The 50,896-nt window shown below is 69.9% G+C and carries 46 protein-coding genes and 1 pseudogene; 19 read left to right on the top strand and 28 right to left on the bottom strand.

The annotated features are described in order from the left end of the window. Positions 1–550, top strand: a pseudogene (locus tag D7X99_RS27975) (hypothetical protein); the annotation flags it as partial. A 102-nt stretch (positions 551–652) separates the two neighbouring features. Here D7X99_RS27975 and D7X99_RS27970 read toward each other — a convergent pair. Together D7X99_RS27970 and D7X99_RS27965 are read right to left on the bottom strand one after the other, a co-directional pair. Beyond that, complete coding sequence (locus tag D7X99_RS27970) at positions 653–1,282, bottom strand: YceI family protein (RefSeq protein WP_121780451.1); 630 nt, start codon at positions 1,280–1,282, stop codon at positions 653–655. A gap of 34 nt (positions 1,283–1,316) precedes the next feature. Then, positions 1,317–2,192, bottom strand: a complete 876-nt coding sequence (locus tag D7X99_RS27965; protein ID WP_121780450.1) for a dioxygenase — start codon at positions 2,190–2,192, stop codon at positions 1,317–1,319. A gap of 145 nt (positions 2,193–2,337) precedes the next feature. Here D7X99_RS27965 and D7X99_RS27960 point away from each other — a divergent pair, with 145 nt between their 5' ends. Further along, positions 2,338–3,978: a sigma-54-dependent Fis family transcriptional regulator gene (locus D7X99_RS27960; protein WP_121780449.1), complete on the top strand. Its 1,641-nt coding sequence runs from the start codon at positions 2,338–2,340 to the stop codon at positions 3,976–3,978. 27 nt (positions 3,979–4,005) lie between these two features. On the opposite strand, the gene D7X99_RS27955 is transcribed toward D7X99_RS27960, so the two are convergent. From D7X99_RS27955 to D7X99_RS27925, 7 genes are all read right to left on the bottom strand, one after another. Further along, positions 4,006–4,668: a rhomboid family intramembrane serine protease gene (locus D7X99_RS27955; protein ID WP_306414419.1), complete on the bottom strand. Its 663-nt coding sequence runs from the start codon at positions 4,666–4,668 to the stop codon at positions 4,006–4,008. Positions 4,669–4,869: 201 nt separating this feature from the next. Further along, positions 4,870–5,067 carry a hypothetical protein gene (locus D7X99_RS27950; RefSeq protein WP_120581322.1) on the bottom strand — a complete coding sequence of 66 codons (198 nt, stop codon included), beginning with the start codon at positions 5,065–5,067 and terminating at the stop codon, positions 4,870–4,872. A gap of 185 nt (positions 5,068–5,252) precedes the next feature. Further along, positions 5,253–5,468, bottom strand: coding sequence for a hypothetical protein (locus tag D7X99_RS27945; protein ID WP_014399195.1), 216 nt, complete (start codon positions 5,466–5,468; stop codon positions 5,253–5,255). Between the two features lie 56 nt (positions 5,469–5,524). Further along, complete coding sequence (locus D7X99_RS27940) at positions 5,525–6,721, bottom strand: acetyl-CoA C-acetyltransferase (RefSeq protein ID WP_121760600.1); 1,197 nt, start codon at positions 6,719–6,721, stop codon at positions 5,525–5,527. Between the two features lie 74 nt (positions 6,722–6,795). Then, entirely contained in the window at positions 6,796–7,446 is a 651-nt protein-coding gene (locus D7X99_RS27935; RefSeq protein WP_121780447.1) for a hypothetical protein, read from the bottom strand. Next, the gene (locus D7X99_RS27930) at positions 7,443–8,120 is read right to left on the bottom strand and encodes a 2-hydroxychromene-2-carboxylate isomerase (protein ID WP_121780446.1); all 678 of its coding nucleotides are present in this window, start codon (positions 8,118–8,120) and stop codon (positions 7,443–7,445) included. The genes D7X99_RS27935 and D7X99_RS27930 overlap by 4 nt, the downstream gene beginning before the upstream one ends. A 27-nt stretch (positions 8,121–8,147) precedes the next feature. Next, positions 8,148–11,747 carry a serine/threonine-protein kinase gene (locus tag D7X99_RS27925; protein WP_121780455.1) on the bottom strand — a complete coding sequence of 1,200 codons (3,600 nt, stop codon included), beginning with the start codon at positions 11,745–11,747 and terminating at the stop codon, positions 8,148–8,150. Between the two features lie 572 nt (positions 11,748–12,319). Here D7X99_RS27925 and D7X99_RS27920 point away from each other — a divergent pair. From D7X99_RS27920 to D7X99_RS27905, 4 genes are all read left to right on the top strand, one after another. Then, positions 12,320–12,604: a hypothetical protein gene (locus D7X99_RS27920; protein ID WP_121780445.1), complete on the top strand. Its 285-nt coding sequence runs from the start codon at positions 12,320–12,322 to the stop codon at positions 12,602–12,604. A gap of 149 nt (positions 12,605–12,753) precedes the next feature. After that, a complete protein-coding gene (locus tag D7X99_RS27915) occupies positions 12,754–13,152 on the top strand; it encodes a PleD family two-component system response regulator (RefSeq protein ID WP_121780444.1) in 399 nt (132 codons plus the stop codon). Between the two features lie 133 nt (positions 13,153–13,285). Continuing rightward, positions 13,286–14,941, top strand: a complete 1,656-nt coding sequence (pruA, locus tag D7X99_RS27910) for an L-glutamate gamma-semialdehyde dehydrogenase (protein WP_120596019.1) — start codon at positions 13,286–13,288, stop codon at positions 14,939–14,941. Between the two features lie 4 nt (positions 14,942–14,945). Continuing rightward, positions 14,946–15,794, top strand: a complete 849-nt coding sequence (locus D7X99_RS27905; RefSeq protein ID WP_121780443.1) for an aldose epimerase — start codon at positions 14,946–14,948, stop codon at positions 15,792–15,794. A gap of 24 nt (positions 15,795–15,818) precedes the next feature. On the opposite strand, the gene D7X99_RS27900 is transcribed toward D7X99_RS27905, so the two are convergent. Continuing rightward, entirely contained in the window at positions 15,819–17,009 is a 1,191-nt protein-coding gene (locus D7X99_RS27900; RefSeq protein ID WP_121780442.1) for a cytochrome P450, read from the bottom strand. 87 nt (positions 17,010–17,096) lie between these two features. On the opposite strand from D7X99_RS27900, the gene D7X99_RS27895 reads away from it, so the two are divergent. Together D7X99_RS27895 and D7X99_RS27890 are read left to right on the top strand one after the other, a co-directional pair. After that, entirely contained in the window at positions 17,097–18,119 is a 1,023-nt protein-coding gene (locus D7X99_RS27895; RefSeq protein WP_121780441.1) for a hypothetical protein, read from the top strand. A 105-nt stretch (positions 18,120–18,224) separates the two neighbouring features. Next, on the top strand, positions 18,225–18,848 hold the full coding sequence (locus tag D7X99_RS27890; protein ID WP_121780440.1) for a glutathione S-transferase family protein: 624 nt from the start codon (positions 18,225–18,227) through the stop codon (positions 18,846–18,848). Between the two features lie 82 nt (positions 18,849–18,930). On the opposite strand, the gene D7X99_RS43230 is transcribed toward D7X99_RS27890, so the two are convergent. Further along, positions 18,931–19,578, bottom strand: a complete 648-nt coding sequence (locus tag D7X99_RS43230; protein ID WP_169825847.1) for a hypothetical protein — start codon at positions 19,576–19,578, stop codon at positions 18,931–18,933. Continuing rightward, positions 19,575–21,572 (bottom strand): AHH domain-containing protein, encoded by a 1,998-nt coding sequence (locus tag D7X99_RS43225; RefSeq protein ID WP_199756370.1) that lies wholly within the window; start codon positions 21,570–21,572, stop codon positions 19,575–19,577. The genes D7X99_RS43230 and D7X99_RS43225 overlap by 4 nt, the downstream gene beginning before the upstream one ends. A 70-nt stretch (positions 21,573–21,642) precedes the next feature. Between D7X99_RS43225 and D7X99_RS43220 the strand changes: the two genes are divergently transcribed. Next, a complete protein-coding gene (locus tag D7X99_RS43220; RefSeq protein ID WP_199756369.1) occupies positions 21,643–21,801 on the top strand; it encodes a hypothetical protein in 159 nt (52 codons plus the stop codon). Here D7X99_RS43220 and D7X99_RS27860 read toward each other — a convergent pair whose 3' ends face one another. Next, a complete protein-coding gene (locus D7X99_RS27860; protein WP_158627082.1) occupies positions 21,802–22,728 on the bottom strand; it encodes a S9 family peptidase in 927 nt (308 codons plus the stop codon). Positions 22,729–23,135: 407 nt separating this feature from the next. Between D7X99_RS27860 and D7X99_RS27855 the strand changes: the two genes are divergently transcribed. The 3 genes from D7X99_RS27855 to D7X99_RS27845 are packed head-to-tail and all read left to right on the top strand — an operon-like array spanning position 23,136 to position 28,280. Further along, positions 23,136–24,428, top strand: coding sequence for an O-acetylhomoserine aminocarboxypropyltransferase/cysteine synthase family protein (locus D7X99_RS27855; protein ID WP_121780438.1), 1,293 nt, complete (start codon positions 23,136–23,138; stop codon positions 24,426–24,428). Between the two features lie 4 nt (positions 24,429–24,432). Beyond that, positions 24,433–25,770 (top strand): alpha/beta fold hydrolase, encoded by a 1,338-nt coding sequence (locus D7X99_RS27850; protein ID WP_121780437.1) that lies wholly within the window; start codon positions 24,433–24,435, stop codon positions 25,768–25,770. Next, positions 25,767–28,280, top strand: coding sequence for a bifunctional aspartate kinase/homoserine dehydrogenase I (locus tag D7X99_RS27845; RefSeq protein ID WP_158627081.1), 2,514 nt, complete (start codon positions 25,767–25,769; stop codon positions 28,278–28,280). The genes D7X99_RS27850 and D7X99_RS27845 overlap by 4 nt, the downstream gene beginning before the upstream one ends. 3 nt (positions 28,281–28,283) lie before the next feature. Here the strand turns inward: D7X99_RS27845 and D7X99_RS27840 are convergent, their stop codons facing one another. The 7 genes from D7X99_RS27840 to D7X99_RS27810 form a co-directional block, all read right to left on the bottom strand. Then, the gene (locus D7X99_RS27840) at positions 28,284–29,102 is read right to left on the bottom strand and encodes a transglycosylase SLT domain-containing protein (protein ID WP_121780435.1); all 819 of its coding nucleotides are present in this window, start codon (positions 29,100–29,102) and stop codon (positions 28,284–28,286) included. A gap of 199 nt (positions 29,103–29,301) precedes the next feature. Further along, positions 29,302–29,931 carry an SRPBCC domain-containing protein gene (locus tag D7X99_RS27835; protein WP_121780434.1) on the bottom strand — a complete coding sequence of 210 codons (630 nt, stop codon included), beginning with the start codon at positions 29,929–29,931 and terminating at the stop codon, positions 29,302–29,304. Positions 29,932–30,143: 212 nt separating this feature from the next. After that, positions 30,144–31,235, bottom strand: coding sequence for a TrkA family potassium uptake protein (locus D7X99_RS27830; RefSeq protein WP_121780433.1), 1,092 nt, complete (start codon positions 31,233–31,235; stop codon positions 30,144–30,146). Between the two features lie 12 nt (positions 31,236–31,247). After that, positions 31,248–32,453: a twin-arginine translocase subunit TatC gene (locus D7X99_RS27825; protein WP_121780432.1), complete on the bottom strand. Its 1,206-nt coding sequence runs from the start codon at positions 32,451–32,453 to the stop codon at positions 31,248–31,250. Between the two features lie 39 nt (positions 32,454–32,492). Beyond that, positions 32,493–32,978 carry a Sec-independent protein translocase protein TatB gene (tatB, locus tag D7X99_RS27820; protein WP_121780431.1) on the bottom strand — a complete coding sequence of 162 codons (486 nt, stop codon included), beginning with the start codon at positions 32,976–32,978 and terminating at the stop codon, positions 32,493–32,495. A 153-nt stretch (positions 32,979–33,131) separates the two neighbouring features. Next, the gene (locus tag D7X99_RS27815) at positions 33,132–34,433 is read right to left on the bottom strand and encodes an MFS transporter (protein WP_121780430.1); all 1,302 of its coding nucleotides are present in this window, start codon (positions 34,431–34,433) and stop codon (positions 33,132–33,134) included. A 30-nt stretch (positions 34,434–34,463) separates the two neighbouring features. Next, entirely contained in the window at positions 34,464–36,527 is a 2,064-nt protein-coding gene (locus tag D7X99_RS27810; RefSeq protein ID WP_121780429.1) for a methyl-accepting chemotaxis protein, read from the bottom strand. 91 nt (positions 36,528–36,618) lie between these two features. On the opposite strand from D7X99_RS27810, the gene D7X99_RS27805 reads away from it, so the two are divergent. Further along, a complete protein-coding gene (locus D7X99_RS27805) occupies positions 36,619–37,665 on the top strand; it encodes a histone deacetylase (RefSeq protein ID WP_121780428.1) in 1,047 nt (348 codons plus the stop codon). A gap of 7 nt (positions 37,666–37,672) precedes the next feature. Here the strand turns inward: D7X99_RS27805 and D7X99_RS27800 are convergent, their stop codons facing one another. Genes D7X99_RS27800 through D7X99_RS27785 form a run of 5 tightly spaced genes read right to left on the bottom strand, consistent with a single transcriptional unit; the run spans position 37,673 to position 41,552 of the window. Continuing rightward, positions 37,673–38,401, bottom strand: a complete 729-nt coding sequence (locus D7X99_RS27800; protein WP_147476284.1) for a hypothetical protein — start codon at positions 38,399–38,401, stop codon at positions 37,673–37,675. Positions 38,402–38,454: 53 nt separating this feature from the next. Then, the gene (locus tag D7X99_RS27795; RefSeq protein ID WP_158627080.1) at positions 38,455–40,026 is read right to left on the bottom strand and encodes an FAD-dependent monooxygenase; all 1,572 of its coding nucleotides are present in this window, start codon (positions 40,024–40,026) and stop codon (positions 38,455–38,457) included. Positions 40,027–40,070: 44 nt separating this feature from the next. Beyond that, a complete protein-coding gene (locus D7X99_RS27790) occupies positions 40,071–40,694 on the bottom strand; it encodes a hypothetical protein (RefSeq protein ID WP_121760585.1) in 624 nt (207 codons plus the stop codon). A gap of 41 nt (positions 40,695–40,735) precedes the next feature. Continuing rightward, on the bottom strand, positions 40,736–40,888 hold the full coding sequence (locus tag D7X99_RS42920) for a hypothetical protein (protein ID WP_158627079.1): 153 nt from the start codon (positions 40,886–40,888) through the stop codon (positions 40,736–40,738). A gap of 10 nt (positions 40,889–40,898) precedes the next feature. Further along, positions 40,899–41,552, bottom strand: coding sequence for a glutathione S-transferase family protein (locus D7X99_RS27785; protein ID WP_121780425.1), 654 nt, complete (start codon positions 41,550–41,552; stop codon positions 40,899–40,901). A 143-nt stretch (positions 41,553–41,695) separates the two neighbouring features. Here D7X99_RS27785 and D7X99_RS27780 point away from each other — a divergent pair, with 143 nt between their 5' ends. The 3 genes from D7X99_RS27780 to D7X99_RS27765 all read left to right on the top strand — a co-directional run bounded on the left by D7X99_RS27780 (position 41,696) and on the right by D7X99_RS27765 (position 45,921). After that, the gene (locus D7X99_RS27780) at positions 41,696–43,609 is read left to right on the top strand and encodes a SulP family inorganic anion transporter (RefSeq protein WP_121780453.1); all 1,914 of its coding nucleotides are present in this window, start codon (positions 41,696–41,698) and stop codon (positions 43,607–43,609) included. 290 nt (positions 43,610–43,899) lie between these two features. Next, positions 43,900–44,166 carry a DUF5953 family protein gene (locus tag D7X99_RS44535; protein ID WP_304997827.1) on the top strand — a complete coding sequence of 89 codons (267 nt, stop codon included), beginning with the start codon at positions 43,900–43,902 and terminating at the stop codon, positions 44,164–44,166. 96 nt (positions 44,167–44,262) lie between these two features. Next, the gene (locus D7X99_RS27765; RefSeq protein WP_121780424.1) at positions 44,263–45,921 is read left to right on the top strand and encodes an arylsulfatase; all 1,659 of its coding nucleotides are present in this window, start codon (positions 44,263–44,265) and stop codon (positions 45,919–45,921) included. Positions 45,922–45,977: 56 nt separating this feature from the next. Here the strand turns inward: D7X99_RS27765 and D7X99_RS27760 are convergent, their stop codons facing one another. Further along, entirely contained in the window at positions 45,978–46,334 is a 357-nt protein-coding gene (locus D7X99_RS27760; RefSeq protein WP_147476283.1) for a hypothetical protein, read from the bottom strand. A 46-nt stretch (positions 46,335–46,380) separates the two neighbouring features. Next, entirely contained in the window at positions 46,381–46,581 is a 201-nt protein-coding gene (locus tag D7X99_RS27755; protein ID WP_121780422.1) for a hypothetical protein, read from the bottom strand. A gap of 400 nt (positions 46,582–46,981) precedes the next feature. On the opposite strand from D7X99_RS27755, the gene D7X99_RS27750 reads away from it, so the two are divergent. From D7X99_RS27750 to D7X99_RS27740, 3 genes are all read left to right on the top strand, one after another. Further along, positions 46,982–47,983 carry a formylglycine-generating enzyme family protein gene (locus tag D7X99_RS27750; RefSeq protein ID WP_121780421.1) on the top strand — a complete coding sequence of 334 codons (1,002 nt, stop codon included), beginning with the start codon at positions 46,982–46,984 and terminating at the stop codon, positions 47,981–47,983. Between the two features lie 75 nt (positions 47,984–48,058). Next, positions 48,059–49,459 (top strand): DUF2254 domain-containing protein, encoded by a 1,401-nt coding sequence (locus D7X99_RS27745; protein WP_121780420.1) that lies wholly within the window; start codon positions 48,059–48,061, stop codon positions 49,457–49,459. A gap of 98 nt (positions 49,460–49,557) precedes the next feature. Then, positions 49,558–50,043, top strand: a complete 486-nt coding sequence (locus D7X99_RS27740; protein WP_121780419.1) for an MgtC/SapB family protein — start codon at positions 49,558–49,560, stop codon at positions 50,041–50,043. A 5-nt stretch (positions 50,044–50,048) separates the two neighbouring features. Here the strand turns inward: D7X99_RS27740 and D7X99_RS27735 are convergent. Then, positions 50,049–50,896 (bottom strand): threonine/serine exporter family protein (locus tag D7X99_RS27735; protein ID WP_121780452.1); only part of this gene is annotated, 848 nt, incomplete at its 5' end.

Below are 50,896 nucleotides of genomic sequence, written 5' to 3'. Positions count from 1 at the left end.
CTCCCTGCCCGTGGCCCGGCTGACGCCCGCCGCCCCCGCGAGCCCGACACTCCGGAGCCCCGTGCCCGTGGCCCCCTCGGCGCCGGCCATGGCCGCGGCCGTGGCCATCAACCACCTGCGCCCCGCGGACGACTCGCTCTTCGAAGTGCCGGTAGCCGGCTTCACGTCCGCCGCCAACTCCTTCGTGGAAGGCGAACACCGCGTCATCATCCACACCGTCGAAGGACAGGTGAAGCGCGGCACCATCCGCGACGCGGACCTCCTGGAGGACACCATCTCCCTGGAGCAGCAGAGCGGCTTCGCCCCGGAGCGCATCCCCGGCAAGCGCGTGAAGGCCATCTTCTTCATGCTCGCCGCGGGCGCGCGTCAGCCGCAGGCGGAGGGCTCGAAGATCCGCGTCACCTTCAACGACGGCCGCCAGGTGGCCGGCTTCTCCCAGGACTTCAAGGGCCCCACCCCGGGCTTCTTCGTCATCCCCGCCGACACCCGCACCAACACCGCGCGCATCTTCATCTACCGCGCCAGTGTGCAGGCCGTCGCCGAGGGCTGAGCGTCACTCCCGGGGGCGGCACGGCCCGCCCCCACCGCGCACAAAAAAGAGGGGCCCCGGTCACCCGAGGCCCCTCTCTTCATTTCAAGACTGGGACGAAGACTACTTCTTGTCCGTGGCCGACGGGGCCGCCGCCGCGTCCGGCTTCTTCGTGGTCTCCAGGTCCAGGGTGATGGTCACCTCGTCACCCACCGCCACGCCGCCGGCCTCCAGCGCCTTGTTCCAGGTCAGGCCGAAGTCGCTGCGCTTGATCTTCGTGGTCGCCACGGCGCCGCGGCGCACGTTGCCCCAGGCGTCCTTCGTCTCCGCCGTCGGGCCTTCCACGGCCAGCGTCACGGGCTTGGTCACGCCGTGCATCGTCAGGTCGCCCGTGACGTTCAGCTTGTCCTTGCCGGCCTTCGCCACCTTCGTGGACTTGAAGGTGATGGTGGGGAACTTCGCCGTGTCGAAGAAGTCAGGGCTCTTCAGGTGCTCGTCGCGCTTGGGCTCGTTGGTGTTGATGGTGGTCGCGTCGATGGTCGCCTCGATGGTGGACTTGGTGATGTCCTTGTCATCCAGGTTGACGTTGCCCTTCACGTTGCTGAACGTGCCACGCACGTTGGACACCATCATGTGCTTCACGGCGAACTGCGCGCCGGAGTGCGACGAGTCGATCTCCCACGCGGACGCGAAGGCAAACGAGGGGGCGGCGACGGCGAGCAGCGTGATGGCGGACTTGAGCGACATCTTCATGGTGTGGACTCCTTGAGGTTGCGGACTGCGAGGTTCAGGCGCGCAGCGCGAAGCTGCGCATGGACAAGGTTCCGTGATGGAAGCCCTCGAACACCGGGGTGATGCGGTCCTCGGGGAGGGCAGCTCCGAGGACGAAATAAATGGGCAACCAATGCTCGGCAGATGGATGCGCAACCCGCGCATTCGGTGCATCCATCCATGACTGAAGCCCAAGGAAGTCACGTGCGGCAAGTTTTCCGGCGACCCACGCGTCGAACTCGGCGGCCCATGGTTCAGCGGACGCCAGCTTGTTTCTGAAATTCACCCGGCGAAGGTTGTGCACCACCCCGCCGCTCCCCATGAGCAGCACGCCCTCCGAACGCAAAGGACGCAGCGCCTCGCCCATGCGCGCCACCTGCGCGGGCGTCGCGTCCGCCGGCAGCGCCACCTGCAACACGGGCACGCGCGCCTCCGGGAACGCATGCCGCAAGGGCACCCAGACGCCGTGATCCAAGCCGCGCTCGCCATCCGCCACCGCGGGCACACCCGCGGAGGACAATCGCGCCACCACGTCCTCGGCCAGCGAAGGAGCGCCGGGCGGTGCGTAGCGCAGCCGGTACATCTCTTCCGGGAAGCCGTAGAAGTCGTAGACGAGCGGCGGAGCGGCCATCGCCGTGACGTGCACGCGCGCGTCCGTCTCCCAGTGCGCGGACACCACCACCAGCGCCTTCACCGCGCCCACGCCGTCACCGAAGCGCTTGAGCGCCTGGGGATACTCGTCCGCGTCCAGCGCCGTCATGGGCGAGCCGTGCGAGACGAACAGCGCCGGCGCCACCTGCCGGACGACCGAGGGCCCAGGCCCCATCACTCCCGCCACCCCGGCGGCCGCCACGCCCTGCAGCACCTCGCGTCTGTCCACCCCGGTAGGCATCGTGGCGGCTTGTACTGCAACCCCAGGACCAACGCATCCGACATGGCAACCACTGATAATTGCTCGACATCTCATTCCAGCGCTGTGAAACGACTCTCAGATTGATAGAGATGCACCTCAGACTGAAACACCTGGGAGAGACGTCGTGGCGGGTCTGGAAGGTTTGGACTTGAAGGAGCTCCTGGCGCTCGAGCCGAAGGGCGGAGTCATCCGCTTCGCCGGGCAGCGGGCGCTGTTGATGGACCCGGTGGCGCTGGGCCTCCTGCGCAAGGAGCTCATCGGGATGCTGGGGATGACGGCCGCGCGCGGCATCTTCACGCGGCTGGGCTACGCGCACGGCTGGCGCACGGCGGAGGCGATGAAGACCGCGGTGCCGTGGACGGATGAAGCGGAGTGGCGCCGCTCGGGTGGCCGGCTTCACACGCTGATGGGCCAGGTGCGCGTGGAGCGCATCGAGCGCACGGACAAGGACGGTCCGGAGCCCTTCGCGGAAGCGCAGTGGAGCGACTCCTATGAGGCCGAGCAGCACCTGCTCCACCTGGGCCAGGCGGAGGAGCCCGTGTGCTGGAGCCTCACCGGCTTCGCGTCCGGCTACCTGAGCTACTGCAACGGCAAGCCCATCTACTGCGCGGAGCTCAAGTGCGTGGGCAAGGGCGACGCGTTCTGCCACATCGTGGGCCGCCCGGAGGCGGAGTGGAGCACCGAGTGCACGGAGTTCCTGCGCTTCTATGAAACGCAGTGCATGGAGGGCGTGCTCGGACAGGTGACGGAGGCGCTGCGGCAGGCGGAGCGCAAGCTGCGCGCGAAGCGCCAGTCGCTGGCACGCGTGTCCGGCGTGACGGAAGACCCCACGGGCATGGTGGCGCGCTCGGAGGCCATGCAGCGCGTGCTCAACCTGGCGCGCAGGTCAGCCAAGGTGGACACCACGGTGCTCGTCACGGGCGAGAGCGGCGTGGGCAAGGAGAGAATCGCCCGGCTCATCCATGACGAGTCCGGCCGCTCGCACAAGGCCTTCATCGCCGTGAACTGCGCCGCGGTGACGGAGAGCCTCCTGGAGAGCGAGCTGTTCGGCCACGCGAAGGGCTCCTTCACCGGCGCCACGCACGACCGGCCCGGCCTCTTCGAGGCGGCGCACGGCGGCACCCTCTTCCTGGATGAAGTGGGCGAGGTGCCTCCCGCCATGCAGGCCAAGCTCCTGCGCGCCCTCCAGGAGCGCGAGGTGCGCCGCGTGGGGGAGAACACCAGCCGCAAGGTGGACGTGCGCGTGGTGGCGGCCACCAACCGCGAGCTGGCCGAGGAGGTCCGCCTGGGCCGCTTCCGCCAGGACCTCTTCTACCGTCTGCGCGTCATCGAGCTGCGCATCCCGCCCCTGCGCGAACGCCGTGAGGACATCCTCCCCCTGGCGCGGCTGCTGCTGGCGGAGACCGGCGAGAGGCTGGGCCGCCGCGTGAATGGCCTGTCCCCGGACTCGGCGGATCAACTGCTGCGCTACACGTGGCCGGGCAACGTGCGCGAGCTGGGCAACGCCATCGAGCGCGCGGTGGCGCTGTGCGAAGGCCCGCGCGTGGAGCGCGACGATTTGCCAGAAGAGGTGCGCGCCGCGCCGCCCAGCCTGGTCCCCACCGGCAACCCGCGCCGGCTGGAGGACATGGAGAAGGAATACATCCTCGCGGTGCTGGCGCAGAACGGCGGCAACCGCTCACGCACCGCGGAGCAGTTGGACATCGGCGTGGCCACGCTCTACCGGAAGCTCAAGCAGTACGGCCACCCGGAGGCCGCGCACTGAGCGCGCGGCCCCTGGTCCTTCAGTCCCTCAGTTGAGGAACTGGTCGCGGTCCGACGGGCGGTTGCGGTCGACCACGCGCAGGTGCTTGGAGCGGTCGCGCAGCTGCCGCTGCAGGCGCCAGTGCTGCAACTGGAGCATCAGCCGCTTGGGGCTCGCGCCGCGCACGTACACGAACACCAGCACCAGGCCAAAAATCTCTGGCGCCACCGCGCGCCAGGAGCCCGCGGTCAGCATGTTCAGCACCGTGAAGCCCGCGCCAATGGCCGCGAACCAGTTGCCCGTCAGCGGGATGCCCCAGAAGTTCGTCTGCCCCTTGCCGATGACGAGCCCGTACGCCACCCACAGCACCGCCGTCATCACGGAGCCGCCCGCGTAGACGCTCATGGGCATCACCAGGGCCAGCGCCGTGGTGATGAGGCCCGCGACGAACGGGATGCCCACCGCGACCAGCAAGAGCCGCTTGCCGCCCCAGGTGGACTCCAGGAAGCCACCGATGGAGAAGATGATGAGGCCGCCGAAGAGGATGCCCAGCGCACCGGTGGCCACGAAGGCGTAGGTGACCAGCTCCCAGACGCGGAAGCGCAGAATCACGTCCGCCGGGTTGAGCAGCAGCAGCCCGCCCTGCCCGCGTGAGGTCGCCAGGAACAGGGCGGAGATGCCCACGAACGCGATGGCAAGCTTGGCGGCCATCGAATCCAGGCTCGGGAACATGTCGCCGAAACCGCCGCCGCCTCGATTGAAGCCCCGCATGGGTCGCATAGAGGCCCAAAGGTGGTGGAACCCCGCCCGGTCCGCAACCCCAAATCCAGAAACGATGAAGGGCGCCCCACCCTGGTGTCACCAGGGAGAAGCGCCCTCGCATCCCACGCCTTCGCTGTACCTGCCGGGCCGCTAGACCTTGTGGCGGTAGAAGAGCGTGATGGTCAGACAGTGAAACTCCTTGTCCGAGGACTGCGTGACGATCTTGTCCACGATCTCCACGGCGGAGTTCTCCTTCAGCCACTTGGTGATGTTCTCACCCATGTTCTCGCGATCGCGCGCGAGCGTGGTGGAGAACACCTTGACTCCCGTGAAGCTGATAACGGCCATTCCACCCTCGTGTCACCAGAGATTACAAATGTTTACCCCGAGTCGGGGGCGCCATCAAGAAACGGGCCCGACAATCCGGCCTGGGAGCCGCCTCCCCTCTCGGGGAGTCCATCGGGGAGGGGGGCCCGCCCTCCGTCCACCCGCCGACAGTGCGGCGGGGGGCGTGGGCGAACGGCCCCGGCTTTTCAGCGACCGGCGGCGGCGCGCCGGGCCTGACAGGTGACTTCATCCTTGCAGGCGGGACCGATGCCCTCCGGGTGGGCCGTCAGGGGCGTCTTGTCGCTCTCCTCCACACCGCACACCACGCAGCGGCGCTTGCGGTTGCGGCGCTCGGCACGGCGCTGCTCGGCGATGGCCTTGGCCCGCTCGCGGGCCGTCTTCGCGTCCACCTCGTTGCTCATCTCACCACGTCCCGTCCGGATGTCGTCTGCCCCGTACCCCGTCGCCACGTGCGCTCCTAGAGCGCCTCGACCAGCACCGCGATGCCCTGGCCGCCACCGATGCAGGCGGACCCGATACCATAGCGGGCGCCCCGGCGCTTCAGCTCGTACGCCAGCGTCATGGTGATGCGGGCCCCGGAGGCGCCCAGCGGGTGGCCCACGGCGATGGCGCCGCCGTTGACGTTGGTGGCGTCGCGTGGCAGGCCCAGCTCCTTCTCCACCGCCAGGTACTGGGGCGCGAAGGCCTCGTTGACCTCGAAGAGGTCCACGTCCGACAGCTTCGCGTCCGCGCGCTTGAGCAGGTTGCGGATGGCCGGCGCGGGGCCAATGCCCATGATTTTCGGGTCGCAGCCGGACACGCCCCAGTTGACGAGCCGCGCCACGGGCTTGAGGCCGTGCTTCTCCACGAACCCGCGCGTGGCCATGACCATGGAGCCCGCGCCGTCGCAGATACCGCTGGCCGCGCCCGCGTGCACCACGCCGTCCTTCTTGAACACCTTGGGCAGCTTGCGCAGCCCCTCCACCGTGGTCTCCGGACGGTTGTGCTCGTCCTTGGAAACCACCGTGTCGCCCTTCTTGCCCTTGAGCGTCACCGGCGCGATTTCATCCGCCAGCCGGCCCGCCTCCTGCGCCGCGGCGAAGCGCTTCTGGGTGAGGACGGCGTACTGGTCCACGTCGTCCTGCGTGAGGCCGTAGTCCACCGCCAGCTGCTCGGCGGTGAGCGCCATGGGCTGGCCGGTGTAGCTGTCCGTCAGGGCCGTCCAGAGCATGTCCTCCAGGCCGCCCTTGCCCAGGGGGATGCCCCAGCGCGCGCCGCGGATGACGTGGGGCGCCTGGCTCATGGACTCCGTGCCGCCCGCGAGGACGGCCTCCGCGCCGCCCGTCAGCATCATCTCCGCGGCCGTGACGAAGGCCTGGAAGCCGGAGCCGCACAGCCGGTTGACGCCCAGCGCGGGCACCGGCACCGGCACGCCCGTGCGCAGGCCCACGTGGCGCGGCAGGTAGATGGCGTCCGAGCTCGTCTGGACGACGTTGCCGTAGACCACGTGCTCGATGAGCTCCGGAGAGACGCCCGCCTGGGCCAGGGCCGCCTTCGCGGACTCCACGGCCAGGTCGGTGGCGCTCAGGTCCTTGAGGCTGCCGCCGTAGGTACCGAACGGGGTGCGCTTGCCGGACAGGAAGTAGATTTCCTCGTTCTTGGACACGCTCTTCATGGTGCTCGTCTCCCTACTCTTCCGGGGCGCGCGGTGCACGCACGACGTGACGCGGAATAGCGTCCAGGGGGCCGTCAGCCCGCGCGCCGTCCCAGGAAGGCGCTGGCGACGATGGCAAGCGCGATGGCCGTCCACAACAGTCCCTGGAGGTTCTGGCGGCGGATTTCCTTGCGCCCCAGGCCCTGGTACCAGGCCCTGGCCACCTGGACCCGCCCCTCCCAGGTGAAGCCCTCCGGGCCCGCCGCTTCCAGCCCCTCGAGCCGTCGCACATGCGCGCGCAACAGGCGCTCCGGTGCGGCGTCCTCCAGCGACCCGGAGCGGTAGCCGGGCACGTCCAACGCGGGGCGGCGGTAGCTGGCCGTCACCACGAAGCCCCCGGAGGCCAGGGGGGTGAGCAGGTAGAGCCGGGGCAGCAGGTCTCCCCCTTCGTGCAGGGTGGCGAAGACGCGCTCGCCCGGGTGCGCCCAGTCGTAGGAGCGGGTGGCCTTCTGGAGGAGCGGCTTCTCCTCGTGGCTGCCCACCGGCGTGAAGCCCAGCGCTTGGAGCTGGCCCGCCAGGGGGCTCAAGGAATCCGGCAGGTCCATCTGGTCCGCGGGGGCCTCCGGCTCCACCCGGACCGAGTGGGGGAAGAGGTAGAGCAGCGCGCGCCAGAAGTTGAGGAACAGGAGCACGCCGGCCAGCACCAGCCCGGCGACGGCCACCCCCAGCTGCCCGAGCACGTTCACGGGCGGGGCTTTCCATCCTGGCGACGGGCCGCGGTGGCGGGCAGGTGCTGCCACTTCGCCAGGTCCGCGGGGGTGAGCGGGTCGCGGCCCTCCAGGAAGCGCTCCAGGTGGCCCAGCGAGTCCACGCCCCAGAACATCTCGTCGTCCACCAGCACGGACGGCACGCCGAAGGCGCCCTGGGCGAGCGCGGCCTCCGTGTTCTTGCGCAGGCGGTCCTTCACCTCCGGCAGCTGGGCCCGCTCGAGCAGCGCCCGCGCGTCGAAGCCCGCGTCCGTCAGCACCGCGCCCACCTGCTCCGGCGTCTCGATGCCCCGGCCCTGCCCCCACGCGGCCGAGTAGAGCGCGGTGGTGAGCCGCGTGCGCTCCGCCACGTCGTCCACCGCCGCCGTCACGCGCAGGGACAGCAGCGGGTTGAACGGATGCGAGGGCGGCAGGGTGAAGGGCGCGCCCTGCTCATGCGCGATGCGGAACGTCTGCTTGAAGACGTAGACGCGCTTGGCGGGAATCTCCGCCGGGCCCACGGAGCCCACGGCGTTGAGCAGCCCCGCGAGCAGCACCGGCACGGGCTCCAGCACCCGGCCGTGACGCTCCGCGATGGCGGGCATGCGGAGCCAGGCGAGGTAGGCGTACGGGGACAGGTAGTCCAGGCAGAAGCGCAGGGGGGAGGAAGCCATGCGCCCATCCTAAGCACGACCCGGCCGTCAGGCGCTCTGCTTCACGTCCTCGTGCTGGCGCGACAGCGGACCGCGCAGCGACTGGGCAAGCTGTTGCAGGTGCGTGGCCCGGGCGGAGGCGAAGGCCCGCTCGGCGATCTCCAGCTCCCGCATCGCCTCTTCCGGCGTGCCGTGCCGCTCCGCGTGCTGCATGTACACGAGGCCCATCTGGAGCACGTTGCCGGTGGACTCCGCCAGCAGGCGCGCGTGGCGCAGGTGCGCGTCCCCCTCCTCCTGGGACACCAGCGGCGCCAGGGCGCGGCGGGCCAGGATTTCGTCCCAGGGGTTGGCGAAGCGCGGGTCCAGCGCGCGCTCCAGCGCGGCCTCGGCGGCGGCGAGCGCGGCGGGCAGCCGACCCTGTTCCCTCTCGAAGCGCGACTGGTACACGCGCACCAGCGTCTCCATGCGCAGGCCGCCCTTCTGAGCGGCCTCCAGGGCGCGGGGCAGCGACTCGCGCGCGGCGGCCGCGTCCTCGAAGAGCACGTCGCGGCACGCCTGGTACACCTGCACGTGCGCGCGCAGCCAGCGGTCCTCGGGCAGCACGAGTGAGAGCGCCTCGCCGCGCGACACCACCGCGGCGACGAGCTCGTGCTCGCCTCGCTCCAGGTAGTACGGCGGCGTGAAGAGGGCCAGGTTGCGCTCCATCAACCGCGGACTGCCCAGCCGCCGGACGAGCTCCGTCTTCTGCGCGAGCGCGGACGCGAACGCGGCGCCGTCGCCGGTGAAGGCCGCGCGCGCCACCTGCGCGAAGAGGTGGTAGGCGCGCACGTCGGTGAAGCCCTGCGCCTCCGCCAGGTGCAGCCCGTCCTTCAGCAGCGCTTCGTCCAGCGGCTCGCCGCGCAGGGCCAGGTTCACGTTGAGCAGGTAGCCGCCCATGCCCAGCGCCCACGCCAGCCGCCGGGGCGGACGCCCCACCGCGTCGCGGAACTCGCGCAGCCGCTGCACCTGCTTGCGCTGCTCGGCCACCCCGCCCGCCCAGTGGCCGGTGTACGCGCACAGCGTCGAGCGCGCCACGGACAGCCCCGCCCGGTACGGAGAGTCCTCCGGGTGCTCGGCGGCCACGCCCGCGATGAGCGCCTCCAACTCATCCGTGCGCCCCAGGATGGCCAGCGCCATGCCCTGGAGGATTTGCAGCTCCGAGCGCTTCCAGAAGACGTCCACCGGCGCCATCCGCCCGTCCGCCGACACCTCGCGGAAGAGCGGGATGAGCAACTCCTCGCGCTCCGCGGGCGTGGCCACGCGGGCGGACTCCAGCCGGGAGAGCGCCTCGCGCCGTCCGGCCTCCACGTCCACAGTGGCCGCCCAGTGCGCGAAGAGCCGCTCCGCGTACGCCACCGACGTCGGCGGGTCGCTGGAGTAGCCCACCTCCACCAGCGACACCCACGTGCGCAGCAACTGCTCCGAGCGGCCCGGGAAGTCCGGCGCGGACTCCAAAAGCCCCGCCGCTTCTTTCAGCAGCAGCGTGGCCTCCAGCAGCGCCTCCGCCTCGATGGCTGCCTGGCCCGCCTCCAGCAGCGGCTGGATGGCCTCCGCGGGCGCGTCCGAGCGAGCGAAGTGCCAGCCCACCGCGCGCACCACGCCCGAGCGCCCCGAGGGCAGCGCCTGGAGCACCCGCGCCACCTGGCCGTGGTACGTCCGGCGCTCCGCCTCCGGCGTGCTGTCGTAGACGGCCTGGTGCACGGTGTCGTGCGTGAAGACGTACCGGCCCTCCACGTCCTGGAGGAACTGCCGCTCCACGATGCCGTCCAGCACGGCGAACAGCTCCGCCTCCGGCAGGCCGGACAGCGCGCGCAACAGCGGCAGGTCCAGCATCCGGCCCGCGGGCGCCAGCTTGCGCAACAGCGACACCTGCTCCGGCGGCGCGTTGGCCAGGCGCACCAGCACCGCCTCCTGGATGCTCGCGGGAAGCCTCCGCGTGCCCAGCCCCTCTTCCGCCTCCCAGCGCCCGCCCACGCGCTTGAGCGCGCCCGCCTCCACCAGCATGCGCAGGCATTCCGTGGCGAAGAAGGCGTTGCCGCCGGTCGTCTCGTGCAGCCGCTGCACGAAGCCCTCCGGCACGTCCAGCCCCGGCAGCACCAGCCCCACCAGCTTGGCCACGTGCTCGGCGGACAGGGGCTCCAGGTCCATGCGGGACGTGAGCTTCTCGTCCACCGTCTGGAACGCGAGGCTCAGGCGCGACAGCTCCTGCGAGCGGAACGTGCCCACCACCACGCCGCGCGTGCCGTGCAGCGCGCGGATCAGGACGTTGAGCGCCTCCAGCGACGCGCTGTCCGCCCACTGCAGGTCCTCGAAGCACAGCACGAAGGACTGCCGCCCGCCGAGCGTGTGGGTCCACTCCGTCAGCGCCTCGAAGAAGGCGGCCTTCTCCGCGGAGCCGTCGCGCGGCAGCTGCTCGTCCTGGTCGCCCTCCAGCACCTCCGGCGACAAGAGGCGCGCGAGCGGAGCCTTCACCCGCTCCATCAAGTCCGAGGGCGTCTGCGGCACCAGGCAGCGCAAGGCCTGCGCCACCGGCGCCAGCGGGGACAGCCCTTCCGCGCGGCACTGGCCCCGGCCGAAGGGCAGCTCCGCCAGCTTCGCCTGGAGCTCGAACTCCTGGAGCAGCCGCGTCTTGCCCACGCCCGCGGGGCCGCCCACCAGCATCGCGCGCGACTGGCCCCAGTCCGCCTCCGCCAGGCCGTTCATCAGCCCTTCCAGCTCCGCCTCGCGCCCCACCACCTCCGGCACGTGCAGGTAGCTGGCGCGCGCGGACAGCGGCTCCTCGGGGACGGGCTCGCCGCTGGCGTGGCAGAGCGCCTCCAGCAGCTCGCCCGCGTCCTGGAAACGCTCGCGCGGGTCCTTCGCCATCAGGAGGAGGATGATCTCCTCCAGCTGCGGATCCACCGGGCAGAGCGTGGAGGGGCGCGGCGGCGGACGCGTCAGGTGATCCGCCAGCAGCACCGCGGGGCTGTTGCGCTTGAAGGGCAGCTTGCGGGTGGCCAGGTACCAGGCCATCACGCCCAGCGAATACAGGTCCGCGCGCCCGTCGATGCTCGCGCCGCGCTGCCACTCCGGCGCCAGGTACTCCAGCGTGCCCTTCAGCTTGCCGGGGCTGGGCGTGCCCAACTGGTGCATCACGCCGAAGTCCATCAGCTTCACCGCGCCGGACTCGGTGATGCGCACGTTGCTGGCCTTGATGTCGCAGTGCACGTACAGGCGCGAGTGGATGAACGCCAGCACCTGCGCCATCTGGATCAACACGCGATACAGCGTGCGCGTGTCCAGCGGCGCGTCCCGCACCAGCGTGCTCAGGTCCTTGCCGCCCACCACCTCCATGGTGATGAAGCGGTTGCCGGCCTCCGTCATGCCCCAGTCGAAGACCTTGAGCGTGGACGGGTGCTGGAGCTTCTTCATGGCGAAGAACTCGTGCCGGAACAGCAGCACCAGCTCCTCCACCTTCGCCGCGGACAGCTCCGCGGGGACGTGCATCTCCTTGAGCGCCACGCGCCGGCGCTCCTGCAGGTCGTCCGCCAGCCAGATGCGGCCCATGCCGCCTTCGCCCAGCAGCGACTCCACGCGGTAGCGCCCGGTGACGACGACGCCCGGAATCAGCGAGCGCCGCTCTCCGATGCCCGAGCCCGGCAACGTGATGGGCGTACGCGCCCGATCCCCCCAGGTGCTCGGAGGGCGGGTGCGTTCATCCAATACCGTTGTCTTCTCGTCGTCGCTCACGAGCCAAAGGGCCGACCGTTTCGAGGCCAGGATCTGGATTCCAGAATCCAGACGTAGCGAGGAATAGCACGTTTCAGTGACACCGCCTCCGGGACATCCGAGCAGGTGCACGCTCTGCTGCCATTCTCTGTTTCACCGCCTCGCTGGAAGAAGACACGGAATCGCGCCCGGACGCCTGCTGGGGAGCCACTTCCCCACCCGCTCCCACGACACGCCCGCACGCGTGCACACCGTTCCTTCGAACCCCTGGGCCCGTCGCCCGAGGGAGGAGGGGAAGCGGCATGCGTGCATGGAAGCGGGGCGGCTCCATGGCCGCTACGTGTTCGTGGATCGCGGCCGGGACGGCGCACATCGCCCTTCCCGCACCTGGACGGCCAGGCAGGCGGCGTCCGCGCGCGCCGTCATTGCCCCGTCGCTCCGGTGCGGCCCACCTTCCCGTTGGAGGTGACACCATGGCTTCGGACAAGGGCTCCAAGAACTTCCAACCGCGCAACCGGGGACAGATGGAGGACGCGCTGGACCGCGGCGCCGCCGAGTTGGCCCGCGAGCGCTCCCAGGCCGCGACCCGCGAGGACGAGAACCCGGCCCCGCTGGAGGAGACGCGCTGGGAGGCGGAGGTGGAGCGCGGCGAGGAGTGGCAGGACCGAGAGGTGCCCGAGCGCGAGGCGCGGGGCGACGAGGAGCCGGACTCCGAGGTTTCCCGGCGGGGGCTCGTGAATCCGCCGCCCGAGGGTTAGCGGCGTTGGCGGCAAACCCGTGAGGTGGAGGCTTTCGGGAATTCTCACGGGTGGAGGGGGACCTCTTGCCCGGTGCGCACGGCGGGGGGATGCTGTGCGCGCCGTCCCCCTTTGCCGTCCGTGGTTGCCTCCCCAGGAGTCGATGCACCGTGAAGCCCAAGGTCCTCATCGTGGAGAACTCCTGGACCATGCGAGAGACGCTGAGGCTGCTCTTGTCGGGTGAGTTCGACTGCACGGTGGCCGCGGATGGAGAGACGGGGCTCGCGCACGCGCTGGCGCAGCCTCCGGACGTGCTCCTGTCGGACGTGAACATGGAGGGCATCGACGGCTACGAGCTGTGCCGCCGCGTGCGCGCGGAGCCCTCCCTGGCGCACCTGCCGGTGATGTTCGTCAGCGGCTACCCGCCACGCACGGACCTGGAGCCCGGGCAGCCCCAGCCTGACGCGTACCTGGTCAAGCCGGTGAAGCCGCCGTACCTCATCGCGCAGCTGCACGACGTGCTGCAGCGCGCGAGGGGCGCCACGGCCAAGGCCGCGGGCGAGGGCTGAGCCGGACGGACGCCGGGCGCGCGCGGGGGCCTCTGTCTCGGCGCGGACGCCGCACGCTTCTGTCACTGACCTGGGACACGGGGAGGGCTATACCTTGCCCGAACTTTCCATCCTCTCGTCCCGAGGTTCTCGCGTGCTCAACGCCACTCCCCGCGTCCCGGCTCCCAAGAACGAGCCTGTCCTCTCCTACGCCCCCGGCACCCCGGAGCGCGCGGAGCTCCAGTCCACCCTCAAGAGCATGAGCGGGGAGCGCATCGAGATCCCCGTCGTCATCGGTGGCAAGCACGTGAAGTCCGGCAAGACGGACACCGTGCGCATGCCGCACCGGCACCAGCACGTGCTGGCCACCCTGCACGAGGCCGACGCGGGCCACGTGGAGCAGGCCATCCAGAACGCCATGAGCGTGAAGGAGGACTGGGCGCGGATGCCGTTCCACGCGCGCGCGGCCATCTTCCTGCGCGCCGCGGAGCTGCTCGCCACGCGCTACCGCCCGCTGCTCAACGCGTCCTCCATGGCGGGCCAGTCGAAGACGGCGCACCAGGCGGAGATCGACGCGTCGTGCGAGCTCATCGACTTCCTTCGCTACAACGTCCACTTCGCGCAGCAGATCCTGGCCATCCAGCCGGAGAACTCGCCGCAGATGTGGAACATGACGGACTACCGGCCGCTGGACGGGTTCGTCTTCGCCATCGCGCCGTTCAACTTCACCTCCATCGCGCTGAACCTCTGCCTGTCGCCGGCGCTGATGGGCAACGTGGTGCTGTGGAAGCCGTCCTCCACGCAGGCCCTGAGCGCCTGGTACAGCCTGGAGCTGATGCGCGAGGCGGGCCTGCCCGACGGCGTCATCAACATGCTGCCCGGCGACGGCCCCACGGTGGGCAACCCCGTGCTGGCGAGCCCCCACCTGGGCGGCATCCACTTCACCGGCTCCACGCCCACGTTCAACAACCTGTGGAAGACGGTGGGAGAGAACATCGGCCGCTACAAGCAGTACCCGCGGCTGGTGGGTGAGACGGGCGGCAAGGACTTCATCTTCGCGCACCCGTCCGCGGCGGACGACCTGGAGGCGCTCGCGGTCGCCATCGTGCGCGGCGGCTACGAGTACCAGGGCCAGAAGTGCAGCGCGGCCAGCCGCGTCTACGTGCCGGAGTCCCTGTGGCCCAAGCTGAAGCCCCGCCTCCAGGCGCTCATCAGCGAAATCAAGATGGGCGACGTGGCGGACTTCCGGAACTTCATGGGCGCCGTCATCGACGAGCGCTCGTTCAAGAAGGTGTCCTCGTACATCGAGCTGGCGAAGTCCGGCGGTGACGCGACCATCGTCGCGGGCGGCGGCACGGACAAGAGCGAGGGCTGGTTCGTGCAGCCCACGCTGGTGCAGTGCGACAGCCCGCGCCACCGCATCATGACGGAGGAAATCTTCGCGCCGCTGGTCGGCCTGTACGTCTACCCGGACGCGAAGCTGGAGGAGACGCTGAAGGAGTGCGACCAGTCCGCGAGCTACGCGCTGACGGGCGCCATCTTCGCGCGCGACCGCAAGGCCATCGAGCACATGATGAGCGCCCTGCGCAACGCGGCGGGCAACTTCTACATCAACGACAAGCCCACGGGCGCGGTGGTGGGCCAGCAGCCGTTCGGCGGCAGCCGGGCTTCGGGCACCAACGACAAGTCCGGGTCGATGATCAACCTGTTCCGTTGGTCCAGCCCGCGCACCATCAAGGAGAACTTCGCGCCGCCGGTGAAGGTCCCCTACCCGTTCATGGACAGCGACCCGAAGGAAGGGGCCATCTAGTTCCATGAGCGGACCGTTCCCGGGCATCGCGGGGCTGGAGACGTATGCGCTGGAGGACGGCGGCTGCCGCGTGGAGATCATCCCCACGCGCGGCGCGCTCGTCACCCGCATGGTGGTGGACGGCGAGGACGTGCTCTATCTGGACGAGAGCACCGTCGCCGACCTCACGAAGAACGTGCGCGGGGGCATCCCCGTGCTCTTCCCCATCGCCGGTCCCCTGCCCGGGGACACGTATCCGGCGGACCGCAAGGCATACATGCTGCCGCAGCACGGCTTCGCCCGGAAGCTGCCGTGGACGGTGCGCCAGGCGGAGGACTCGCTGCTGGTGCTGGGGCTGACGTCGTCGGAGGAGACGCTGCGCCAGTACCCGTGGGCCTTCGACGCGCAGCTGGCGTTCTCGCTGGCGGGCCACAGGCTCACGGTGGACTTCGACGTGGAGAACCGGGACACGCGGCCCCTGCCGCTGCACCTGGGCTACCACCCGTACTTCCGCGTGCCCCAGGGCAACAAGGCGCAGGCGCGCGTGGAGACGGACGCCACGCACGCGTGGGACAACCGCGCGAAGCACGAGGTGCCCTTCACCGGCCTGGACCTCACCGCGCAGGAGGTGGACATGCACCTGCGCGACCACTCCGCGCCGGGCACGGTGCTGGAGCGCGGGCCGGGCCTGTCCCCCGTGAAGCTGTCGTGGAGCCAGGAGTTCCGCCTGCTCGTCGTGTGGACGCTGCAGGGCAAGGACTTCGTCTGCGTGGAGCCGTGGACGGCCGCCGCCGGGGCGCTGGCCACCGGCGAGGGCCTGCTGCACGTGGCCCCGGGCGAGCGCGTGTCGCTCGCGTTCGACATCGAGGCGTGAAGCAGGCGCTTCGTCCCGCGCGCTTCAGGCGTGCGGGATGAGGGGCAGGCTCAGCGGGCCGCGCACGGTGAGGGAGGTGTTCCACTTCACCGGGCCGCCCGTGGGCGTGAAGCGCGTGAAGCGGGACAGCAGCACCTCCAGCCCCACGCGCGCCTCCAGCCGGGCCAGCGGGGCGCCCAGGCAGAAGTGGATGCCGTGGCCGAAGGGCATGTTGTTCACGCCCTCGCGGTCCATGTCGAAGGTGTCCGGGTCCTTGAAGCGCTCGCCGTCACGGCACGCGGAGCCGATCATCAGCGCCACGCGCGCGCCCTCCGGAATCACCACGCCCGCGACTTGCGTCTCCTTCGTGGTGACGCGCACCAGGCCGTGCACGGAGGGCTCGTAGCGCAGCACCTCCTCCACGAAGCGCCCCACCTGCGCCGGGTTCTCGCGCAGCCGGGCCACCAGGTGGGGATGCTCCATCAGCATGCGCACGCAGTGGCTGACGAGCTGCACGGTGGTCTCCAGCCCCGCCACCACCAGGAGGAACAGGAAGCTCATCAGCTCCGCGTCGCTGAGCGCCTCGCCCTCCACGCGCGTCTTCACCAGGTCCGACACCATGTCGTCCTGCGGGTGGCGGCGGCGCTCCGCGACGACGTCGGACAGGTAGTCCTCCATCTCGCGCACGGTGGCCTTGATGGACTCGTGCCGGTGGGTGTCCTTCTCCGTCGTGCCGGACACGCTGGACAGGTCCACCGACCAGCGCTTGTAACGGGCCGTCATGGTGGGATCCAAGGCGAAGAGTTCGCCAATCACGCTCGCGGGCAGCGGCATGGCGAAGGCGTCCACGAGGTCCACCTCGCGCTCGGAGGTCAGCCGTTCCGCGAGTATCCGCGCGAAGCTCCGGATGCGCGGCTCCAGCCGGTTCACCGCCGCGGGCGTCCACGCGCGGCTCACCAGCGTGCGCAGCCGCATGTGGTGCGGCGGATCCATGACGATCATCGACTCGGAGAAGGGGTTGTGACCCAGCCACGGCGGCGCGGTGGTCGTGCGCACCCCAGCCGAGGAGAACACCTGCGGGTTCTTGAAGGCCGCGGCCACGTCCTCGAAGCGGGTGATGGCCCACAGCCCAGCGGGTTCCACCTGACACACCGGCGCGGTGCGGCGCAGCTCCGCGTAGACGGGGTAGGGATTCGCCCGGACTTCCGGCGCCAGCAGGTTCACGCGTCCAGTCATGAAAGAATTTCCTTTCCCGGCTGGAAATTTATACCCGGTATACTGGCTGCTGAACAGAGGCGCCGCCTCCCCCGCCCTCGAGTCACCATGTCCCGCTTCGTCCTCGCCGCCGTCCTCGCCCTGGGTCTGTCCGCGTGTTCCGACGACCCCGATGAAGTCATTCCCGACTCCGGCACGAATCCCACCGCCGACGCGGGCACGGATGCCGGCACGGGCACGGACGCGGGCACCGACGTGGATGCGGGCACGGACGCCGGGACGGACGTGGACGCGGGGACGGATGCGGGCACGGACGTGGATGCCGGCACGGATGCGGGCCCGGGCAGCTCGCACGGCGCCGGGAAGCTCGCGTGCAGCAAGACGGGCACGGTGAGCACGGACGCGGGCACGCTGACGTACTGCGTGGCGCAGGTGGGCGCGACGGAGGTGAAGTACATCGAGCCGAAGCAGGGCATCGCGCCCGCGCCCATGCGGCTGGCCATCTACCTGCACGGTGACGGCGCGGCCACGTACACCGGCACCAATGGCGGCAGCCCTCGCTCACTGTTCACGCACGGCGGTTGGACGTACGGGCACAACACGCTCTACGTGACGGCGCTCGCGCCCAACAAGTGCGCGTGGTGGACGGTGCCGGAGCGCACGGACTGCACCACGGAGGCGCCGGTGTCGGCGCGCGACCTGGAGGGCAAGAACGCGGCGGAGCTGGTGTCGCTCATCGAGGCGCTGCGCAAGGGCTGGGACATCCAGGACGCGCCCATCCTCTTCGGTGGCTCGTCGGGTGGCTCCATCCAGCTGACTGCCAGCTTCCTGCCGCGCTACGGCGACCGCTACCCGGGCATCTACGCGCTGAGCTGCGGCGGTGAGAAGCCGTGGTCGGGCAGCATGAATTGGGACGCGTCGAACGCGGCGCTGCGCGGCGGCACGAAGTTCTGGTTCACCTACGGCGACCAGGATTACCTCCTCCAGGACATCCAGGCTGCGGAGGCGTACCTGGGCGGGCTCGGGTTCCCAGTGAACGACAAGGTCATCGCGGGCGCGGCGCACTGCGCGCAGCCGTTCGACCAGGTGGGCCGCGTCACGGAAGTGTGGAACGAGGCCACCGCGCAGTAGGCGTCATCCCCTGCTCCGCTTCTCGCGGTGATTCCATCGCAAGAAGCGGAGTGCGCGGGGAAGTCCGGTCGATAGCATCGCGCGCATCCTCTTGATGGAGACCGGATGCGCCTCTACGACTATCTGCCTTCCGCGAATGGCTACAAGGTCCGCACGCTGCTGAAGCAGTTGGGGCTCGCGTACGAGTTGGTGCCGGTGGACATCTTCGCGGGGGAGAGCCACACGGCGGACTTCCACGCGAAGAACCCGGACGGCCGCATCCCCGTGCTGGAGCCGGAGCCGGGGCGATTCCTCGCGGAGTCCAACGCCATCCTGTTGTTCCTGGCGGAGGGCACGCGCTTGCTGCCCGAGGACCGCTTCGCTCGCGCGCAGGTGCACCAGTGGATGTTCTTCGAACAGAACACCGTAGAGCCGAACCTGGGCACCGCGCGCTTCTGGCTCCTCACGGGCCGGCAGCCGCCGGAGTCCGACGTCCTCCGGAGCCGCGTGCAGGGCGGGGAGCGCGCGCTGGCCGCGATGGAGCGGCACCTGGGCAGGCACACGTTCCTGGTGGAGGAGCGCTACACCGTCGCGGACCTCTGCCTCTTCGCGTACACGCACCTGGCGCCGGAGGCGGGCGTGGACCTGGCGCCCTACTCGTCCGTGCGTGCGTGGCTGGAGCGCATGAAGGCCCAGCCCGGCTTCCTGGGCCCCTTGCCGCCCTACTCCGCGAACGCGCACGTGCGCTGACGCGGACGACTCCTGCTCAGCGGCGACGACCTCTCGGACCTCCGCGTCCGTGAGCCGCTTCGCCAGCAACTCCGTCACGGTCTCACGGTTGGGGGCGCCACCACAGGCCCTTCAACCCCGCCTGCTCACACGCCTGCCGTGCCTCCTCGGTGTAGCAGTAAAAGACCAACTCGGGGACGGAGAACACGGGAGGGAAACCTCCTGGCGGAGGGCGGAGCACGAGCGGCTCGGCTTCCTCCTGACCCAGGAACTCTTCGCCGCATTGGTGGAAGGGCACGCCCTTCACGAGGGTGCGCTCCCGGTCGAGGCAATCGGCCCGATCCAGCAACTGGAGGATGACGAAGTCCTCGTTCTTCAGCGACGGGTCCGTCACTGAATGCCAGGTTCGCCTCCGGGGGTACCCGCTTTGCACGAGGTGCCTGATGCGTTCCGAATAGATGACGGTGGGGATGAGGCGGTGGCGGAACGGGCCCACCGCATCGAGCACGCGCACCATGCGCCGGGAGAGCAGCAACCACCCCATGGGCGCGGTGAACAGGTGGTCAAGCCGGGCGGCGCTCTCCAGGTTGCCGACGAACTCGATGACCTCGGGCGCGCCCTGATGGCTCTGATAGTCGATGCCGGGCTCGAAGAACGTCGCGTTCTCGAAGCCGTCGAACTCGATCAGCCTGGCGTCATAGACACCTTCCTCCTCGATGTGGGAGGTGTCAGCCGTCAATGCATACATCATGTGGTGTGTGACTCCTCGTGGGAGGACAACTCCAGCAAGGCCAGCTTCTTCCCCATGAGCACCCTACCGCCGCGCTGCTCCTGGATCATCTTGATGACCGGCTCCTTCAAGCTTCCGGATTGGATGGCCTGGCGAAGCTCGTTCTCGATCTTGAGGATGGCATCCTCGATGACCTTGGGCGTCCAACTGGAGGACGGCCCCTTCGTGCGCAGCTTCCTTAAGGCGTCATCAAGCCGAGTCTCCACGAACTTGCTGTAGCGCGCATGGCTGCCCGAGTGGATGAGCTGGCCTTCCACGTTGAGCCCGGGGTGCATGTCGAGGATGTTCGACCCGCGGTCAATCGTGTAGCCCTTGAGCCGCTCCATGGCCGAGCGGATCAACGGGTGGGTCTGGGCGATCTCATCGGGGATGAGGTGATGCATGGGATGGCCCGCGGAGAGCCGGACCTCCGCCGCCGCCCGCGCCGCCGGGCCCTGGGCCTTCTCCACCCAGTCCAGGTAGTTCTTCCGGTAGCGGGTGAAGATGCTCAGGCGGGGCGTGCCCTTGCCAACCTTGAGCACCACCAGTCCATCCTGGGTCACCGTGAGCGCCCCATACTCTTCGCCCAGGGCCCTTCCGTCCGGACGGCGCAGCCGGTAGGGCTGGGAGTCCGAACTCAACTTCTCCAGGCGGTATCCGGCGGCCTGGAGTTCCCGCTTGAACGCGTCGAACTCCGGCGTCCCTTCCTGCGGGATGCGGCGTCCGACGAAGTCCTTGAGCTTGTCCCAGTTGGGGAGCTTCTCCAGCAGCTTCTCCAACTCGGCGTCGCTGAGCGTGCGCTCGGTCAGGGTGGGCTCGGAGTCCGACTTGGACGTCCCGCCCTCCTCGACGGCCTTTGACAGCAACGGCGTGCCGGAACCCCAGGGATTGAAGGGCAGCGGGACAGACGGAGCGGCGGTGATGGAGCCCGGCTGGAACACGGGGACGCCTGCGTAGGCACCGCCGGGACCCGCCGCCGCCATCATGTAGATGCGGGGTGGGGTGATTCTCACGGACGTCATCAGCTTGAGCCCACGTCCCGCATTGGTCTTCACGCCCATCAGCGCCAGCGCTGCCATCGCGATGCTCACCAGCATCCGGAGGAAGGACTTGCTGGCCTCCTTGAGCTTCTCCGCGGAGCCGTTGGCCTCCCAGGCCTGGGTGAGCCACAGCTGCGCGTGCTTCAGGGCCTCCCCTCCGGCCTCGATGAGGCCATGGGCTCCGAACGCCGCCAGGCCCAGTTGGATGAGCGCCGCCGCCAGCTGTCCTACGCCCGTGGGTGTCGCCGCCAGGAAGGTGGACAGCGCCTCCGCGGCGATGAAGCCCACCACCATCGCGGAGATCTCCAGCCAGTTGTCCAGGATGGCCTTGCCGTACTGGCCGGTGACCTCTCCGAAGAACTGGTCCGCCTGCCTCACGGAGGTGATGACGTCCTCCAGGTGCCGGGCAGCCTTGCGCGCCATGGCCATCGCCTCGTGGGTGATGGAGCCGCTCGACACGAGTCCCTGGAGCTGGTTGGCGAAGGCAATGCTCACCAGCCAGATGCGCTCGCCCGCGACCAGCCGCACGTCACCGTCGATGCGTTGGACCCCCTTGCGGCCACTCTTCACGTTCACGTGATGAATGACATTCTCGTAGAAGCGCAGGTCCCGCCCCGGCTGGATGGCCTGCCGGTAGATGCGCGCGGCGATGGGCTCCAGGCGGTCCCCTGGACGAACCTGATAGAGCGTCGCGGCGGGCTCCGGAAGCTGGGTCGTGATGCGCAAGGTCTGCAGATAGCCTTGCAACAGGTATCCCCCCACCACGGTGGAGACATAGGACCAGCCAGGCGCCTGGGCATGGTCCCGGATGACGCACACCCGCGTGCCCGGAGGCAGGGGCGCCACAGTCAGGCAGGTGGAACCCTTCATCTCCGCGGGGAGCGTCCGCAGGTTGGCGCCGTCCCCCTGGTCGATAAACCCAAACGGAATCGTCATGTCCCCTCCCGACTCGGGACTGAGAGGATTCACCCCCCCGGACCGGAGGTGAAGGACCGGCCGGGTGGGAATGACAATGACTTACAGCCGCTGCGCGGCGGGTAACCGCTCACTGCGGGAGCGGCTTGAAGGCACCCCGTCCGTGGCCGCAGGGTTCGAGCGCGTGAAGGCCCAGCCCAGCTTCCTGGGCCCCGTGCCGCCCTACTCCGCGAACGCGCACGTTCGCTGACTACTCCTGCTCAGCGGCGACAGCCTCGCGGACCTCCGCGTCCGTGAGCCGCACCGCGGGCGCATCCGCCTTCGCCTCCATGAGCCGCTTCGCCAGCAACTCCGTCACGGGCGCGAGCACGCTGAAGTGCGTGGCCCCGAGCACCGCGAGGAACGACAACGGCGCGCCCTTCGCCGCCACGCGCAGCGGTTCGAACGCGTCCATGTTGCCGTGGTCCGCGCCCTCGATGACCTGCGTGGGCACGCGCAGGTGCTCCACGTAGCTCACCGGATTTCGCAGCCACAACTCCGTCCCTCGAGCCCGTCCCAACAACGGCACATAGGGCGCATATTCGGTCACGTCGTGAACCGGACCGAACACATAGGCTCCCTTCAGACGCGGTGACAGCACCGCCGCCATCAACGCCACCGTGCCGCCCGTGCTGTGCCCCGCCACGTAGATGCGCGCGGGGTCCACGTCCGGACGCTGCGCCACGAATTCGATGGCCGCGACCACGTCATCCACCTCGCCCAGGAAGTATTCGCGCGCTCCCGGGTTGTCGTCCGACCCGCGCAGCGACGGCAGCATCAACACCAGCCCCGCCTCACGGAACGCCCGCGCGCTCTGATCATTGCTCCTGGGCGAAGGCGCCCACGCGAAGCCGTCGATCCCAAAGTCCATGCCGCCGTGGATCCACACGACCGCCGGCCGCTTCGCGCCCTCGCGCACGGGCGTGACGTAGGCGGCGTTGCTGCCCAGCGGCGAGGGATAGCGCACCAACTCGAAGAGTTCCTTCGGCGGCGTGGGCGCGGGAGCGCGCTGCGTGGGCTCCACCTTCAACTGCGTGCGGAAGCTCTTTCGGATGTTCACGGATGTGGGCGGCGCGGGCTTGGAGCACGAGGCGAGGAACAGACAGGCCAACAGGAGGACAGGACGGGAGGACGTCATTCTGGGAATACGCAGTGAATCGGTGTCACGGGTCCGCGACACATGCGGTGCTGTTCTGGAGGGTGGCTTGACAGCTCGCGCCATCGCGTCTACTTCTTCTCGCAGAATGTTCGTCACCTCCGCCATGTGCATGTGTTCGATGCCTGTTCCGGGTGGGCCCAAGCCCGCCGCGGCCGGCTGACGCACAGCCTGCCCCTGGCGAGCCAACCGGAGCCCACCCACCCGCGAGGGTCGGTGGGCTTCGTCGTTCCGGGCCTCCGCTCTCGCACCCCTGCCGAAGAGCGTCGCAGCGCCCACCGAGTCCTGAAGCCCTCCCCGCCGCCCGCAGTGCCCTGACGTCCCCACCACCCGTCTGCCTTCACGCACGCGCGTTCCTTCCGGAGCGACGCGAACAGGAGTCCCTTGCCATGAGCACGCCCAACAACGAACGCCCGCTGCACCCCGACACGCTCGCGCTGCACGCTGGCTATTCGCCCGACCCCACCACGGGCGCTCGCGCGGTGCCCATCTACCAGACGACGAGCTACCGATTCCGCGACGCGGACCACGCCGCCGCGCTCTTCGGCCTCAAGGAGTTCGGCAACATCTACACGCGCATCACGAACCCCACGACGGACGTCTTCGAGAAGCGCATCGCCGCGCTCGAAGGTGGCGTGGGCGCGCTCGCGGTCGCGTCCGGGCAGGCCGCGCAGACGCTGGGCATCCTCAACATCCTCAAGACGGGGGATGAAATCGTCTCCGGCGCCAGCCTCTACGGCGGCACGTACAACCTCTTCAAGGTGACGCTCCCGCGCCTGGGCATCACCACGAAGTTCGTGGACGCGAGCAACGCGGACGCGTTCCGCCAGGCCATTGGCCCGAAGACGAAGGCGCTCTACCTGGAGTCGCTGGGCAACCCGCGCCTGGACGTGCCGGACTTCGACGCCATTGGCGCCGTGGCGCGCGAAGCGGGCCTGCCCCTCTTCGTGGACAACACCGCGCTGTCCCCTGCCCTCTTCAACCCGCTGCGCCACGGCGCGAACATCGTGCTGCACAGCGCGACGAAGTACATCGGCGGGCACGGCACCTCCATTGGCGGCGTCATCGTGGACGGCGGCAACTTCCCCTGGGAGAACGGTAGGTTCCCGGAGCTGACCGAGCCCAACCCCGGCTACCACGGCCTACGTCTGCGCGAGGCCTTCGGACCCGCGGCCTTCATCCTCAAGGCCCGCCTGGAGGGCCTGCGCGACCTCGGCCCCGCGCTCAGCCCCTTCAACGCGCACGCGTTCATCCTGGGCCTGGAGACGCTGCGGCTGCGGCTGGAGCGCCACTCGCAGAACGCGCTCGCGGTGGCCAGGTGGCTCAAGCAGCACAAGAAGGTGGAGTGGGTGCGCTACCCGGGCCTGGAGGACGACCCCTCGTTCCTCAACGCGAAGAAGTACCTCCAGGGCGGCTTCGGCGGGCTCGTCACCTTCGGCGTGAAGGGCGGGCTGTCCGCCGGGCGCAAGGTGATTGACGGCGTGAAGCTGTGGAGCCTGCTCGCGAACATCGGCGACACGCGCTCGCTCATCATCCACCCCGCGTCCACCACGCACGAACAGCTCACCCCGGCGGAGCGCGCCAGCACGGGCGTCACCGACGACCTGGTGCGCCTGTCCGTGGGCATCGAGCACCTGGACGACATCGTGGCCGATCTCGATCAGGCCCTGAGCGCGGTCTGACGCCATGCGACCCGTGAGGCCTGGCCAGGAAATCCCCCCGCGCGCGGAGACCCCGCGCGTCTTCGACATATCGCTGCCGGACCTGCCGCTGGAGGCCGGCGCCCGCGTGGCGCCCCACTTCGTGCGCGGCTGGTGGTGGGGGCCCCCGGAGGACCTCGCGTGGTTGCAGTCCCGCGCCCGCGTGCATTCCGATGAAGCGACGCGCGAAGGCCGGCTGCGCGTGGTGAGGAGGACCGCCTCCGAGCTGCGCGACGCCGCCACCGACGCGCGCCGCACCGGTCCCCGCCGCACGCCGGACCCGGTGCCCACCGTGCTGCTGGTGCACGCGCTCACCGGGGACATGAACGCCGGAGGAGAAGGCGGTTGGTGGGCCCCCGTCATCGGGCATGGCCGGCCGTTGGACCCTTCGCGCGTGCGGCTGTTGTGCTTCAACAACCTGGGCTCCTGCTACGGCACCTCCGGCCCCGCGGACGAGGGCTTCCCGCAGCGCACCGACGACACGCGCTTCGGCCCGGCGCCGGTGCTGCCCAAGGGAGACCTGCGCCTGGATGAGCGGAGCCTGCCCGCGACCATCACGCCGTGGGACCAGGCGCGCTCCATCCTCGCGGCGCTGGACGCGTTGGGCGTGGACGAGGTGGCGCTCGTCACCGGCGGTTCGCTGGGCGGAATGGTGGTGCTGTGCCTGGCGGCGCTCGCGCCGGAGCGCTTCCAGCGCATGGTGCCCATCGCGACGGCGGAGGCCGCATCCGCGTGGGTGGTCGGCTGGAACCACGTGGCCCGGCAGGCCGTCCTGCTGGACCCCGAGTACCCCGAATCCCCCCGTCGCGGCCTGGAGCTGGCGCGCCAGTTGGCAACGCTCACCTACCGCGCGGAGGCCGGACTGGAGGCGCTCCAGCCGCGTCCGCAGGCGTGGTCATCGCGAGCGTTGTACCCGGTGGAGAGCTATCTGGAATACCAGGGCGCGAAGCTGGAGGCGCGCTTCGACGCGCGGGCCTACCTGGCGCTGCTGGGCGCCATGGATCACCACGACCTCACGCGCGTGCCCACGCCGAACGGCGGGCCCGGCGTGGACCGCATCCGCGCGAGCACGCTCACCATCGGCATCGACCGGGATGCGCTCTTTCCGCCCGAGCACATGAAGAACCTGTCCCGCCGCCTGCGCGCGCAGGGACTGCATGCCGAGTACGCGGCCCTGTGCAGCGTGCACGGTCACGACGGCTTCCTCATCGAATGGGACGCGCTCGCGCCCCTGCTGGTCCGCGCGCTGGCCCTGCCTCCGGGCGTGGGCCGCGACGCCCGCCTTTCCTCCACTGCCGGCGTCCGCGCCCGGAAGACCTCATGACCGCCCCTGTGAGCATCACCCGCTACGCGCCCTTCCTGCTCGACACCGCCCAGGGACTCGCGTCCGTGGCCACGCACCTGTCGCGCCGCGACGCGGGCAACACGCGCGCCGCCATCGTGTCGTCACCGCCATGGCTCGCGGCGGGGCTGGAGTCCGCGCTGTCCATCGCGTTGAAGGGCAACTCCACGCTGGCCCGGCAGGAGCTGGATGGTCTGCTCGCGCGCGGCTTGTTGATGCTGGAGGAGGCCGAGCGCCGGCTGGGCGCGCCTCCGGGCTCCACGTCAGTGGAGGCGGACGGCACGCGCACGCTGGCGTCACTGCTGGAGCCCGCGCGCCGCGCGTTGGATGGCGCCAGCCTGGTGCGTGAACGGAGGCCCGCGCTGGAGGACGTGGTGCGCGGCACCGGCGAACGGCTGACGGCGGCGCTGCTGGCGAAGCTGCTGGGTGCGCGCGGAGTGCCGTCACTGGAGGTGGACGCGGCGGACTGGACGGTGACGGAGGGTGAGCCCGGACAGGCGCGAGTGAACCGCGAGCACACCCGCGCCCGAGTGGCCACGCTGCGGCCTTCGTGGGAGGGACGACTGACGTTGCACGCGGGCGGCCGGGGGACGGCGCTGGATGGCCGCTCCACGACGCTGGGCGTGGAGGGCGCGGACGAGACGGCGGCGGTGCTGTCCGTGCTGCTGGGCACGCCGCTGACGCTGTGGACGGACGTGCCCGGGGTAATGACGGCGGATCCGTTGCACGTGGCGGATGCGCGGCCGGTGCCGCACCTGAGCTACACGGAGGCGCTGGAGCTGGTGTACCTGGGCCTGCCCACGCTGCACCCGCGCGCGCTGTCCACGCTGCGCGACGCGGACATCCCGCTGCGCGTGCGCCACCTGCAACAGCCCGACGAACCCGGCACGCTCATCGACGTGCCCGGCGCGGGCAACGGCACCGTGCCCACGTGCGTGGTGTCCCTGGAGGACCTGGCGCTGCTGGGCCTGGAGGGAGGCACGGAGGAAGCGGCGCGGCCGGTGGGGCCTCGCGCGTTGCAGGCGCTGGAGGCCGCGGGCATCGACGCGTGGATGGCGGCGCAGTCGTCGCCGGGGCGCTCGGTGGCGGTGGTGCTGCGACAGGCGCACGCGGCCCGCGCGGAGGAGGTGCTGCGACGGGAGCTGGCACCGGAGCTGGAGCGCGGCGCGTTGCAGCCGCCGCAGGTGCGCGCACCGGTGACGCAGGTGGCGCTGGTGGCGGAGGCCATGGGCCAGGGCGCCAACGTGGCGGGACGGCTGTTCCAACCGCTGGGCGCGCTGGGCGTCAACGTGCGCGCCATCGCGCAGACGGCGAGCGCTCGCTCCATCTCGTTCATCGTGGACGGGGCGGAGACGGCGCTGACGGTGCGCACGGTGCACGCGGCCTTCCACTTCTCGCATGAAGAGGTGAGCCTGCTGGTGCTGGGCCATGGCGTGGTGGGCAGCCAGTTGCTGGAGCAGCTGCGCACGCTGCAGGAGACGCTGGCGCAGGAGCACGGCATCCAGCTCAATTTGGTAGGGCTCGCGGACAGCCGGCGGGTGCTCTTCTCGCCGGAGGGCATCCCGCTGAAGCAGTGGCGCGAGCGCATCGAAGCCGTGCCCAAGGGTGCGTCGCCGCCCGTGGTGCGCGCGCTGCTGGAGCCGCTGCGCCGATTGCCCGTGCCGGTGCTGGTGGACTGCACGGCGGCATCGGGCATGGAGGAGCTGTACCTGGAGGCGTTCCGCAGCGGCATCCACGTGGTGGCGGCGAACAAGAAGCCGCTGACGCAGCCGCTCGAAGTCTGGGAGCGGCTGCGGAGCACGGCGCACCTGAACCACCGCGCGTACCACTACGAGACGACGGTGGGCGCGGGACTGCCGGTCATCCAGACGCTGAAGGACCTGGTGCGCACGGGGGACAGGGTGCACGGCGTGGAGGGTTCGTTCTCCGGGACGCTCGGATACTTGAGCCAGCAGCTGATGGAGGGCGTGCCGCTTTCGAAGTCGGTGCGCACGGCGCGCGAGAAGGGCTTCACGGAGCCGCACCCGCGCGAGGACCTGGCGGGCACGGACGCCGCGCGCAAGGCGCTCATCCTCGCGCGTGAGCAGGGCTTGAACCTGTCGCTGGAGGACGTGGAGGTGGAGCCGTTCGTCCCGCGCGAGTACCTGGAGGAGGCGGACGTGGAGCGCTTCCTCACGGGGCTGGAGAAGCTGGACCGGACGTTCACCTCGCGCATCGAGGGACTGCGCGCGGAGGGAAAGGTGCTGCGCTACCTGGCGCGCATCGACCCGGCGGCGAAGGACGGGCCCGTGTTGCGGGTGGGCCCGGTGGCGGTGCCGAAGGAGCACCCGGCGACGCGGCTGCGCGGCTCGGAGGCTTTCGTGGCCTTCTCCACGGAGCGCTACGCGGACTACCCGCTGCTGGTCCAGGGCGCGGGTGCAGGCGGCCCTGTCACGGCGGCGGGCGTCCTCGCGGACATCCTGAAGATCGCCCAGAACCTGCGGGGGCGGTGAGGCTCAGTAGCCCACGTAGCCGCTGCCGCTGTTCATTGCCTGGATGCCCGGCGTGTTGGACACGGAGCCGTAGCGCTCCACCGAGTAGCGAACGGCCGCGACGATGTTGTCCACCGGGTTGCGGATGTTGTCGTGGCCCGGGACCTTGTACGCGTCGAACGTCGGCTGGATGGTCTGCATCAGGCCGATGGAGGGGTGGCCGTCCTTGGCGTTCTGGTCCCAGAGGTTGATGGCGTTCGGGTCACCGCTGGACTCGTGCTGGATGATCTTCGCGATGTCCTGCGGGTTCATCTTCTCCACCGGGACGCCGTTGGCCTTGAGGATGTCCATGGCCTGCTTGATCCAATCGCCCACTTCGCCCTTCGGGACGTCGCCCGCGGGGCTGGCCGACTGAGTGGAGCCGGCCGACTGAGCGGCTCCGGTCTGGAACGAGTCACCCGCGCCAGGCGCACCGCCCGTGCTGGACGCACCGTCGACGCTGGGAGCGCCACCCGTGCTGGACACGCCCGACGGGGCCTGGGCTCCGGTCGCGCCGTCCGCGGAGGCAGCGGCGCCGCCCATCTGGGTCTGGAGCAGCTGGACCAGCTGCTGCAGCTGCTTCACCACGTCCTCGAGCCCCTCCGCGAACTGCTTCCACTGCGCGCCCTTCGCGGGGCCCGCGCTGAAGCCATCCTGCTGGAACTGGGACGCCAGGTTCGAACCCGGCTTCTGGCAGGAGCCGCCCTGCACGCGGGCGCCAGACACGGCATCCGGACGGGAAGCGAAGTCCTGCGAGGGGACGCGGAAGGAAGCGGAGCGGGCGGAAGCGGGCGCGATGGCCATGGGATTTCCTCGAGAGCTTGAGTGCGGCTGACGAGGAACACCTACAGCAGGAGACATGCCAACCCATGGGCTGACACCTGCTTGAGGCCAAGTGCCTGATGTCCTTGGGAACGTGCGAGGCGCGGCGGAACGGACCGGGCCTCGTCCCTGGTGACTGGAGTCACCGCTCGCCAACAGCGGTCACCAGCCGCGATGCGTCCTACTTCGTGCGCCCTGAGGTCTTCCGGCGCCCGGCCCGCGAGGGCGTCGCGGCCTTCTTCGCGGCCACGACCTTCTTCGCGACCGGAGCCTTCTTCACGGCCCGAGGCTGCTTCGCGGCCACGGCCTTCTTCGTGCCTCGCGCGGGCCCGTGCTTCTTCAGCAAGGCCGCGCCCTGCTCCGCGAGGCCCTGCTCCAGCGCGGGAGGCTTCTTCGCGCCCTTCTTCCCCGCCGGCTCGCGCTTCGGAGCCCCTTCGCGGGTCACCTCCACGGTCCTTCCGGAGAAGGCGTTCCAGCTCTCCAGCGCACGCGTCCAGCGAGCCAGCAGCTCTTCACGAGCGTCCGCGTCCGGCAGTCCCTCCGCGTGCAGCGCCACCGTGACGCCATGCACCGACGGCAACACGCGAAGCTGCACGGTGCGCGCCCGGGGCCACTCGTCACGCTCCATGCGCAGGCGGAGCTGCTTGGGCGGAACCTGACGCACCACCTGGATGCGCGTCCCGTCCACGAGCGCGACCTGCTCGCCTTCCGTCAGCGCATGGGCGCAGGCCCCCACCCAGCGGACCAGTCCCGACGCCTCGCCCCAAGCGGCCCAGGCCATCTCCGAGCCCACCGCGAAGGAGCGCCGCACCCCCGCCTGATATCCGCCACCCGAAGTCCGACCTGTCGACATAGACGCCCCTGGAAACTTCATCTCGTTTTCCCAGCCTGAGAGGAACGATGCGACATCTTCCGACGGGCCTGAGGTGCGCGGGAACCCTGCTGTGGGCCTCGTGTGGCGGTGACCCGGAGGAGGACGCCACCGCGACGGACGTCAAACCCTGGCAGGCCGCGGCAGGAGGCTCACCCCGTGGGGCGGTAGCCCGGCATGAGGAAGTTGTCGTGGTCCGCGTACGCCGGCGCGTCCGCCTCACCGGTGAAGGCGCGCAGGGTGCAGTACTCCGGATAGGACGCCTGGACGGTGATCTGATCCCCCACCTGGAGGACCACGTCACCGTTCGGGTGCAGCGTCTCCTCGTCGCCCCGGATGAGCGACAGGGCCAGCCCGCCGAAGCGGTCGCGCACCTGGGAGATGTTCATCCCCGGCAGTCCGTCCCGCACCACGAACAGCGACACCACCATCAGGTGCTTGCCGATGCGGAACGAGTGGACGAGCCGCGGATCCAACGCCGCCAGCGCCATGGCGGGCGCGGCCAGCGAGGAGCTGGACAGGGCCTCTGCCTTGAACGTGTCGCGCACCTTCGCGCCCAGGTCGTCGTCGAACAGGCGGATGACCACGCGGATGCCGGGGTTCAGCCGCCGCGCGTCCAGCGCGATGTTCAGGTTCGCCAGGTCGTCGTCCGTGGCGCAGACGATGGCGGATGCCTTCTTCACGTGCGTGCGCGGCAGGCACAGCGGACTGCGCGTGTCGTCGATGAGCAGCGGGATGTTCTCGTCGCGCAGCGCGGACACGAACGTCGCGTCCTCGCGCTTCTCCACCACGACGACGTCCTTGCCCATCTCCCGCAGCTGCGTCACCACGCGGTAGCCCACGCGTCCCGCGCCGCACACGACGACGTGGCCCTTCATCGTTTCGGACACCACGGTGACCCACTCCTTGTCGTTCTTGTGCCGCGCGAAGAAGAGGTACGCGAAGCGCACCACGCCATCCACCACCAGCGCGATGCTGACCGGCGGGATGAGGATGTTGAGCGTCTCCACGAACCAGTCGCTCACGTAGGGCAGCGATGGCTGGCCGAAGAGCAGGAAGTAGACGTGGTGCAGCGCCTCTCCGTAGGAGATGCGGTCCCCGCCCGGCCCCACGTAGCGCCAGTGGTACAGGGCTGGCCCCACCCCGAAGATGACCGCCGCGAGCAGCAACGTGCTGCGGAACCTCCGCGACAGCGCGCGCAGGTACCGCAGGTCCATCATCAGGCGCGCGGCAGGGCTCTTCATGCGCGCGGGAGTCTACGCCGCCGGGGTGATGTCCGTGGAGGCTTCCGCCTTCGCACGGCGCTTCTCGATGAGCCACACCGCCAGCACGCCCAGTTCGTAGCAGAGCAGCATGGGGCCAGCCATGAGCGACAGGTTCACCACGTCACCCGTGGGCGTCAGCACCGCCGCCGCGATGAGGCACACCACGAACGCGTGGCGCTGGTAGCGGATGAGGAAGCCCGACTTCACCACCCCGACGATGCCCAACAGCGCCATCACCAGTGGCAGCTCGAAGATGACGCCGAAGGCGAGGATGAGCAGCAGCACCAGCGACAGCTGCTCGTTCATGGTCAGCATGGGCCGCGTCCAGCGCGCGGCCTCCGCCTCCGCGTGGCCCTTGGCCAGCTCCTTCTGCAGCCGCCACAGGCCGGACATCTCCTCGGCGCGCGTGGGGGCCACGCCCGCGAGCAGGCTTGCCGCCTGGTCCATGGCGGCCTCCGACGCGACGTAGTCCTGCTTGCCGAAGGCCGTCACCGCCTCCACGCGCTTCTCCACCGCCTGGCGCAGCACGCTGCGCGCGGGCACGCCCAGTCCGTCCGCCGCGGCGTCCAGCAGGTCACCCAGGCCCTTGAGGCGCGCGGTGAGCTCCACGCTCTTCGCGGACGCCACCTCCGGGTCCTTCACCTGGCCCTCACCGGCGGCCGTCAGCGCGACGCTGGTCTCCTTGGCCACGTGGCCGGCGCGCTCCACTTCGCCAATGCGCAGGAAGCGCAGCGCGTCCTCGCCGCCCATGCGCGCGGTGTCCAGGCGCTGCTCCAGGGCGAGCGTCTCCTCCTCGTTGAGGAGGAACTTGAACATGGAGGGCAGCACCAGGAAGTAGCAGAACATCGAGCCCACGATGAACGCGACGGAGCCCAGCACCACGAAGGGCGACGCGTACTTGCGCTCCTCCGGGTAGAGGCCCGGCGCCACGAAGCCCCAGATCTGCCAGAGGATGACGGGCGTGGTGAGGAAGATGCCGCAGTACACGCCCACCTTCATCAGCACGTTGATTTCTTCGATGCCGGATGTGTAGACGAGCGAGCGCCCTTCCGGGGGCAGCGCGTCCAGCACCGGCCGCATCAACACGCCGAAGATGGGCTTGGCGAAGATGAGCGACACGGCGCCCAGCACGAGCACCGCGAGCGAACACTTCACGAGCCGCGAGCGCAGCTCCGTGAGGTGCTCCGCCAGGCTCATCCGGAAATCCGACAGGTCAACCCCTTGGCGATTCAGGGCTCAGCTCCGTTTCGGCGCGTTGCGCGCCACCGTGCCCGGGATGGGGGCGAGTTGCGGAAGGCCGTTCTCGTCCTGCGCCGGCGCCGCACCCGTCTGCTCCGCGGCCTGCGTGCCGGCGGCGGGCTCAGCGGCCTCGGCGGCCTCGGCGGGCGCGGGAACGTTCTCGGGGTCCACCGTCGCGGTGAGCGCGGGGGCGGGCTCGGCGAGCACGTTGGCGGGGGCGGCGCCCGGAAGGGAGGACGGGGCGAGCTCCGGCGGAGGGGACGGCACGCGCGTGCCCGGACGCGTCGGGGGCATGCGGTTGAACTCCTCGTCCATGGAGTAGAACTCGCGCTCCACCACGTTGCGCACGTCGTCCGTCTGCCGGCGGAACTCGCGCATGAACTTGCCGATGGCCCGCGCCAGCTCAGGCAGCCGCTGGGGGCCGAGCACGATCAGCGCGGCCACCAGGATGAACACCATTTCGCCTGCGCCGATGTTGAACATGGAGGGTCGTCTTCCCCTTGGAGGGAACGTCCAGGGGTTATCGCGCCCACAGGCGGCCCGCGCAACCGTCAGCGACCATCCAGCGTCCGTCTGGCCTCGTGTCCAGGAGGCGGGCGGCCGGGCTCCCTGGAACTCCTGGGGCACATTGCCCCATCAGCCGTGAGAATGGGCCTCCGGTGACAGCGGCGCGGCCATCCCCTGCGCCGGGGGCACCGCCAGGGCCCGGGCCTGCTCGCGCGAGCGCACCCGCCCCTCCACCACCCGCAACATGACGGGCACCCCCACCGCCAGCCCGATGGACACCCAGGCGATGGTGTCCATGCCGCCGAGCGTGCCGTCCGGCAGGTCCACCAGCAGGCGTGACGACAGGAAGGCGCCCAGCGCGGAGGCCATGTGCTGGGCCGCGGACTGCAGCGACATGAAGCGGGCGCGCACCGGGTTTTCCGGCACGCGCGAGGTGAGCGTGTTGTACGCCACGTTGCGCACGCCCATGGCCAGCATGAAGACCATGAACAGCAAGGGGATGGGCAGCCACGCGGGGTAGTGGATGAAGCCCACGTACGTGGTGAGGGCCGCCAGCACCACGCCCACCGTGCCGATGCGGTAGGAGCCGAAGCGGTCCACCAGCGGCCCCGTCATCCGCAGCGTGAAGAAGCTCACGATGCCGCCCGCGGCATAGATGATCCACAGGTTCTCGCGCGGGTAGGCCAGGTTCTGCTGGAGGTAGGCGGAGATGTTGGGGATGACGATGAAGCCGCTCATCATCACCAGCGCCGTCATCAGGTAGGACAGCTGCACGTCGGTGTTGCCCAGGAGCTCCGCCACGCCCGGGGCCCGGGCCGCGCTGCCGCCGGGTCGCAGGTGCCCGCGCACGGGCGGCAGGAGCCCGAGCGCGGCCAGCACCAACACCAGCCCCAGCGCCGCCACCACGAAGAAGGGCGTCCGCCAGCTGCCCAGCTCCGCGACCTTCAAGGCCAGGGGCACGCCCAGCACGGAGGCCACGGAGAAGGACGCCATCACCGCGCCCAGCGCCCGGCCCCGGCGCTCCACCGGGATGAGGTCCGCGATGATGGACAGGGACAGCGCCGTCGCCGGCCCGCCGAAGAGCCCCGCGCACACCCGCGCCAGCAGCAGCGTGGACAGCCCCACCGCGAATCCCCCCGCCGCGGTGGCCGCGACGAGCCCCAGCATGCACACGGCCAGCGCCTTGCGCCGGTCGAAGCGGTCCAGGAAGTAGCCGCCCAGGAGTCCCGCCACGCTCGCGGCGGCGGTGTAGCTGCCGCCAATGGTCCCGATGTGCGAGGACTCGATGCCCAGCCCCTTCGCGAAGTCCGGGCCCAGCGGCATCACCATCACGAAGTCGAGGATGTTGACGAACTGCACCGCGCCAATGAGCAGCACCACGGCGCGCTCGGACACGGGACGGGAGGAGGCGGACTCGGACGACTCGGGCATGGAGGCTTTCAACGGGGAACGGCTGGTGCGTCAGACGCGGAAGCGGCGCACCTCGGCGCGCAGGATCTCCGCCTGGCGCGTGAGGTTGTCGATGGCCTCTTCCAACTGGCGCACCGAGCGCGTCTGATGCTCGGACACGCCCTTGATGGTCTCCACGGCCTTGAGCACCTGCTCGCTGCCCTTGGTCTGCTCCTTCTGGGCGCGGTTCAGGTGGGTGACCATCTCGTTGATGCTTTCGATGGAGCGGGTGATCTGCTTGCTGCCGTGCGCCTGCTCCTGGCTGGAGCGCTGCACGTGCTGGGTGAGCGTCTTCATCCGCTCCGCGCTCTTCATGATCTGCTCGCCGCCCCGGGCCTGCTCGTTGGAGGCCTGGGAGATCATCGACACGGTGGCGGAGATGCGGTGGATGGCGGCCGTCACCTGCTTGCTGCCGCGCGCCTGCTCCACGGTGGCGCGGGCAATGGCCTTCACCATCTGCGTGGACTTCTGGGTGCTGTCGTTGATCTTCCGCAGGGCGCCTTCCGCCTCGCGGCCCAGCTGCACGCCCTCCTCCACGCTCTTGACGCCCTGGTTCATCACCACCACGGCGTTGCGGCTCTCCTCCTGCACGCCGCGGATGAGCTCGGCGATCTCCTTGGTGGACGCGCCGGTGCGCTCGGCCAGGTCCTTGATCTCCTCCGCCACCACCGCGAAGCCCTTGCCGTGCTCACCGGCCTGCGCGGCGATGATGGCGGCGTTGAGGGCCAGCAGGTTCGTCTGCTCCGCCACGTCGTCGATGACGTTGAGGATGTTGCCAATCTCGCTGATGCGCCGGCCCAGGCTGTCGATGACGCCCGCGGCGGTGCGGCTGGTGTCCTTGATGCGGTCGATGCCGGAGAGCGTCTTGCGCAGGGCCTCCACGCCCGTCTGCGCGTCCTCGAAAACTTGTTCGGACAGGCGGGCCGTCTCGTTGGCGTTGGCGTCGACCTGACCGATGGCGGCGTCCATCTGGCTGATGGCGGAGGAGGTGTCCTCCGTGGACGCGGAGAGGTCCTCGATGTTCTTGGCCACCTCCTTGATGGAGTACGTCATCTGCTCGATGGCGCTGGTGGTCTCCTCCACGCTGGCGGCCATGGCCTGGACGTTCTCCGCCACCTCGTCGTTGGTGGCGGCCATCTCCATGATGGAGGAGCTGCTCTCCTCCGCGCTCTGGTAGAGGACCTCCACGTTCTCCGCGATGCCGCGCAAGCTGGCCATCATCTCCACCATGGAGGAGGACGTCTCCTCCACGCGCGACTGCACGGTGCCCGCGCCGGAGGACACGGTGGTGCCGGTGCGGTGGATCTGCTCGATGACGCCGGCCACCACGTCGGACACGCCGCGCACGCGGCCCAGCGTGTCGCGCCAGGACTGGGCCATGCGGTTGAGGGCCTCCGCCAGCTGGCCCAGTTCGTCCCTGTTGTTGCGCACGTCCGCGCGGCCGGTGAGGTCGGCCTCCGCCAGCTTGCTCGCCATGGACATCATCGCGTCCAGCGGGTGGAGGATGAACGCGCGCGAGATGAGGAACGCCACCACGAGGAAGAGCACCAGGCCCACGAGGAAGGCCAGCAGCACCGTGTGGCGCAGGGCCGTGAGCACTCCCTCCAGCCGGGCCCCGTCCACCACCACGACGACTTCACCGGGCACGCCGCCCGCGAGCGTCACCGGTCTGGTCACCGCCCAGCTGTCGTTCTCGAACTCCACCTGCTCCAGCGACGGGAGCGGGCGCTGTTGGAGGCGCTTCTCCAGTCCCTGGGTGAACCACGCAGGCGCTGTCGCCGGGGAGGTGGCGCGGGGCACGCCCTGGGCGTCCAGCACCGCCACGACGCTGAAGTCGTCGTCCTGCAGGTAGAGCCCTTCCAGGTTGGGGACCGGCTGGGTGTCCGCCTGCTTTTCGACGAGTGCCGTTACCTCCCTGGCCTTGTTCTGGGCGCGCGAAGCCATGCGCTCCCTCAGGTGGTTGCCCACCTGGCGGGGAACGACGAAGTAGAGCGTCCCGAGGATGACGGCCAGCGCGAGGCCGAACGAACCCAGGAGGATGCCCCGGAGACCGGGTTTCTTGAGGCGACGTGGCAAGGCCCGCGCACTGTAGGGAGGGTGGCCCGTCCAGGGCAAGGAACGGACTTCCCCGCCTGCCAGGGACGGACGCTGGGTTCCCGGAGACAGGATGCGTAAGGTCCAGGGAATGACCGCGACGCTGCTGCTCACCGACCCGCTCTTCCTCCAGCACGACGCCGGCGAGGGACACCCCGAGTCGCCCGCCCGCTTGCGGCGCATCCTCCAGATGCTGGCGAGAAACCCCGTCGCGGGCACGGTGATGACCCATCCCCGCTCCGCCACGGACGCGGAGATCCTGGCGGTGCACACCCCGGCGCACCTGGAGGCGCTGGAGAAGCTGGGCGGCCGCTTCGAGCGCATCGACGAGGACACGGCGGTGTCCCCGGACAGCATCGACGCGGCGAGGCTGGCGGCGGGCGCGGCGGTGCAGGCCGTGGAGGCGGTGATGGCGGGGACGGCGAAGAACGCGTTCGCGCTGGTGCGTCCGCCCGGTCACCACGCGGAGCCGGACCGGGCGATGGGCTTCTGCCTCTACAACAACGTCGCCATCGCGGCGGAGGCCGGGCGGCGGCTGGGAGCCGAGCGAGTGCTGGTGCTGGACTGGGACGTGCACCACGGCAACGGCACGCAGGCGGCGTTCTGGGGGCGCAGGGACGTGCTCTACCAGTCGGTGCACCAGTTCCCCTACTACCCGGGCAGCGGCGCGGCGCCGGAGGTGGGGCGCGGAGAGGGCCAGGGCTTCACGGTCAACTGCGGTCTGCCGGGCGGCAACACGGACGCGGACTACGGGATGATCTTCGAGGAGCTGCTGCTCCCCGTGGCGCAGGCGTACCGGCCGGACCTGGTGCTGGTGTCCGCGGGGTTCGACCCGCACCGCGCGGATCCGATTGGCGGCATGGACGTCACCGAGCGCGGCTTCGCGGCGATGTGCACCGCCGTGCGCAAGCTGGCGGAGGAGGTCTCCGGAGGGAAGCTGGCGCTGGTGCTGGAGGGTGGCTATTCGCTGGAGGGGCTGTCGAACTCCGTGCACGCGTGCATCGAAGTGCTGGCGGGGCGCGATGACAGCTTCGCTTCCGGCACCGTGAACGCGGACGCGCGGGCGGCGCTGGCGACGAGCCGCGAGGCGCTCAAACCGTTCTGGGCCAGCGTGCGCTGAAGACCGCTCAGTAAAGCGTGTCGTCGTCCATGGACATGCCAGACAGCTCCACCAGGAACGCTCCCAGGTCATGGATGGCACGCGCGGGCCCTTTCGGGTCCGGGCTGTGGATGCTCACCATCCGGTAGCGCCCATCCCGCTCTCCCTCGAAGAGCCATGCCGCCCCGTCGAGGTAGGAGAGGTTCCGAGACGCGAAGAAGCGGTCCATGGACCAGAAGCGGGCCGCGTCCAATCGCTGTTGCACGGCCTGCCACTGGGTGGGCGTGAGCAGGATGCGCCGGTCGACAGCCAACGTCCCTTCTTGCGTGCCGGCCCTCTTCACGTGCAGGGAGAGGAGAGGGCCCAGGTGCTCGATGCGGATGACGAAGGGCCCACGAGAAGAAGGGATCCACGTGAAGCGGTAGACCTCGGCACCGGATGCCACGGGAAGGAGCGGCCCTTCCTTCAAGGCCCGCAACATGCCGGAGCACCAGCAGTGCATGCGCTCCTGGTCGCTCGCGTCGTTGAACTCTACCTCCAGGCCGGGCAGCAGGGACATGGCGAACGCCCCTCGCGGAAAGACATCGCGCAGGGGCGCCGGCCATGCTTCGCCGCAGGGTCCGCTGGACGGGAATCCATCCTCGATGAACCCCAGGGGCGGCTCCACCTTGGGTTGCACCGTGGTGCAGGCTCCGAGCAGCAGCAGCAGTCCCGTCGGGATCCACCGCATCTCCCGAGCGACGACGGATGGCTTCATGATTCCTCCCGGCACGCCGCACGCCACGACCGCGCAGGACGCAGCCTACTCCATCACCGGACGGGCTCCGTGGGTGGGGTCCTGACGGAGCCCAGGCCCGCGCGACACAGCAGCGTCTCCAATTCGGCATCGAGCACCTGCTCCGCGTCCCGGACAGGCTCACTCCATCGCGCGGCCACCATGCCGTCCGGACGCACGAGGCAGGCGCCACCCTCCCCTACCCCATACGCGTGCTGCCAGCCGTGGACCTCGTGAACCCGCAGCGGCATGCGCTCCGCGAGTCTCCGGCCTGCGTCGCTCCACGCTTCGTTTCCGGTCAGCAGGACGAAGCCGTTGCCAAACAAATCCAGGATCGACCTGCGATCCTCCAACCACACGTGCGGCGCGCGCGTGCCGGGTTCGCCCGTGGGGACGAACGTCTTCGGCAGCGGCGGCCCGTCTCCGTAGCGGTAGCCCAGGGTGACCGCATCCTCGTCGACGAACTCCGCGTCCGCCGGAAGTGCCTGCTTCGCCATCCGCAGTGCGAGCAGCGCGGCCTGGTTCGCGGTGGCGGCGGCCACGGGCCTTCGCTCGGCGTCGTAGGTCTCCAGCAGCGCGGGACCCGCGTGGCCGTTCAACACCGCGGCCAGCTTCCACGCGAGGTTCGCCGCGTCGTGGATGCCGGTGTTCGCGCCCAAGCCTCCCGTGGGCGGCATCTGGTGCGCCGCGTCTCCGGCCAGGAACACACGGCCTGAACCGAAACGCTCCGCGACGCGCTCCGCGGCCTCCCACACGAAGGTCCCATGGAGCGTGGGCTCGAGGTCCGCGATGCCGGTGACCGTGCGCAGCCGCTCCGTCCACCGGGCCTCCGTGAAGTCCTCGGCCTTCTCCCGGGACACGTCGATCCGCGTCGCGTGGCTCCACCGGTCCTTCACGTCCGTGGCCGCGATGACGCCGCCCAGCTCCGGATGCGTGAGCACCGCGAAGGCCAGCGGCACCTCCCGCCGCACGGGCGAGAGGTCCGCGTCGAAGAGTGTGGAGATGTTGTGGCCAAAGGAGCCCCGGCCGCGCAGCGCGATGCCCAGCGCCTCGCGCACCGGACTGCGGACCCCGTCCGCGCCAATGAGATACGCCGCATGCACGGTGGACACCGTCCCCGCCTCGCGGTCGAGCACCGTGGCCCGCACGCCCTGCGCATCCTGCGTGAAGCCCGTCAGCTCATGCCGGAAGCGCACCTCCACGCCCTGGCTCCTCGCGGCCTCCAGGAGGATGGGCTCCATCCGGTCCTGTCCCAGGAAGACGTACGGGCACGGGCTGACATCCGTCCGCTGCGTGGACACCGTCCGCGTCTTCCACGAATGCACCGGCCCTGCGAGCGTGACGGCCACCAGCTCCCCAACGACCGTGCCCGCGGGAACGGACCCAGCCCGCTCCACTTCCTCCCTCGCGCACGTGGAGCGCAACAACTCCACGGTGCGCGCATGGAAGCCCCGTGCGCGGGGATGAAGCGAAGTGCCCGCGTGCTTCTCGATGACCCGCGAGCGCACGCCCTGATGGGCGAGGAACAACGCCGTCGAGAGGCCCACGAGCCCACCTCCGACGATGAGCACCGGGACCGGATGCACCTGCGAGGACGGGGCTTGCATGCCCGGACACATAGGGCCCGGCCGCTCACCGCGTCCAGGCTTCTTCAGCCGCCGGACTGACGGCCTTCAATCGCGCACAGGAGCACCGCCGCGGCGATTCCCAGACGCCGATCCAACCGGCGCTGCGTGTCCACGGAGAAGTCCAGGTCGATCTTCTGGATGAACGGGTTGAAGTGCTGCTTGAAGCTGAACACCTGCTCGCTGCCCAGGGTCCCGGTGAAGGTCTGAGGGATGAGGTTGGTGAGGAAGCGCCGCACGAGCGCCAGCAGCATGCTGTCCTCCTCCACCTTGCCCACCTCCTGCCCGTCCGCGTCCAGGATGAGCCAGGTGTCGCGCAGGATGGAGCTCAGGGCCTTGCGGCGCAGCGCGCCCACCCGCTCTCCCGTCGCCGCGTCGGTGACGTCGTAGGTGGCGCCGAAGTCCAGGATGCTGCGGGCCTGGATGGTGATCAGCTCCTCCTGCATGTCCTCGCCGCTGTAGACGCGCAGGTCCTCCTTCAGCTTGAAGGCCTTCATCTTCGAGTAGAAGGCGACGTTGCCTGCCTCGTCGTAGATGTGGAACGCGCCGCCGAACAGCTTGAAGAACTTCCGGCGGAGCATGAAGCGGGTCTGGCCGAAGCGCCCGGAGGCAAGCTCACTCCGGGGACGGGTCTGGAGAGCGGAGGACATGACTCCCTCCCTAGCGCGAAGCGGCGCGCGAGGCCAGGGGCCTACGGGATGCCCTGCGGCTGCTTGCTCTTCGCCACCAGCGCATTGGCCTTGGCGCGCTTGGGGCCCGTGCGGTCAAGCCGCAGGCCAATCTGCTTCGGGCCCGCATAGAACATGCAGCCCTGGACCTGGTCCTTGGTGATGAGCTGCGTCATGCCCCGCGCGTCAGGCCTCGCGCCGCTCGTGCTGCTTGAAGGCGTCCATCTGCGCCGTCAGCGCGCGCTGGAACGCAGGCCGTGCCTCGCAGCGTTCCTTGTAGGCCTTGAGCGTGGGATGCGCGTCCAGCACCTCGGTGTGCCGCAGGATTCGCAGCACCGTGGTCATCATCAGGTCGCCCGCGGTGAAGCGGTCCTCCAGGTACTCACGGCTCCCCAGCGACGTGGCCAGCTCGCCCAGGCGGTGGTGGATCCGCGCCTCCACTTCGGGCCGGTGGAGCTTCGCCCACTGGGCATCCGGCGCGAACAGGTCGATCTCCGCGAGCTGCTGGAGGTGGACCTCCACCGAGTTCAACGCCGCGAACACCCACGTGAGCGCGCGCGCCCGGCCCGCCTCGTCCTTGGGGAAGAGCACTTCGCTCTTCAACGCGATGTGGACCACGATGGCGCCCGATTCGAAGAGCGTCATGCCGTCCTCCTGGAACACCGGCACCTGCCCGAAGGGCTGCTGCGCGCGGTAGTCCGAGGACTTCTGAACCTGGGGATCGATGAGCCGCGCCTCGTACGGCAGGCCCGCCTCCTCCAGCGCCCACCTCACCCGAAGGTCACGAACCACGCCCTGCGCGAACGGCGGCACCCACTTGAATGCACTGACGGTGATCATGCGAGGCAGCCTCGCGCCACTCCGGCAGGCATGACCAGCATCATGCATGACGCATGTCGCCTGAGTGACCAGACGGATGCGCCGCTGGCCGGCCCTCCCGAGAGGACGATGCTCCTGTCGGTTCGGGTGGCCACCTCGTGCGCATGGGCACCGCACGGGGCCGCACCTCATGGCTCACCCGCGTCAGCCCCTTCGTCGCTTCGCTGCGGGGCTATGACGGGACGCGCCTGAAGAAGGACCTGGTGGGCGCGCTCACGGTGACGGCGCTGCACATCCCGGAGGGCATGGCCTACGCGCAGCTCGCAGGGCTGCCTCCGCAGGCGGCGCTGTACTCCACTCCGGCGGCGCTGGCGTTGTATGCGCTGTTCGGCAGCTCGCGGCAGCTCATCATCGCGGTGTCCGCCAGCGTGTCGGTGCTCTCCGCCGCCACGGTGGGCGCGATGGCGCAGCAGGGCACGCCGCGCTTCATGGCGCTCACGGCCGCGCTGGCGCTGGTGGCGGGCGCGGTGGCGGTGCTGGCGGGCGTGCTGAAGCTGGGGCGCGTGGCGCAGTTCTTCTCAGCCTCCGTGCTGAGCGGCTTCGTGTTCGGGCTGGCGCTCATCATCTCCATCAAGCAGGTGCCCAAGCTGCTGGGCATCGAGGGCGCGAAGGGCGGTTTCTTCGAGCGGCTGGGCTACATCCTCACGCACCTGGGACAGACGCACGCGCTGACACTCGCGGTGGGGGCGGCGAGCATCGCGACGCTGCTGCTCCTGGGGCGCGTGTCCCGGCGCATTCCGGCGGCGCTCGCGGTGCTGGTGCTGGGCATCGCGGTGTCGTCGCTGTTGCACCTGGATGCGAAGGGAGTGGCCATCGTGGGGCACATTCCCGCGGGCCTGGTGCCACCTCAGCTTCCGGATGTGAAGTTCGGCGACCTGTTGAAGCTGTTGCCAGGCGCGTGCGGCATCGCGCTGGTGGCGTTCGCGGAGGCCATTGGTCCAGCGCGCATGTTCGCCGCGAAGCACGGCTACGAGGTGGACCCCAACCGCGAGCTGGTGGGCCTGGGCGCGGCGAACCTGGGCGGAGGCCTGTTCCGGGGCTTCAGCATGGGATGCAGCCTGTCCAAGTCCGCCGCGAATGATCAGGCGGGGTCCACCACGCAGGTGTCCTCGCTGGTGACGGCGGGGTTGACGCTGCTGGTGGCGCTGTTCCTCACGGGCCTGTTCCGCGCGCTGCCGGAGGCCACGCTGGGGGCCATCGTGGTGGTGGCCATCCTGGGGATGATGGACGTGAAGGAGCTGGTGCGGCTGGCGCGCCTGCGCCGCGCGGACTTCCTGGGCGCGGCGGTGGCGCTCGTGGGAGTGCTGGCCTTCGACGTGTTGCCCGGGCTTCTCATCGCGGTGGGCCTGTCGCTGTTCCTCACGGTGTACCGCGCCAGCCGGCCGCGCCTGAGCGAGCTGGGGCGGGTGCCTGGGACGCTGGACCTGGCGGCCACGCACCGCGAGTCCTCCGCCATCACCCTGCCCGGCCTGGACGTCTTCCGGCCGGAGGAAGGGCTGTTCTTCGCCAATGCCACGTCGCTGCGGGACGAGGTGCTGAAGCGCGTGCGCGACGCGAAGGTGCCGGTGCGCGAGGTGTTGCTGGACCTGGAGCTGACGGACGACCTGGACGTGCCGGGCGCGGACATGCTGGCGGGGCTGCACGAGGACCTGTCCCACCGGGGCATCACGCTGTCACTGGCGCGCGTGCACGCACCGGCGCAGAGGCTGCTGGAGCGCACGGGCGTGCTTGTGAAGGTGGGACGGCAGAACGTGTATCCGCACGTGCATGCAGGCGTGGAGGCCTGGATGGCGCGCCACGAGTCCCAGACCTGGCAGGAGTGGCGCCTCATCCAGGACGGCCTGTACCTGGTGCGCTCGCGCGTGGACGAAGCGGGCGCGATGCTGCACGGCGAGGAGCGCCACCGACAGGAGGACCTGCTCATCCGGCTGGATGAGGCGGACACGCGCATGCGCGAGCTGCTGCGGAACCTGCCGCATCCACCGGCCGATGACGACTCGCGGGGGCCCGTGCACTGAGCGATAGGGTGGGCTGTGCCAAGCAGCTACGCTCTGCTCCAATGCATCGCTATGTCGGCATCATGTTGGGAGTCCTGCTCTCTGCTTGCGCCACGACGACGCCAACGGTCGCGGTGGCTTGAGGCCCAGGTCTCTCGAATCTCCAACGGGCAGCGAAACTCCCCTGGACCGATGAAGGGCGATGCGTCGTCAGAGAGGCAGCCCGTCCGTGGCCCACGGTCGTGGAGCGCTGTTTTCAGCAACTCGACCATGACCGGCTCCGGTTTCACGACACCAGTGGACGGTGCACCGTGGCCTCCGCGGACGCGGCGGCGCTGGGAATTGGGCAGCACCTCGGGTGGCTGAACTACTGGTCCGAAGCCGCCGCGCGAGCCATCGGTTTCCCGGACGCTGCTCGCGACGCGGAGCTGCTGTCTCGCTCACGGCGCACGCCTGCTGGCGGCTGGGTGGTCCAGCTCACGGAGGCCCCGCTCGACTACGACAACCCCGAGCACATCGAAGCGCTCCGGCAAGCCTACGAGCGGCTCCCCGCCATTGGTGGACGCGACTCACGCTGAGCCCTGGACCTGCCTCCTGGGTGCCCGCCTGCTTCCGCCTCCTGGAACGATGCCCGGGCCAGCCCCTGTGATCACCTCGTGCCCAGGAGGTCGCACATGGCGAGCAAGGCAAAGCCCTCGGGCAACGGACACGGCAAGCAGACGAAGCAGAAGCCCAACATCCTGGTCATCTGGGGAGATGACATCGGCTTCTGGAACATCAGCGCCTACAACCAGGGGATGATGGGCTACCGCACGCCCAACATCGACCGCATCGCGAAGCAAGGCGCGATGATGACGGACTGCTATGGCCAGCAGAGCTGCACCGCGGGCCGCGCGGCGTTCATCACCGGCATGAACCCGCTTCGAACCGGGCTCACCACCATTGGCATGCCGGGCGCGAAGTACGGCCTGCAGGACTCCGACCCCACCATCGCGGAGATGCTCCAGCCGCTGGGCTACACCTGCGGCCAGTTCGGCAAGAACCACCTGGGCGACTCCAATCCCTACCTGCCCACCGTGCACGGCTTCGACGAGTTCTTCGGCAACCTCTACCACCTCAACGCGGAGAACGAGCCGGAGTGCCCGGACTACCCCAAGGACCCGGCCTTCAAGGCGCGCTTCGGTCCGCGTGGCGTGCTGCACAGCTGGGCCTCGGACCGCAAGGACGTCACCGAGGATCCGCGCTGGGGCCTGGTGGGCGGCCAGCGCATCGAGGACACCGGCCCGCTCACCACGAAGCGCATGGAGACCGTGGACGGTGAGTTCCTGAAGGGGACGCTGGACTTCATGGATCGCGCCGTGAAGGACGGCAAGCCGTTCTTCCTCTGGCACAACACCACGCGCACGCACGTCTGGACGTTCCTCCAGGAGAAGTACCGCAACGCCACGGGCTACGGCCTCTACGCGGACGCGATGCGGGAGCTGGACGACATCGTGGGGGTGCTCCTGGACAAGCTGGAGGAGCTGGGCATCGCGGACAACACCCTGGTGGTGTTCTCCACCGACAACGGCGTGGAGAAGATGGGCTGGCCGGACGGCGGCAACAGCCCGTTCCGCGGGGAAAAGGGCTCCACGTGGGAGGGCGGCGTGCGGGTGCCGTGCGTGGTGCGCTGGCCGGGCGTGGTGGAGCCGGGACGCGTCATCAACGACATCTTCGCGCACGAGGATTGGATGCCCACGCTGGTGGCGGCGGCGGGCGGCCCCACGGACCTGGTGGAGAAGTGCAAGCAAGGCCACAAGGTGGGGAACAAGACCTTCAAGGTCCACCTGGATGGATATGACCAGACGGGGCTTCTGGCGGGGACGGAGGAGGGCCGCCGGCACGAGTTCATCTACGTGCTCGACAGCGGCGACCTGGCGGCGGTCCGCTACAACAACTGGAAGGTCATCTTCAGCTACCAGGACGGTGAAGGCCCGGACATGTGGTTCAGCGGCAAGCGCTTCAGCCCGGCGTGGCCCTACCTCATCAACCTGCGCTCGGACCCGTTCGAGTACGGGCCCCACTCCGGCCTGTACACGTCCTGGTACGGCGAGCGCATGTTCACCTTCGTCCCGGCGCAGATGCTGGTGAAACAGTTCGCGGAGAGCCTCATCGAGTTCCTCCCCAGCCAGGCTCCGGGCAGCCTGAGCATCGGGCCGATGAAGGAGCGCGTGAAACAGAAGATTGCGGAGGCGAGAAAGCAGCAGCAGGAGCCCAGCGTCGGAGACCAGGTCATGTCCCTGGCCAACGAGGTGGAGCAGCTCATCCACCGCGTCCAGCAGTCGCACCAGTAGCCCCGCGTACCGCCACCGCCGGATGGAGCACCGACGGCGGTGGCGGTACTGCCCCGCTACTTCGGCGCTGGAGGTCCCAACTCATCCGGAAGGGGCGTCCGGAGGAATTTCAGTCCCTTGGGCAGTTGGATGACCTGGAAGCCCCTGCCGTCGATCCTGACGAGCGCGCCATCGACAGCTTCTCCACTGGCCAGCCACATATCCGCATCGGCCTGGGTCCCGAACTCCTTCGCGATGGAGACGTGCGCCGAGGAGTCGGAGAACTCCCGATGATACTCAAGAAAGCCGTCCAGCTTCTTGAGCCGACGGAGGTAGAGCAAGGAGACAGCCGCGAGTTGGACAGCGGCCTCTTCCTTGGAACCGGGCGGATAGCTCTTGCTCACGGCGTCCAGGATTCGCAGCGTCGACTCCATTTCGAACTCTTTGGAAGCAGTCATGGCCTTGTTCCGTTCGCGGTCACTAGAGCGCAAGCGGGGCGAGAATCAACGCTCCCGATCCGCCAGTGGCGACGACGAATGCCACTCCCGCGATGACGACGACCGGTCCAATCGCCACCTCCGTCCGGTGCGTTCTCAACCAATCCAGCGCCCCATCCAGATTCGAGAACCGCAGTTCCGAGCCCTTCCGTGACGCCCGCGCCACGTCCTCGATGCAGTCCATGTAACGTGCGCGGCACTCCTCCGTGCAGTACTCGGGGTGCTTGCCAGAGCCCCACTTGATGCTCGTCAGCGGAGGAGCGGTGTTCCAGCATCGGTCGAAGCACGCGACATGCTCGGCATCACAGTCGCGTCCGCCGGCGCCGCCGACTCCACCTGCGTCTTCCGCGATGAGATAGACACGCCGCTCTGGCTTCTAGGCATGGGAGCATCCGCCAGCGACAGCGGCGGAAAGCAGAACCCGTGCGCCAAGAGCGCTGGACAGGGCTGACTTCCGGTCTCGGACATTGCCGGCCATCCAGGCTCCAACACGCGCGTCAACGTGCTGACACCCTACCCGGCCTCTGGTGCGAGTGTCATTCCGCCCACCGGGCCGGATGTTCTCCGTTGGAGGACTTCAAGCCATGCACCGGAACGACAGCCTCGACGCCACTGCCGACGTGGAGCCCACCGACACCGCCGCGCGCCCCGGCCGTGCTCCGTTCCCGGACATGGTTTGGATTCCCGGTGGCACGTACTGGATGGGCTCCGACCATCACTATCCGGAAGAGGCTCCCGCCCATCAGGTGACCGTCTCCGGCTTCTGGATGGACCACTTCACCGTGACGAACGAACAGTTCGCCCGCTTCGTCGAAGCCACCGGCTACGTCACCGTCGCCCAGCGCCCGCTCAACCCCTCGGACTACCCCGGCGCCACACCGGAGACGCTCGTGCCCGGCTCGCTCGTCTTTCAAAAGGCCCAGGGGCCCGTGGACCTGGGCAACGTGGCCAACTGGTGGAGCTATGTCCCCGAGGCCTGCTGGAAACACCCCGAAGGCCGCCGCTCCTCCGTGAAGCACCGCCGCGACCACCCCGTCGTCCACATCGCCTTCGAGGACGCGGAGGCCTATGCCACCTGGGCCGGCAAGACGCTCCCCGCCGAGGCGGAGTGGGAGCGCGCCGCTCGCGGCGGACTGGACCGCAACGAGTTCTGCTGGGGTAATGAGTTCACCCCGAACGGCGAACACCTGGCCAACACCTGGCAGGGCTACTTCCCGTGGCAGAACCTCCGCGAGGACGGCCACGAGGGCACCTGCCCCGTCGGCGCCTTCCCGCCCAATGGCTACGGCCTGCACGAGATGGCCGGCAACGTCTGGGAATGGACCACCGACTGGTACCAGGAGCGCCACCAGGGAAACAAAGGCAAGGCGTGCTGCATCCCCGTCAACCCGCGCGGCCCCTCCACCGCGCAGGGCAGCCAGGACCCCTTCACGCCCGCCATCACCCTCCCGCGCCGCGTCCTCAAGGGCGGCAGCCATCTGTGCGCGCCCAACTACTGCCGCCGCTACCGCCCCGCGGCGCGCTCGCCCCAGGCCGTGGACAGCGGCGCCAGCCACATCGGCTTCCGCTGCATCGTGCGCCCATAGCCGCCACGCGCCTCGGGCGCTCGGCGGGTGGACCCACGGTCCGGACGTCCCCGGCTCCAGCAAGGAGGTGACGCAATGGCGGACGCACAGGCACTTCCCCGAGCCCGGGGCCGGCCCGGGGATCCCAGGCGGCTCCGCGAGGCCCCTTCGCTCCGTTGGTGGCTCCGACACCAGCTTTGGATTCCGCCCGTGCTGGGGGCCTTGCTGGGGGCCTGCCTGGGCGTCCTCTTCGTGAATCAGACGCTCCCGGTGCCCGTGGTGCTGAAAGGCGTGGCGTGGCGGGCCACGGCCGCCGAGGCGCGGAGCATGCTCTCCTCGGTACTGGGGATCGCCCTCACCTCGTTGAGCATCGTGCTCTCCCTGTCCATGCTCGTGATGCAGAACGCGGCGGGGCAGTACTCGCCACGCCTGCTGCGCCTGTATCTCCACAGCGCGGGCATCCGCGTGGTCCTCCCGGTGTTCGTCGCCACGAGCGTCTTCTGCCTGGTGGCGACACACGCGTTCGGCTTCGTCTCGGGGCTCGAGCGCGTGCCGCGCCCGGCGCTCGCGCTGGCCATGCTGATGCTCATCGTCTGCGAGGGCGCGCTCATCTTCCAGGTGCTCCAGACGCTCCAGCTCATGCGCGTGGAGAACCTGGTCCGGCAGGTGCGCCGGGACACGCTGGACACGGCCCGGACCCTCGAGCGGTTCCGGTCGTCGGACATCGAGGCCGCCGCCCCCGTCCGCGCTCGCGGGGAGACCCTGGGGAGGGTCTGGCCGCTCCACGCCCCTGAAGACGGCTTCATCGCCTCCGTCGACGCGGGGGCACTCCTGGAGGTGGCGACGGCGCATCGCCTCACCATCCACCTGGAGCGGGCCGTGGGCGAGCCGGTGACTCACGGCGAGGAGATGGGCTGGCTGGAGGCGCCGGCGGGCGAGCCCTCATGGCACGAGTCCACCGAGGCGCTCGTGTGCCGCGCCATCCACCTGGATCGCTGGAGGGACGCGGACCGGGACCTCGCGCTGGGAGTGCGTCAACTGGTGGATGTGGCCATCAAGGCGCTCTCCCCGGGGATCAATGATCCGTACACCGCGGTGGAGGCGGTGGATCAGCTGACCTTCCTGCTGTGCGGGCTCAGCCGGATGCGCCTGGGCGCCCGCGTGCTGGCGGATGCCTCCGGGGTGCCTCGCGTGTTCCTGCACGGCCTCGCGCTGCGGGACTACCTGGCGTTGGCCACCGACCAGATCCTCCGCTACGGCGCCACCGAGCCCGCCGTGGTGCTGCGGCTCCTGCGGCTGGCGGCCTCCGTGGCTCAGCGCGCGCGGGACGCGGAGGACCGGCGCGCGGCGCGGGAGTGGCTCCGCTCCATCCTGGCCACCTCGGAGCGGACGCAGCCGAACGCCCCGGAGACCGCACTGCTTCGCAGTCACGCGGAAGCGCTGGAGCAGGCGCTCGCGGGAGAGCCCTGGCCGCCGCTTCCGGCGATCGGCTTCTGAGCACCGCCCGGCGTCCTCGGTCCGCGAGGTGCCTGGTTGCGAGCGCGCCGGAGGAGGACCAGGTTTGGAGCGCGTGGGTGGGGGCGGGGAGCCGGAAGATGACCACGGCGTTCGGAGACGGAGAGGTGTTCATCCGGCTGCTCGTGGCGGGAGGCTCCGGAATGGTCCTCGGCCTCCCCTACCGCAAGCGGCCGGGAGGCGTCCGGACCCACTACCTGGTGACGCTGGGCGCCGCGCTCTTCTGCACCGCCGGGGCGAACCTGACGGACACCCCGGCGGACACGCTGCGGATCGTCCAGGGCGTGGCCTCCGGCATCGGCTTCGTAGGCGCGGCGAGCGTCTTGAAGAAGGGAAGCGCCATCTTCGGCATCACGACCGCCGCCTCCATCTGGACTGCCGCGGCGGTGGGCTGCGAGGCCGCGCTGGGAGACATGCTGCGCGCGGCCTGCCTCGCGGCGGCCATCGCCCTCACGAGCTGGCTGGTGGGGAAGCTCGAGCACCGCGTCTTCCACCGCAGACGCGTCATGGCCCGCCGGGAGCATCCGCCGCCTCGCGCCCCACCGGGAAGAGCCCAGCGACGCTGACCTGGCTACGCGCCGCCGGCACTCGGAGGAACCGGAGCGCCTCGGTCCACGAGGCCGCGCGGCGGCACCACCACCGTGGCTAACACCAGCCCCAGCACCAGTTGGAGCGCCACCAGCAGCACGTTGAACAGCCGCGCGTCCTCCGCGCCCGCGGTGCCCGCGCCGAGCAGCGCGACGATGGCTTCCGTGCCGATGAAGCCCGGCGTCAGCTGCAACATCCCCGGCATGATGACCGTCATGGGCATCCGGTCCCTCCCGCGCCCGTAGAGCAGCCCCGCCACGCCCAGCACGAACGCGGACAACAGCGGGCTGCCCCGGTCCCCGAGCAGCATCTTCGTCAGCACCTGCGCCCCGTAGGCGAGCAGCACGCCGCCCACAATCCACGCCACGTCGCGCGGCCGTCCGGACATGCACACCGACAACGCCCCCCCGCCTACCGCCACCACGAAGAACGTCAGGAGCGGCGGCAGCGCGTGCGGCTCGAAGTGCGGCGGCAGCGGCCCGCCGAAGCGCCAGAGCGTCCCCGCCGCCGCGATGCCCACGCCCAGCATCAGGAAGCGCAAGAGGCCGTACATGAGCCGGGGCAGGCCTGCCTCCACCGCCCCCAGGGCCAGCTCCAGCGAGCCCAGCGTCACCACCATCGCGGGCACCAGCAGCGTCACCCCGCCGAACAGCGCCCGCACGGCGTTGAAGGGCGGCAGGAGGAGCGTGAGCCCCAACGCCACCAGCGCCCCCAGGAACGCGGCGAGGAAGCTCTTCTGCAGATCCGCCCGATGCGAGTTCAGCGTGCCAAAGTGGATGAGGCCGGCGATGAGGCCCACGAAGAAGGCCACGAACATCTCCCACCCCGCCC

This window comes from Corallococcus sp. AB032C, from assembly GCF_003668935.1.
Lineage (GTDB): Bacteria > Myxococcota > Myxococcia > Myxococcales > Myxococcaceae > Corallococcus > Corallococcus exiguus.
Note: the sequence above shows the minus strand (reverse complement) of the source record. Positions and strands in the feature narration are given on the sequence as shown.

Bases quoted from the DNA above. Each gene is read 5' to 3' on its own strand.
- D7X99_RS27970 (WP_121780451.1), bottom strand. From the start codon at position 1,282: ATGAAGATGTCGCTCAAGTCCGCCATCACGCTGCTCGCCGTCGCCGCC.
- D7X99_RS27965 (WP_121780450.1), bottom strand. From the start codon at position 2,192: ATGCCTACCGGGGTGGACAGACGCGAGGTGCTGCAGGGCGTGGCGGCC.
- D7X99_RS27955 (WP_306414419.1), bottom strand. From the start codon at position 4,668: ATGGCCGCCAAGCTTGCCATCGCGTTCGTGGGCATCTCCGCCCTGTTC.
- D7X99_RS27950 (WP_120581322.1), bottom strand. From the start codon at position 5,067: ATGGCCGTTATCAGCTTCACGGGAGTCAAGGTGTTCTCCACCACGCTC.
- D7X99_RS27945 (WP_014399195.1), bottom strand. From the start codon at position 5,468: ATGAGCAACGAGGTGGACGCGAAGACGGCCCGCGAGCGGGCCAAGGCC.
- D7X99_RS27940 (WP_121760600.1), bottom strand. From the start codon at position 6,721: ATGAAGAGCGTGTCCAAGAACGAGGAAATCTACTTCCTGTCCGGCAAG.
- D7X99_RS27930 (WP_121780446.1), bottom strand. From the start codon at position 8,120: ATGGCTTCCTCCCCCCTGCGCTTCTGCCTGGACTACCTGTCCCCGTAC.
- D7X99_RS27920 (WP_121780445.1), top strand. From the start codon at position 12,320: ATGGCTTCGGACAAGGGCTCCAAGAACTTCCAACCGCGCAACCGGGGA.
- D7X99_RS27905 (WP_121780443.1), top strand. From the start codon at position 14,946: ATGAGCGGACCGTTCCCGGGCATCGCGGGGCTGGAGACGTATGCGCTG.
- D7X99_RS27900 (WP_121780442.1), bottom strand. From the start codon at position 17,009: ATGACTGGACGCGTGAACCTGCTGGCGCCGGAAGTCCGGGCGAATCCC.
- D7X99_RS27895 (WP_121780441.1), top strand. From the start codon at position 17,097: ATGTCCCGCTTCGTCCTCGCCGCCGTCCTCGCCCTGGGTCTGTCCGCG.
- D7X99_RS27890 (WP_121780440.1), top strand. From the start codon at position 18,225: ATGCGCCTCTACGACTATCTGCCTTCCGCGAATGGCTACAAGGTCCGC.
- D7X99_RS43230 (WP_169825847.1), bottom strand. From the start codon at position 19,578: ATGATGTATGCATTGACGGCTGACACCTCCCACATCGAGGAGGAAGGT.
- D7X99_RS43225 (WP_199756370.1), bottom strand. From the start codon at position 21,572: ATGACGATTCCGTTTGGGTTTATCGACCAGGGGGACGGCGCCAACCTG.
- D7X99_RS43220 (WP_199756369.1), top strand. From the start codon at position 21,643: ATGACAATGACTTACAGCCGCTGCGCGGCGGGTAACCGCTCACTGCGG.
- D7X99_RS27860 (WP_158627082.1), bottom strand. From the start codon at position 22,728: ATGACGTCCTCCCGTCCTGTCCTCCTGTTGGCCTGTCTGTTCCTCGCC.
- D7X99_RS27855 (WP_121780438.1), top strand. From the start codon at position 23,136: ATGAGCACGCCCAACAACGAACGCCCGCTGCACCCCGACACGCTCGCG.
- D7X99_RS27850 (WP_121780437.1), top strand. From the start codon at position 24,433: ATGCGACCCGTGAGGCCTGGCCAGGAAATCCCCCCGCGCGCGGAGACC.
- D7X99_RS27845 (WP_158627081.1), top strand. From the start codon at position 25,767: ATGACCGCCCCTGTGAGCATCACCCGCTACGCGCCCTTCCTGCTCGAC.
- D7X99_RS27840 (WP_121780435.1), bottom strand. From the start codon at position 29,102: ATGGCCATCGCGCCCGCTTCCGCCCGCTCCGCTTCCTTCCGCGTCCCC.
- D7X99_RS27830 (WP_121780433.1), bottom strand. From the start codon at position 31,235: ATGAAGAGCCCTGCCGCGCGCCTGATGATGGACCTGCGGTACCTGCGC.
- D7X99_RS27825 (WP_121780432.1), bottom strand. From the start codon at position 32,453: ATGAGCCTGGCGGAGCACCTCACGGAGCTGCGCTCGCGGCTCGTGAAG.
- tatB (WP_121780431.1), bottom strand. From the start codon at position 32,978: ATGTTCAACATCGGCGCAGGCGAAATGGTGTTCATCCTGGTGGCCGCG.
- D7X99_RS27815 (WP_121780430.1), bottom strand. From the start codon at position 34,433: ATGCCCGAGTCGTCCGAGTCCGCCTCCTCCCGTCCCGTGTCCGAGCGC.
- D7X99_RS27805 (WP_121780428.1), top strand. From the start codon at position 36,619: ATGCGTAAGGTCCAGGGAATGACCGCGACGCTGCTGCTCACCGACCCG.
- D7X99_RS27800 (WP_147476284.1), bottom strand. From the start codon at position 38,401: ATGAAGCCATCCGTCGTCGCTCGGGAGATGCGGTGGATCCCGACGGGA.
- D7X99_RS27795 (WP_158627080.1), bottom strand. From the start codon at position 40,026: ATGCAAGCCCCGTCCTCGCAGGTGCATCCGGTCCCGGTGCTCATCGTC.
- D7X99_RS27790 (WP_121760585.1), bottom strand. From the start codon at position 40,694: ATGTCCTCCGCTCTCCAGACCCGTCCCCGGAGTGAGCTTGCCTCCGGG.
- D7X99_RS42920 (WP_158627079.1), bottom strand. From the start codon at position 40,888: ATGACGCAGCTCATCACCAAGGACCAGGTCCAGGGCTGCATGTTCTAT.
- D7X99_RS27785 (WP_121780425.1), bottom strand. From the start codon at position 41,552: ATGATCACCGTCAGTGCATTCAAGTGGGTGCCGCCGTTCGCGCAGGGC.
- D7X99_RS27780 (WP_121780453.1), top strand. From the start codon at position 41,696: ATGGGCACCGCACGGGGCCGCACCTCATGGCTCACCCGCGTCAGCCCC.
- D7X99_RS27765 (WP_121780424.1), top strand. From the start codon at position 44,263: ATGGCGAGCAAGGCAAAGCCCTCGGGCAACGGACACGGCAAGCAGACG.
- D7X99_RS27760 (WP_147476283.1), bottom strand. From the start codon at position 46,334: ATGGAGTCGACGCTGCGAATCCTGGACGCCGTGAGCAAGAGCTATCCG.
- D7X99_RS27755 (WP_121780422.1), bottom strand. From the start codon at position 46,581: ATGGACTGCATCGAGGACGTGGCGCGGGCGTCACGGAAGGGCTCGGAA.
- D7X99_RS27750 (WP_121780421.1), top strand. From the start codon at position 46,982: ATGCACCGGAACGACAGCCTCGACGCCACTGCCGACGTGGAGCCCACC.
- D7X99_RS27745 (WP_121780420.1), top strand. From the start codon at position 48,059: ATGGCGGACGCACAGGCACTTCCCCGAGCCCGGGGCCGGCCCGGGGAT.
- D7X99_RS27740 (WP_121780419.1), top strand. From the start codon at position 49,558: ATGACCACGGCGTTCGGAGACGGAGAGGTGTTCATCCGGCTGCTCGTG.